At 50.8% G+C, this 57,671-nt stretch carries 54 protein-coding genes and 1 riboswitch (1 of these 55 running past the window's edge); of the genes, 14 read left to right on the forward strand and 40 right to left on the reverse strand.

All coding sequences use genetic code 11. The annotated features are described in order from the left end of the window. The first annotated feature begins 6 nt into the window (after positions 1 to 6). Positions 7 to 90: an IS3 family transposase gene (locus tag EDM21_RS12050; RefSeq protein WP_338043979.1), complete on the forward strand. Its 84-nt coding sequence runs from the start codon at positions 7 to 9 to the stop codon at positions 88 to 90. A 93-nt stretch (positions 91 to 183) separates the two neighbouring features. On the opposite strand, the gene EDM21_RS12055 is transcribed toward EDM21_RS12050, so the two are convergent. Next, positions 184 to 915, reverse strand: a complete 732-nt coding sequence (locus EDM21_RS12055) for a class I SAM-dependent methyltransferase (protein ID WP_157335779.1) — start codon at positions 913 to 915, stop codon at positions 184 to 186. A gap of 372 nt (positions 916 to 1,287) precedes the next feature. Here EDM21_RS12055 and helD point away from each other — a divergent pair, with 372 nt between their 5' ends. The 3 genes from helD to EDM21_RS24580 all read left to right on the forward strand — a co-directional run bounded on the left by helD (position 1,288) and on the right by EDM21_RS24580 (position 4,481). Further along, entirely contained in the window at positions 1,288 to 3,651 is a 2,364-nt protein-coding gene (gene helD / locus EDM21_RS12060) for an RNA polymerase recycling motor HelD (protein ID WP_157335781.1), read from the forward strand. Positions 3,652 to 3,802: 151 nt separating this feature from the next. Next, positions 3,803 to 4,093 carry a DUF3817 domain-containing protein gene (locus tag EDM21_RS12065; RefSeq protein WP_157335783.1) on the forward strand — a complete coding sequence of 97 codons (291 nt, stop codon included), beginning with the start codon at positions 3,803 to 3,805 and terminating at the stop codon, positions 4,091 to 4,093. A gap of 250 nt (positions 4,094 to 4,343) precedes the next feature. Further along, positions 4,344 to 4,481 carry a hypothetical protein gene (locus EDM21_RS24580; RefSeq protein ID WP_166541972.1) on the forward strand — a complete coding sequence of 46 codons (138 nt, stop codon included), beginning with the start codon at positions 4,344 to 4,346 and terminating at the stop codon, positions 4,479 to 4,481. Between the two features lie 120 nt (positions 4,482 to 4,601). Here EDM21_RS24580 and modB read toward each other — a convergent pair whose 3' ends face one another. The 7 genes from modB to EDM21_RS12095 all read right to left on the reverse strand — a co-directional run bounded on the left by modB (position 4,602) and on the right by EDM21_RS12095 (position 12,577). Then, positions 4,602 to 5,267 carry a molybdate ABC transporter permease subunit gene (modB, locus tag EDM21_RS12070; RefSeq protein WP_157335785.1) on the reverse strand — a complete coding sequence of 222 codons (666 nt, stop codon included), beginning with the start codon at positions 5,265 to 5,267 and terminating at the stop codon, positions 4,602 to 4,604. Positions 5,268 to 5,274: 7 nt separating this feature from the next. Beyond that, positions 5,275 to 6,105, reverse strand: a complete 831-nt coding sequence (gene modA, locus EDM21_RS12075) for a molybdate ABC transporter substrate-binding protein (protein ID WP_157335787.1) — start codon at positions 6,103 to 6,105, stop codon at positions 5,275 to 5,277. A gap of 104 nt (positions 6,106 to 6,209) precedes the next feature. Continuing rightward, positions 6,210 to 6,665, reverse strand: a complete 456-nt coding sequence (locus EDM21_RS12080) for a GNAT family N-acetyltransferase (RefSeq protein ID WP_157335789.1) — start codon at positions 6,663 to 6,665, stop codon at positions 6,210 to 6,212. A 33-nt stretch (positions 6,666 to 6,698) separates the two neighbouring features. Further along, entirely contained in the window at positions 6,699 to 9,308 is a 2,610-nt protein-coding gene (hrpB, locus tag EDM21_RS12085) for an ATP-dependent helicase HrpB (RefSeq protein ID WP_166541973.1), read from the reverse strand. Between the two features lie 573 nt (positions 9,309 to 9,881). Continuing rightward, the gene (locus tag EDM21_RS12090) at positions 9,882 to 11,111 is read right to left on the reverse strand and encodes an Ig-like domain-containing protein (protein WP_157335791.1); all 1,230 of its coding nucleotides are present in this window, start codon (positions 11,109 to 11,111) and stop codon (positions 9,882 to 9,884) included. Positions 11,112 to 11,291: 180 nt separating this feature from the next. Beyond that, positions 11,292 to 11,672, reverse strand: a complete 381-nt coding sequence (locus EDM21_RS24985) for an MFS transporter (protein WP_338043975.1) — start codon at positions 11,670 to 11,672, stop codon at positions 11,292 to 11,294. After that, positions 11,651 to 12,577 carry an MFS transporter gene (locus tag EDM21_RS12095; protein ID WP_235918166.1) on the reverse strand — a complete coding sequence of 309 codons (927 nt, stop codon included), beginning with the start codon at positions 12,575 to 12,577 and terminating at the stop codon, positions 11,651 to 11,653. Before EDM21_RS12095 ends, EDM21_RS24985 begins: the two co-directional genes overlap by 22 nt. A gap of 217 nt (positions 12,578 to 12,794) precedes the next feature. Here EDM21_RS12095 and EDM21_RS12100 point away from each other — a divergent pair, with 217 nt between their 5' ends. Both EDM21_RS12100 and EDM21_RS12105 read left to right on the forward strand, forming a co-directional pair. Continuing rightward, entirely contained in the window at positions 12,795 to 13,655 is an 861-nt protein-coding gene (locus EDM21_RS12100) for an EcsC family protein (RefSeq protein WP_157335793.1), read from the forward strand. Between the two features lie 292 nt (positions 13,656 to 13,947). Continuing rightward, complete coding sequence (locus EDM21_RS12105; RefSeq protein WP_157335796.1) at positions 13,948 to 15,267, forward strand: MFS transporter; 1,320 nt, start codon at positions 13,948 to 13,950, stop codon at positions 15,265 to 15,267. A gap of 37 nt (positions 15,268 to 15,304) precedes the next feature. Here EDM21_RS12105 and EDM21_RS12110 read toward each other — a convergent pair whose 3' ends face one another. Continuing rightward, positions 15,305 to 15,979, reverse strand: a complete 675-nt coding sequence (locus EDM21_RS12110) for an SOS response-associated peptidase family protein (RefSeq protein ID WP_166541974.1) — start codon at positions 15,977 to 15,979, stop codon at positions 15,305 to 15,307. A 359-nt stretch (positions 15,980 to 16,338) separates the two neighbouring features. Between EDM21_RS12110 and EDM21_RS12115 the strand changes: the two genes are divergently transcribed. Further along, positions 16,339 to 18,219, forward strand: a complete 1,881-nt coding sequence (locus EDM21_RS12115; protein ID WP_157335798.1) for an LTA synthase family protein — start codon at positions 16,339 to 16,341, stop codon at positions 18,217 to 18,219. 128 nt (positions 18,220 to 18,347) lie between these two features. On the opposite strand, the gene pdxK is transcribed toward EDM21_RS12115, so the two are convergent. From pdxK to EDM21_RS12150, 7 genes are all read right to left on the reverse strand, one after another. After that, positions 18,348 to 19,163, reverse strand: coding sequence for a pyridoxine/pyridoxal/pyridoxamine kinase (gene pdxK, locus EDM21_RS12120; RefSeq protein WP_157335800.1), 816 nt, complete (start codon positions 19,161 to 19,163; stop codon positions 18,348 to 18,350). A gap of 243 nt (positions 19,164 to 19,406) precedes the next feature. Then, on the reverse strand, positions 19,407 to 19,934 hold the full coding sequence (locus tag EDM21_RS12125; protein ID WP_157336168.1) for an ADP-heptose synthase: 528 nt from the start codon (positions 19,932 to 19,934) through the stop codon (positions 19,407 to 19,409). Between the two features lie 166 nt (positions 19,935 to 20,100). Further along, a complete protein-coding gene (locus EDM21_RS12130) occupies positions 20,101 to 21,432 on the reverse strand; it encodes a globin-coupled sensor protein (protein ID WP_157335802.1) in 1,332 nt (443 codons plus the stop codon). A gap of 211 nt (positions 21,433 to 21,643) precedes the next feature. Beyond that, entirely contained in the window at positions 21,644 to 22,639 is a 996-nt protein-coding gene (mgrA, locus tag EDM21_RS12135; protein ID WP_157335804.1) for an L-glyceraldehyde 3-phosphate reductase, read from the reverse strand. A gap of 62 nt (positions 22,640 to 22,701) precedes the next feature. Continuing rightward, positions 22,702 to 23,364, reverse strand: a complete 663-nt coding sequence (locus tag EDM21_RS12140; RefSeq protein WP_157335806.1) for an SGNH/GDSL hydrolase family protein — start codon at positions 23,362 to 23,364, stop codon at positions 22,702 to 22,704. 107 nt (positions 23,365 to 23,471) lie between these two features. Beyond that, positions 23,472 to 24,134, reverse strand: a complete 663-nt coding sequence (locus tag EDM21_RS12145) for a YjgB family protein (RefSeq protein ID WP_157335808.1) — start codon at positions 24,132 to 24,134, stop codon at positions 23,472 to 23,474. Between the two features lie 126 nt (positions 24,135 to 24,260). After that, positions 24,261 to 25,490 carry a WD40/YVTN/BNR-like repeat-containing protein gene (locus tag EDM21_RS12150; protein WP_157335810.1) on the reverse strand — a complete coding sequence of 410 codons (1,230 nt, stop codon included), beginning with the start codon at positions 25,488 to 25,490 and terminating at the stop codon, positions 24,261 to 24,263. A 304-nt stretch (positions 25,491 to 25,794) separates the two neighbouring features. Here EDM21_RS12150 and EDM21_RS12155 point away from each other — a divergent pair, with 304 nt between their 5' ends. Beyond that, positions 25,795 to 26,664, forward strand: a complete 870-nt coding sequence (locus tag EDM21_RS12155; protein ID WP_157335813.1) for a cation diffusion facilitator family transporter — start codon at positions 25,795 to 25,797, stop codon at positions 26,662 to 26,664. A 101-nt stretch (positions 26,665 to 26,765) separates the two neighbouring features. Here the strand turns inward: EDM21_RS12155 and EDM21_RS12160 are convergent, their stop codons facing one another. From EDM21_RS12160 to EDM21_RS12190, 7 genes are all read right to left on the reverse strand, one after another. Further along, positions 26,766 to 27,257: a cysteine dioxygenase gene (locus EDM21_RS12160; protein ID WP_157335815.1), complete on the reverse strand. Its 492-nt coding sequence runs from the start codon at positions 27,255 to 27,257 to the stop codon at positions 26,766 to 26,768. Positions 27,258 to 27,599: 342 nt separating this feature from the next. Beyond that, positions 27,600 to 28,421, reverse strand: coding sequence for a Cof-type HAD-IIB family hydrolase (locus tag EDM21_RS12165; protein ID WP_157335817.1), 822 nt, complete (start codon positions 28,419 to 28,421; stop codon positions 27,600 to 27,602). After that, positions 28,414 to 29,190 carry a DeoR/GlpR family DNA-binding transcription regulator gene (locus tag EDM21_RS12170; protein WP_157335819.1) on the reverse strand — a complete coding sequence of 259 codons (777 nt, stop codon included), beginning with the start codon at positions 29,188 to 29,190 and terminating at the stop codon, positions 28,414 to 28,416. The genes EDM21_RS12165 and EDM21_RS12170 overlap by 8 nt, the downstream gene beginning before the upstream one ends. Positions 29,191 to 29,390: 200 nt before the next feature. Then, positions 29,391 to 30,344 carry an L-lactate dehydrogenase gene (locus EDM21_RS12175; RefSeq protein ID WP_166541975.1) on the reverse strand — a complete coding sequence of 318 codons (954 nt, stop codon included), beginning with the start codon at positions 30,342 to 30,344 and terminating at the stop codon, positions 29,391 to 29,393. 94 nt (positions 30,345 to 30,438) lie between these two features. Then, a complete protein-coding gene (locus tag EDM21_RS12180) occupies positions 30,439 to 30,894 on the reverse strand; it encodes a hypothetical protein (protein WP_157335823.1) in 456 nt (151 codons plus the stop codon). 178 nt (positions 30,895 to 31,072) lie between these two features. After that, positions 31,073 to 31,205, reverse strand: a riboswitch (cyclic di-AMP (ydaO/yuaA leader). 247 nt (positions 31,206 to 31,452) lie between these two features. Then, positions 31,453 to 31,992: a DoxX family membrane protein gene (locus EDM21_RS12185; RefSeq protein ID WP_157335825.1), complete on the reverse strand. Its 540-nt coding sequence runs from the start codon at positions 31,990 to 31,992 to the stop codon at positions 31,453 to 31,455. Positions 31,993 to 32,084: 92 nt separating this feature from the next. Continuing rightward, positions 32,085 to 32,285, reverse strand: coding sequence for a hypothetical protein (locus EDM21_RS12190; RefSeq protein WP_157335827.1), 201 nt, complete (start codon positions 32,283 to 32,285; stop codon positions 32,085 to 32,087). 665 nt (positions 32,286 to 32,950) lie between these two features. Between EDM21_RS12190 and EDM21_RS12195 the strand changes: the two genes are divergently transcribed. Next, positions 32,951 to 34,021: an acyltransferase family protein gene (locus EDM21_RS12195; protein WP_157335829.1), complete on the forward strand. Its 1,071-nt coding sequence runs from the start codon at positions 32,951 to 32,953 to the stop codon at positions 34,019 to 34,021. A gap of 163 nt (positions 34,022 to 34,184) precedes the next feature. Here EDM21_RS12195 and EDM21_RS12200 read toward each other — a convergent pair whose 3' ends face one another. Next, the gene (locus EDM21_RS12200; RefSeq protein ID WP_157335831.1) at positions 34,185 to 36,554 is read right to left on the reverse strand and encodes a YcdB/YcdC domain-containing protein; all 2,370 of its coding nucleotides are present in this window, start codon (positions 36,552 to 36,554) and stop codon (positions 34,185 to 34,187) included. Between the two features lie 79 nt (positions 36,555 to 36,633). Then, positions 36,634 to 37,353 carry a potassium transporter TrkA gene (locus tag EDM21_RS12205; protein ID WP_157335833.1) on the reverse strand — a complete coding sequence of 240 codons (720 nt, stop codon included), beginning with the start codon at positions 37,351 to 37,353 and terminating at the stop codon, positions 36,634 to 36,636. Positions 37,354 to 37,555: 202 nt separating this feature from the next. Between EDM21_RS12205 and EDM21_RS12210 the strand changes: the two genes are divergently transcribed. Continuing rightward, entirely contained in the window at positions 37,556 to 38,605 is a 1,050-nt protein-coding gene (locus EDM21_RS12210; protein ID WP_166541976.1) for an aromatic acid exporter family protein, read from the forward strand. Positions 38,606 to 38,756: 151 nt separating this feature from the next. On the opposite strand, the gene EDM21_RS12215 is transcribed toward EDM21_RS12210, so the two are convergent. The 5 genes from EDM21_RS12215 to EDM21_RS12235 all read right to left on the reverse strand — a co-directional run bounded on the left by EDM21_RS12215 (position 38,757) and on the right by EDM21_RS12235 (position 42,137). After that, a complete protein-coding gene (locus tag EDM21_RS12215; protein WP_157335835.1) occupies positions 38,757 to 39,146 on the reverse strand; it encodes a hypothetical protein in 390 nt (129 codons plus the stop codon). Between the two features lie 97 nt (positions 39,147 to 39,243). Then, the gene (locus tag EDM21_RS12220; protein ID WP_068775665.1) at positions 39,244 to 39,489 is read right to left on the reverse strand and encodes a hypothetical protein; all 246 of its coding nucleotides are present in this window, start codon (positions 39,487 to 39,489) and stop codon (positions 39,244 to 39,246) included. A gap of 508 nt (positions 39,490 to 39,997) precedes the next feature. Continuing rightward, complete coding sequence (locus EDM21_RS12225; protein ID WP_166541977.1) at positions 39,998 to 40,276, reverse strand: DUF1294 domain-containing protein; 279 nt, start codon at positions 40,274 to 40,276, stop codon at positions 39,998 to 40,000. Positions 40,277 to 40,613: 337 nt separating this feature from the next. Beyond that, positions 40,614 to 41,018 (reverse strand): hypothetical protein, encoded by a 405-nt coding sequence (locus EDM21_RS12230; RefSeq protein ID WP_157335837.1) that lies wholly within the window; start codon positions 41,016 to 41,018, stop codon positions 40,614 to 40,616. Positions 41,019 to 41,384: 366 nt separating this feature from the next. Further along, positions 41,385 to 42,137 (reverse strand): SDR family NAD(P)-dependent oxidoreductase, encoded by a 753-nt coding sequence (locus EDM21_RS12235; protein WP_157335839.1) that lies wholly within the window; start codon positions 42,135 to 42,137, stop codon positions 41,385 to 41,387. 272 nt (positions 42,138 to 42,409) lie between these two features. On the opposite strand from EDM21_RS12235, the gene EDM21_RS12240 reads away from it, so the two are divergent. Next, entirely contained in the window at positions 42,410 to 42,958 is a 549-nt protein-coding gene (locus tag EDM21_RS12240; protein ID WP_157335841.1) for a GNAT family N-acetyltransferase, read from the forward strand. A gap of 137 nt (positions 42,959 to 43,095) precedes the next feature. Continuing rightward, positions 43,096 to 44,955 (forward strand): ABC transporter substrate-binding protein, encoded by a 1,860-nt coding sequence (locus EDM21_RS12245; RefSeq protein WP_157335843.1) that lies wholly within the window; start codon positions 43,096 to 43,098, stop codon positions 44,953 to 44,955. 50 nt (positions 44,956 to 45,005) lie between these two features. On the opposite strand, the gene EDM21_RS12250 is transcribed toward EDM21_RS12245, so the two are convergent. Continuing rightward, positions 45,006 to 45,737 (reverse strand): SanA/YdcF family protein, encoded by a 732-nt coding sequence (locus tag EDM21_RS12250; protein ID WP_157335845.1) that lies wholly within the window; start codon positions 45,735 to 45,737, stop codon positions 45,006 to 45,008. Between the two features lie 188 nt (positions 45,738 to 45,925). On the opposite strand from EDM21_RS12250, the gene EDM21_RS12255 reads away from it, so the two are divergent. Next, a complete protein-coding gene (locus EDM21_RS12255; RefSeq protein ID WP_157335847.1) occupies positions 45,926 to 47,095 on the forward strand; it encodes a GNAT family N-acetyltransferase in 1,170 nt (389 codons plus the stop codon). A gap of 123 nt (positions 47,096 to 47,218) precedes the next feature. Here EDM21_RS12255 and EDM21_RS12260 read toward each other — a convergent pair whose 3' ends face one another. After that, on the reverse strand, positions 47,219 to 48,628 hold the full coding sequence (locus EDM21_RS12260) for a class II fumarate hydratase (protein ID WP_157335849.1): 1,410 nt from the start codon (positions 48,626 to 48,628) through the stop codon (positions 47,219 to 47,221). Positions 48,629 to 49,054: 426 nt separating this feature from the next. Here EDM21_RS12260 and EDM21_RS12265 point away from each other — a divergent pair, with 426 nt between their 5' ends. Further along, positions 49,055 to 50,539 (forward strand): NAD-dependent succinate-semialdehyde dehydrogenase, encoded by a 1,485-nt coding sequence (locus EDM21_RS12265; protein WP_157336174.1) that lies wholly within the window; start codon positions 49,055 to 49,057, stop codon positions 50,537 to 50,539. 116 nt (positions 50,540 to 50,655) lie between these two features. Here EDM21_RS12265 and EDM21_RS12270 read toward each other — a convergent pair whose 3' ends face one another. The 8 genes from EDM21_RS12270 to cysT all read right to left on the reverse strand — a co-directional run. Beyond that, positions 50,656 to 51,114 (reverse strand): hypothetical protein, encoded by a 459-nt coding sequence (locus EDM21_RS12270; protein ID WP_157335851.1) that lies wholly within the window; start codon positions 51,112 to 51,114, stop codon positions 50,656 to 50,658. Positions 51,115 to 51,265: 151 nt separating this feature from the next. Continuing rightward, complete coding sequence (locus tag EDM21_RS12275) at positions 51,266 to 52,252, reverse strand: alpha/beta hydrolase (protein ID WP_157335853.1); 987 nt, start codon at positions 52,250 to 52,252, stop codon at positions 51,266 to 51,268. 71 nt (positions 52,253 to 52,323) lie between these two features. Further along, positions 52,324 to 53,631 carry an NCS2 family permease gene (locus EDM21_RS12280; protein ID WP_157335855.1) on the reverse strand — a complete coding sequence of 436 codons (1,308 nt, stop codon included), beginning with the start codon at positions 53,629 to 53,631 and terminating at the stop codon, positions 52,324 to 52,326. Positions 53,632 to 53,819: 188 nt separating this feature from the next. Further along, entirely contained in the window at positions 53,820 to 54,035 is a 216-nt protein-coding gene (locus EDM21_RS12285; RefSeq protein WP_157335857.1) for a YezD family protein, read from the reverse strand. A gap of 25 nt (positions 54,036 to 54,060) precedes the next feature. Continuing rightward, positions 54,061 to 54,894, reverse strand: a complete 834-nt coding sequence (locus EDM21_RS12290) for an alpha/beta hydrolase family protein (protein WP_157335859.1) — start codon at positions 54,892 to 54,894, stop codon at positions 54,061 to 54,063. 41 nt (positions 54,895 to 54,935) lie between these two features. Then, positions 54,936 to 55,991 (reverse strand): sulfate/molybdate ABC transporter ATP-binding protein, encoded by a 1,056-nt coding sequence (locus EDM21_RS12295; protein ID WP_157335860.1) that lies wholly within the window; start codon positions 55,989 to 55,991, stop codon positions 54,936 to 54,938. Between the two features lie 3 nt (positions 55,992 to 55,994). Further along, complete coding sequence (gene cysW / locus EDM21_RS12300) at positions 55,995 to 56,906, reverse strand: sulfate ABC transporter permease subunit CysW (RefSeq protein ID WP_157335862.1); 912 nt, start codon at positions 56,904 to 56,906, stop codon at positions 55,995 to 55,997. 22 nt (positions 56,907 to 56,928) lie between these two features. Then, positions 56,929 to 57,671: the 3' portion of a sulfate ABC transporter permease subunit CysT gene (gene cysT / locus EDM21_RS12305; protein WP_157335864.1), read on the reverse strand. The gene runs 91 nt beyond the window's last position; only the last 743 of its 834 coding nucleotides appear in the window; its start codon lies off the right edge, out of view — the gene reads right to left on this strand; its stop codon occupies positions 56,929 to 56,931.

A 57,671-nucleotide genomic window follows, 5' to 3' on the forward strand; every position in this document is an offset into this window, starting at 1 on the left:
GAATTCATTTATTTTTACAACGAAGACCGGGCACAACGTAAACTAAACAAGCTGACTCCGGTTGAGTACCGAAGCCAGCTTGTTGCCTGAGGCTTTTTCTGATGTCCACTAAAAGGGGTCTTGACCATATTCCGGAAAACGGCTCTTTCTATCTACTACTCTCTCCTCGTGCTCGCGGCTTGCCTAGGCTTGCTTCTTCTTTGCTCCCGGCTTGCGTACCGCAAAGCTCACACAGTCCGCTTTCATCATAACGGGCGCTTCTCCGCGGTTGATTTCGAATTCGATGGGTTTGTGAGATGCATGCAGCTCTTCCCAACCGTCGTAGCTGCCGCGCAGCTTCTGCAGCGCCTGTTCTTTGGTGAGCACCAGTTCGATCAAAGTCTCCCTCTTCTCACCGGTTGTAAGGTCATACTCCTCTATTCCCGTATTCATATTGATATAGTTAATCCCGCCGTCACGTGTACCTTCTCTTAACCGGACAAGCAAATGATCCAGATCGGTTTCCGAACGGACATGCTCCAGAGAGGAAGCGGCCAGAATGAAATCATACTCACCCGGTCGTACTTCATAGACACTGATATCGGCCTGCTCCGTCCGGATCACATCCTCTACCCGGTATTCGACGCTGTAATCTTTGAGCTGGTCCAGCGCTTTATCCAGCAGATCGACACAAGTGACGCGTCCGCCGTCCCCTTTTAATTCACGGGCCAGCGGAATACTGTTCCGCCCGTTGCCGCACCCCAGATCCAGCGCTTTCAGAGGACGGCCGGTCTGCAGCTTGGCGATATAGTCAAGCATCCGTTCATCCGGTTCTTCTATCCAGCTATCTTCCTCATAGAGCTCGTGCTCTTCATAGTATTGCTCGTGATATTCCTTTTCTTCTTTGCGAATATGCTGCAAACGGTTCTTCTCCATCCTGCTCACCCTCCAGTAATTCCCTTACTAACTTTGCTTACCCCAAAAAAAGCAGCTTTGAAGCGACTTGCGGCCGCAGACTGTAACCGACTGGAGAAATCGTCGCCCTGGAGGAGGATACCCGCATTGCTTTGCTTTCTTTTGCCCTTATTCCACGCAAAAAAACCGGCCTTTGAGCCGATTGTTGGTTTTCGATTGATTTTCCATATCCTAAATGCTAAAATAAAAAGACTATTGGTTCGTATATATAAACGAACAAATTACCTCAAATATAGTATACCACTTCAATCGTCGGTTGTCAACTTTCTATCTTGGCCTACTCGCATTTACATACATGCTCACTTCCCGACACTTTATAAGGAGGGTTACACCTTGTCTATCTCCCCTGAAGAATGGAAACAGGAACAAGCCCGCGTAGATCTGATCCGGGACAAACTCACCCGCCAGCTCCTTCAACTGGAGCCTAACGTGGGTCAACTGAAAGACCAAGTCGTCGATATCCGCAAGCACTTCTGGGACGAAGTAACGGTCAATCTTGCGAATGACGATGATGTGCTCGAAACTTTCCTCAGCATGAAGCAGCAAGCCGAAATTCTGTCCGAGCGTGAACGCTCCCACCGGCATTTGAAGAAGCTTGCGGACCGCATGAACAGGCTTCTCCCCACCCCCTACTTCGGGCGCATCGATTTCAAAGAAGACGGCTCCGGCGGCTCAGAACGTGTCTATGTCGGCGTATCCTCCTTCCTGGATGAAGATGGCGAGACATTCCTTGTCTATGATTGGCGGACTCCGATTGCCAGCTTGTATTATGATTTCCCACCGGGACCGGGGGAGTACGATACACCGGGAGGATTGATCCGCGGTGATATTGAACTGAAAAGACAGTTTATCATCCGCAATGGACGCATCGAATTCTTGTTCGATACCGGCATGATGATCGGCGACGAGCTGCTCCAGGAGGTACTCAGTAAAGGCGCCGGTTCTCAGATGAAAACTATTGTAGCCACGATTCAAAAGGAACAGAACCGGATCATCCGCAACGACCGTACCCGCATGCTGATCGTACAGGGCGCCGCAGGAAGCGGCAAGACTTCGGCAGCCCTGCAGCGGGTCGCCTATCTTCTCTATAAACACCGGACAACATTAAAAGCCGATCAGATGGTGTTGTTCTCGCCTAATCCCCTGTTCAACAGCTATGTATCCACCGTCCTTCCCGAGCTTGGTGAAGAGAACATGCAGCAGACTACATTCCAGGATTACTTGCATCACCGTCTCGGAAGAAAATTCGACATCGAAGATCCGTTCGAGCAGATCGAGTATGTGCTCCAGGATGAAGCGAACAAGCCGGACTATCCGGCTCGTATAGATGGCATCCGGTACAAGGCTTCTGCCGATTTCCTGCGTCTCATTCAGCGCTACAGAGATCATTTGGGGCAGGAAGACATGATATTCCGCGACTACCGCTTCAGAGGCCGCGTCCTGATTTCACACGAGCAGATGCTTGCCCAGTTTTATTCTTATGATCCCTCCATCCGCCTCCCGAATAAGGTCGTTCTTCTCAAAGAATGGCTCCTTCGGGAACTGAAAGTTCTTGAACAAGAAGAACGGAAGGCAGATTGGGTCCGTGAAGAGCTGAACTATCTGGACAACGAACAATACCATCAAGCCTATTCCAGGCTTCGCAACCGCCAGCAGGATGACGAAGCGGGGTTTGACGATGCAGACCAGGAAGAAGAACTCCTGAAAGCCATGATCGTCAAAGAAAAGTTCAAACCGCTGCGTTCAAGAACGAGAAACTTGCGTTTCGTGGATGTTCCGGCCTTGTACCGCAAGTTATTCGAAGATCGGGGGCTTGCGCAGCGGCTGGCAGACCCTGAGCCGCTGCCCCGGATGTGGGAAGAGATATGCGCTTACACGCTTGGGCGGCTCAGCCGCAGCGAGCTTCCTTATGAGGACGCTACGCCTTACTTGTATCTGCAGGAGACCATCGAGGGCTTCCGGACGAATACGATCGTCCGGCATGTACTTGTCGATGAAGCGCAGGACTACTCTCCTTTTCAGTTTGAATTTCTGAAAAGACTCTTCCCGCGCGCACGCATGACCGTCCTTGGCGATTTCAACCAGGCTATCTTCGCCCACTCCACGACTCTCCAGGGCCAGACACCCGTGGCAGATCTGTACGGCGAAGAAGAGACGGAGAGAATCGTGCTTCACCGCAGCTACCGCTCTACCAAAGAAATCGTAGAGTTCACGCGCGGCATGCTTCAGGACGGCATGGATATCGAGCCGTTTCAGCGTGAAGGCGGTAAGCCGCAGGTGACTACGGCACCTATGCCGGCTGACCTGGTCCGGAGAATGGCCGGCGATATTGCGGCCTTGCACGCAGAGGGCCATCTCTCCATCGGAATCATTTGCAAGACAGCCGCTGAAAGCGAGCTGGCATATAATGAGCTTCTGGGCACCGCCGACCTGAGGCTGATCCGTAAGGATACGCCCTCTTTTGAGAAAGGCGTACTCGTGATACCGGCATATTTGGCCAAAGGAGTCGAGTTTGACGCGGTGCTGTTATACGATGCATCAGCGGCCAATTACAGCCGCGAAACCCAGAGGAAGCTGTTTTATACCGCTTGTACGAGAGCGATGCACCGGCTCTATCTTTACTCAGCTGGTCCGCTGAGCCCTTTTGTGACTGCTCTTGACCCGTCTACTTACGAGCTTCATTCCATCCATACCTGACTCACTTCTTTATGTGCGCCGCATTTGATTGACTTTAAGAAGATTTCTTTACAATTGCTCCTCAGAATAGTGAACCCGCAATCCACTTATGGTACGATAGACCGGGAATGATTCTTCCTAATTTCTCGTATATAGGTGGTGCTTCATACACATGCTCAAGACACCCATCGGGCGTCTTCGCGTAGTCGGTTTTATAGAAGGGATTTCATATCTCCTCCTTCTGTTTATCGCTATGCCGCTCAAATATTTTGCTGACATGCCCGCTCCGGTTACGATTGTAGGCGGAATGCATGGCTTCCTGTTTGTTCTCTTTCTTGCCGCGGTGGCGCATGTAACGTTCGTACACCGCTGGTCGATTATGAAGGTACTCTGGGCGGTTATCGCTTCATTCTTGCCGTTCGGTACATTCATTCTGGATTCGCAGTTAAAGAAAGAGAGCTAGGCCACTCCCTCAGGAGACCGTTCTATCCGATTTACCTGCCCGCCTGTGAGCATCCCTTTTCTTCAAAATAAAAACCTCCCAGCCAACTGAATGGCCCGGGAGGTGATGGGATCAGGTCAAGAAGGCAGCTGTCAGCCCTTCTAACGCGGAGCAGCCGGTCCAATTCCAAGGAGCACAGCTTCTCCATCGCATAAACCGTCAGAATTTGGTATGCTAGGGTTAAGAAACCTTTATTTGAGGGGTGCGAGATATGACGGAGCTGATCAAAGGAATTATCCCCGTTATCAGCAATCTATTGCTGGCGCTGGGCAACTTTATTCTCCACCGCAAACTCGATAGAAAAGAGTGGGGAGTGCCTCAGCGCAAAGATCCTGCCGATGAGACGTAAACGTTAACTATCCGACTTATGATGTTCAGAGTCCTGGCCAGAGGCAGGACTTTTTTTGTTCATTCACCATGGCCCGGTTAGCTCTGCGAGCTTTTCAAACCATTCAAAGTCAGCTCCATTCTAATCAACACGCCCTTGACGATTCGCGATCCACAGCAGCGCAAATGAGAACAGCAAGACCGCAGCCGTCCATGACCAGGCGTATCCATACTCTCCCGCATCGACCGCGCTATAAATTGCCGTGGGTACCGTCTGCGTATGGCGGGGAATATTGCCCGCAATCATAATCGTGGCTCCAAACTCCCCCAAAGCCCGGGCAAACCCAAGGATATAGCCCGTCATCAGAAAACGGGAAGAAAGCGGCAGGGTAACCCACCTGAGAACTTGCGATTCGCTGGCTCCCATAGACCGTGCCGCTTCTTCGAGACTAGGATCGACGGAAGCAAAGCCCGTTTTGGCGGTTTGATAGACGAGGGGGAACGCGACTACGACAGCTGCCAGTACACCGGCGCCCCAAGTAAATACAATCGGCTGCTGCCATAACCACTCTGTGACCCGGCCGATGGCGCTTTTTCTTCCGAATACGACCAGCAGCACAAAACCGATTACCGTCGGAGGCAGCACAAGCGGCAGCATGAACAGCGTCTCCACGACCGTTTTACCGGTAAAACGAAGCTGCCTCATCCAACAGGCAGCCCCGGTCCCCAGAATGAAAACAAACAAACTGGCCGTACCCGCGATTTTTGCCGAAAGCCACAACGGTGCCAGAAAATCTCCCCAAGACATCGTTATATTACTCATCCGGCAGTGTGAAGCCATTCTTCACATAGACAGCTTCCGCCTCTTTACCCAGCAGGAATGAATAGAATGTTGCCGCTTCCTCGCGGTGGCTCGAATTTGCGACGATTCCGGCCGGATATTCAATCTTGATATCCTTGGCTGCCGGGCCTTTCAGCTCGATCAGACGTACCTTATCTGAGTAAAGAGCGTCGGTCTTATACACGAAGCCGGCATCCGCATTGCCTGTCTCCACATAGGCAAGCACCTGCCTCACGTCCTTAGCCAGGACCAGCTTGTCCTGAACAGACTCCCACAAGCCCGCTCCGCTCATCACCCGCTGTGCGTAACTTCCAGCCGGGACGGTTTTCGGATCACCGATGGCGATTCGGGTTACCGCCGGATTCGTTAAATCTTCCGGAAGATTCAGCTCAGCCGCCCCTGTCCGGGAAGTGATGAGAACCAGTTCATTAGTCAGCAGGACCTTCGAATGAGACGGATCTATGTATTTCTTATCGATCAGTGCCTCCATTTGTGACGTTCCCGCTGCCAGGAATATGTCCGCTGGCGCACCCTGTTCGATTTGTTTTTGCAGCGAACCGGTTGAAGCAAAATTGAAAAAAATGTTGATATGGCTATGCTGGTTCATATATATGGCGCCAATTTCCTCCATGCTTTCCCGCAGGCTCGCAGCAGCGGATACGATCAATTCGACCTTCGCGGCTGGAGACTGTCCTCCGGAACCCGAAGCACTCTGATCCTCCGCTGCCGAATTCGCGTTAGAGCAGGCTCCCAGAATCAATAGCAGTACCCAGACCAGGCTCCGCATGGCACGTAAAACAGTCATACATCTTACCCCTTTGCACATTTCCTTACGGGCGGTCCGGTATTCGTTCCCCTTTGTATCCAACCGAACCTGGTATCTCTAAGTGCTTATTTTTTCTCAGCCTTCTACCACATGTAAGCAATAAAAGCAGTTTTAGTCCCTTTCTCAAAGCCGTTCTGCTCATAGAAACGCAAGGTAGCCTCTTCCTTGGAACTTGTCATCAGCATGACTTTATAACAATTAGCCTCTCTCGCCAGTTCAAGCGCTTTCTGCAAGACGAGTCCTCCATAGCCCTTCCTGCGGTGATCTTCGTGCGTCACCACATTCTCAATGACTCCGTAAGGGCGTCCGCCCCTTGTCAAATTATTGACCTTCACCAGAACACATACGGCCGCAAGCCTGCCGCCGTCTTCTACAACGACAAAATCCATTTTGGGATCTTGGATCATGTCATCCCACAGCTTCGTGAGCTCATCGCTCGCAGGAATAACCGGATCATCCGGATTTAACTGCTGGTAGAGCTCAAGCAGCTGGTCCAGTTCGCTGGGCTCAATTAATCGAACAATCGCATTTGTACTCATCGATACACCTCGCTATTTTATTAGGAAGCCCGGCTAAAGGCTCGGTTTTCGGGGTTTGACCCGGTTTGTGGGGACCGCTTCAAGCGGATTATCCGGCCAGTAATGCTTCGGATAACGGCCTTTGAGATCTTTTTTTACTTCAAAGTAAGTATTCTGCCAGAAGCTTTCCAAATCCCGTGTAATCTGGACGGGTCTTTGCGCCGGCGAGAGCAGGTGAAGCGTAAGCGGAACTCTACCGCCGCATAGACTCGGCGTCTTGCTTAGGCCGAATAATTCCTGAAGACGCACGGATGCGAATGGCGCTTGGGCATTGGAATAGTCGATTGGAATGCGTGAACCGCTCGGGACCGTGTAATGCGTCGGCGCTTCTTCATCAAGTCTTCTGCGCTTCTCCCAAGGTAGCATGGAGCCCAGAATGTCGGTCAGATTTAACCGCTGAAGGTCATTCTTGCTCTTCATCCCGTAAAGATGCGGAGCCAGCCAGTCCTGCAGGGTGCGGAGCAGCCCGTCATCCGTAACGTCCGGCCACTCATTATCTGCCGAAGCCATAAAGTGAAGCCGCTGCTGAAGCTGGCGGGATGTACGGCTCCAAGGAAGAATTCCCAGCCCCTCCAGCCGGATGCCTTGCAGAAGCGCGGCCAGAACCTGGTCAGGTTCCTGGCGGGTTAGCAGCCCTTCGCGCAGCGTTACCGCCCCCAGCATGACCTTCCTTCTGGTGCGGACAGCTTGTGCCTCCCGGTCCCAGACGGTGCGGATCTCGGTCTCTATCGCCTCTGCCAAATGATTTTCCAGCTCTTCCAGCTCTACGGGAGCCGCCAGATAAATCCGGCTTTCCGCACCTTGATCGTCGAGCTCTGCGCAGACAAGCCAAGGTGCAGCCGATAGCCGCTGCATCTCGGGGAACTCTGCCCCCCTGCCGCTGCTCAGCAGAAAACGGCCCGTCGAGCGCTGCCGTGCTACCCGGTCCGGGAAGGCAAAAGCGAGCAGCAGGCCGGTGAGCCCCGCATCCGCCGCCTCGCTGCGGGGTACACCGAGCTCCCGCTTCCAGCGCGCCGCTTCGGCGTGAAGGCGGGGTAGGGACGCGGCGTCGGCTCTGCTTGTGCCCGCTATCCGCATTTCAGCGGCTTCATCCTGCCCGCCCCCGCCGTTAGCGGTCCAACCCGGCAGACGGACCCTGCCCGGCTGATCGCCGCTCTCAACCGGGAGGATCTCCCGCTCCGCCCCGCCCGTGCTGCTGCGGAGCGCTTCGATGCGCAGCCGCAGATCCGCGTCACGTCCTTCGGGCGTGGAGCGGAGAATATCGCGCTCGCCGAGAAGCACCGCTATCTCGCAGGCCAGCCCGCCTGCGCCCAGCTCCAGCGCCCGCAGCGCCATATGCGCAAGCCGCGGGTGCAGCCCGAGCTCGGCCATACGCCGGCCGTGCGGCGTGATCGCGCCGCACGCATCCAGCGCGCCGAGCTGCCTCAGCAGGCTGCAGGCCTGCCGGTACGCCGCCTCCGGCGGAAGGTCCAGCCAGCGCAGCTCCTCCGGCTGCGCGCCCCAGGCCGCCAGCTCCAGCGCCAGCGGCGCAAGGTCGGCCTCGGCAATCTCCGGGCTGGAAGACGGCGCCAGACGGCTGTCTTCCAGCTCCGTCCACAGCCGGTAACAGACACCCGGCTGCAGGCGTCCGGCCCGCCCCCGCCGCTGGTCGGCGGACGCACGGGACACCGGCACAGTCTCCAGTCTGCTCATCCCTGTGCGCGGCGAGAACTTCGACACACGGGTCAGCCCACAGTCAATAACGATGCGGATTCCCCCGACCGTCAGGCTGGTCTCCGCAATCGTGGTCGCAAGCACAATCTTGCGTCTTCCTGCGCGGTCAGGCTCGATAGCTTTATCCTGAGCCTCCTGGGGGAGACTGCCATAGAGCGGCAGGACAGCTGCATCCGCCTCGCTGAGATTAGCTTGAAGTTCTCTAGCTGCTCTGCGGATTTCCGGGGCTCCCGGAAGGAAGACGAGCATATCCCCTTCTTCGTCCGTCCATGCGGATAAAATAGACTTAACCGCTTCAACCTCAATGCGACCTTTGGCCGGCTGTTTCAAATAACGAGTTTCAACCGGATAGCTGCGTCCTGTGCTGCTTAGAACAGGAGCATCTTCCAGCAGTACGGATGCCGCATCCGCATCCAGCGTTGCAGACATAACCAGAATTCTTAAATCCTCCCGGAGCAAAGACTGTGCCTGAAGACAAAGTGCCAGCCCCAGATCGGCATGCAGACTCCGCTCGTGAAATTCATCAAAGATAACGATTCCGACCTGTTCAAGCCCAGGATCATGCTGCAGCATTCTCGTCAGAATTCCTTCCGTGATGACTTCAATACGCGTATCCGGGCTGACTCGGGTATCTAAGCGCATCCGGTACCCGACAATCCCGCCAACCTTGTCACCCAGAGAGGCCGACATGTATCCGGCAGCAGATCGAGCAGCGAGTCTTCTGGGCTCCAGCATCAGGATTCGCTTGTTCATAAGCCAAGGCTCGTCCAATAAGGCTAACGGTACACGCGTAGTTTTGCCTGCTCCAGGCTCTGCTGTCAGAACCGCACATGTTCGTTCCTGAAGCGTTTTTTTCAACTCCGGAAGTATAGTTTCAATAGGTAATGGCACAAGTGATACCTCCGACTATCTTTATCAAAATGTCCTTGATTTTTCTCTTGAGCGAAATTACTGCCTTCAATAGACAACAATGCATTTGGGTCTGGTTTGTTTGAAGGGCTTCTGGTCAAAAGTTTGTCGGTTAAGCAAATGAAAGTCTTGTCCCCAAGCTTAACTGCGCTCTTAACAGCATAAACCAAGGCACTGCTTTTCGTCTATCCGCGCAGCAGGACCGTCTGAGTGCTTACTCCCTGCTTCTTTCTCTCTAGACCGCAGGGGATGAACATCAGCAATCAACAGGAAGAATACGTAAATCGGTCTTTCTTCCAACTCTTGTTACGGAGGGCCGACATTTTGCTAAACAAAATCGTTCTTTAGTTTATGATTTCTATATAGTCATGCTGCCGGGATCAGTTCCATTGTCGCAACCGAAGTTCATAGAGGAAGAGTTGTACCCGAAAGAATGGTTACCGATACCATCCCGGCAGATGATTCATGTTATTTTTAGATGGGATGCGTTACCTTAAAAGCGGCATAGCGTCACTGCTTGAAGACAAAATCAAGATCAAGGCGGAACTTCTGAGCCTATTCATCGGAAGATCTTTCCTCTGCCTCTTCGGTAGTCCATGGCTCAACCGGATCGGCACGATCTGCTTCCGCTGACACATGAACGATGACGGTAGCCGCTTGCGTCCCTTTATCCGGATCACGGATGTTAACCGTAAAGCTGTCTGTCCCTTTAAAATCCGGATTCGGCGTATACGTATAGGACCCGTCGGGAGCTACAACTGCGGTTCCGTTGCTGGGAGGCGTTTTAAGGCTGCAAGGCCGGCTGTCCGGATCCGAATCGTCCTGGGGTGCCTGCTCGCAGACCGCCGCATTCACAGGTCTATGAATCTGTGCTGCGTTCGATGAAATATGAGCTTTAACAGGTTCAACATCTTGGAGGGCGACTGCCCGGATTGTAACAGACCCTGGATAAGACACTCCTTTATTATCTGTAACCGAATAAGTAAAGGCATCCGTTCCCGTAAAACCGGTGTATGACCTATACCTAAACTCCCCGGTAGAGCCGAAAATGACCGTTCCGCTAGAAGGTGCTTCTGTGAGGCTGTAAGTCTGGACCAGCCCTTCACTCTCTGCGCCTGCCGCTGTGAACCGGCCGCTGACTGGCAAATTCTCCCCGAAGCTAAGTGTCACGTCTGCTGCGCTCACTAACCATGCTCCCTTAAGAAGGCTGCTGGCAGGCGCACATAATCCGCTGACGGCGGTCAAGGGATTGTTCGGCGGGTGCACTTCCTCCTCATCCCACACGAGAAGCGATATCTCCCCAAACGGCCTTGTATCATTCTGATACAGCACCGCAAGCGTCCAGTCTGTCTTACCTGTCTGATCCCCTGCACGGTCACCGGTACCAGGTAATTCCCCGATCGTATAAATACCTGCACCGCAAGCCTTTATCAAAGAAGTAACCTCGGTATACAAAACGATTGACGAACGCTTGGTGCCCGCATCTGCTGCCGCTCCATTTAGCTCTCTTGCAGCTGCAACAGCCGCCGGACTTATGCTCCCTGACGCTGTTAAACGGAACGTACCCGCCTGATTCGTCAGGAATACCGGGCTGTCCACGGAGGGGATTCTTTCTTCCCGCGTGTATGAAGGATCGTATCTCCCCCAGATCAGTTCTGCATAGAGAACCGTACTGTGCTCGGGCAGCACCAGCTCGGCGGATGATGGAGCAGCATGATAATCTGTACCGCCGATGATACTAGCCGCGCCGTTAACATGTGCCGAGAACCTCTTCTTATAGGGCACTGCATTCCCTCCTCTCTTCATTATTGAAAGTCTATGCAGCCGCCCGGGCCGTATTGCCCGGCATAACTTGGCCTTCTTCTAACAGCTTAATCCTTTTTTTTGTAATCAAAAAATAGAACAGCATCCCCGACCCTGGTCGAAAGACGCTGAATGGATAATCATCTGGATGTTAGGCGGCTGCTAGATTGTCGACACCCTCTTGCCTGCTGGTGCCTGCACAGAACTTTGCGACAACTGCGGAAGAATCGTCGCGAGCAGCATCATCCCGGTACAGCCGGTGAAGAAAATAAGGATCCCCATTCCCCAGGCGGGAAGAAAACCACCGATAATGACATTGATCGCACATACAAAATGCGCCCCGCTGTAAAGCATACCATTAATGGCCATATATGAACTGCGGGCATGGTCGGGTACAATGTTCACGAGAAATGCCTGCTTGATGGGAACATAGATTAATTCTCCGATTGTGGCCACTAGCATCAGGAGGATCAATGCCCAGGGAGAGCTGCCGACAACGAGATAGCTGTAGCCAGCAATATTCAGAAACAAGCCGATAAACATCGCTTTGGTATCGGCCCGTTTCTTGAGCAGGTAGCCGGTAAAAAGGGAAGCACGACAATCGCTATCGTATTCTCTGTCCGGATAATACCGAGCAGCTCCAGGCCGTTGATGTCCTGCCACAAGCCGGGAAGCAGCGATACGGAATCTATCTCTTTCTCCATCCGGATTGCAATGTATTCCGTCAAATTGAATTCGACCGAAACCAGCAGCATGCTGGCCGACACATAAATCATAAACGTGCGGTCACGGAATACGCTGCGGTAACTTCTCAACACAGCAAACGGACTCCCGATGGCAGATGAGCCTTGAGCTGCGTTTGGTTGCTGTTGGGGCTGGAGCGTCTCGGATAAGTACAGCCACGTGATCAGGAAAGAAATGACCGTGATGACCGCCACTGCTATCAGCAGCTCGAATAAATAAGAACGGAATAAAAATGCCCCTGCCAGGCTGGCGATCGAAATCGATAAGTTATTCAGCCAGTATGTAATCCTGTACATGAACTTCCGCGAGTCCGGTTCCGTTACATCAATAAGCATGGCGTCCGAAGCGGGCCTGCTCAATCCCCAGCCTGCCCCGACAACTACACTCATGATGAGTGTCAGATAGGGAGACTGCAGCCAGGGGGAGTTCGCAAGCGCCATCGTGCTATAGGCAGCGGCGCAGATCAGTTCGGCTGTCAGCATCAGCTTCTTGCGTCCGATCCGGTCGGCGTAATATCCCCCCAGGAAGGTGGCAACGACACCTGCGCTAATGCTCGCCATAACGGCAAGACCCGCGGCCGTCGTACCAAGCGTTTTGGCAAAATAAACGGCCATGAACGGCAGCACCATGTTGCTAAGCATTCCCGTCAGGAAATGCATCCCGATTCTAATTTGTACGTTTGGGTGAAAATCTGTAAACTTCATGGGACATTCCTCTTTTTCTAGCTGCAGCTGTTGGTTTAAGTTTCTACAGTTTACCAGACAGCTTTGCCCTGAAATAGGGAAAAAATCGTTTTAATTCTTCCCCTTTTTCAAAAAAAGAGTCTGTACCGGAGTTAAATTGCTGCGCAATGAATCTAAAAGCGGACGCTCTGCGTAGTAAAAAGAATGGATCAGTGAACATACAGGAGGCAGACAATATATGAATGAACAAGAATCTAGGGAACAGCTCCTTCACGAATTAAAAATGATTGAGAAATGGGAAGACGATCAGAAAGGCTTATTTTTCTGGGAAAAGCTCGGGCGGCTTCCGTTTGTGCTGCTGGACAAATTAACACCTAAATTTTTGCAGGACCGGATTGGACAACTGATTGATGAAATGGGAAGCTATCTTCAAACAGGCGGCCGCTATCTGGTTTCTCAGCGGGCAAGTCTGGAACACCTCAGCAAGCATACACGGATTAAAGGGGACGGGGACAAATCTGCGGTTGCGTCTATCGAGGAAGCGTCCCGGCTCCCTCTTGCCGCAATGGACCGCGCAGCGGACGCTTTATCGGATTCCCGCTCCGCGATGGCAACCGTCCAAGGGGCTACTACCGGTTTCGGGGGTATTTTCACACTGGCAATCGATATCCCGTCCCTGCTGGGTCTCTCTCTTAAAGTGCTTCAGGAAATAGCCGTCTGCTACGGATATGATCCCAATGACAAGAAGGAACGGATTTTTATCATTAATTGCCTGCAGTTCTCATCGTCCGACATTGTCGGTAAAAAAGCCATCCTGGAGAAGCTTGCCTTGTATGATGCACCGGAGCGCCAGAATCAGGCCGCGGCTCAAATCCAAGGCTGGCGGGAAGTGATCGCCACATACCGGGATAACTTCGGATGGAAGAAGCTGTTTCAGATGATTCCCATTGCCGGGATGCTGTTCGGGGCATACTTCAACCGCGGCACCATTAAAGACGTAGCGGAAGCGGGCAAAATGCTGTACCGCAAGCGCAGAATTCTGGAGCGCTTGAGTACACAGGCGCCCGAGCAGAGGGCAATTCCGGAACAACCAGAGTAAGCATCCGGACAGGGCAAATACAGCGGAGCGGCAAACACTAGGCATACGTGCTAACCATTGTTTCCTGCCGCGTATACATGAACGTTCCTCTACTGCTTTCTTTAAGCAGCGGGGAACGTTTTTCAGTTTCATAAGAATAAGAAGCAGCAGTCAAGTTCGCATAATTCCGACCGGATTAATCAATTTTACAAAAGCATAAAACTCCTCTCCTTTGAGCAAAGTAGTTCTAGCTCGCGGCTACCGGATAACCGGAGTTCCAAAGCAAGTCAACTCGAGGAGCGTGGATCGCCGTATGGAGGCGAAGAAAAAATGGGACCTTATTTCCGTGGCATCGATTCCTCTAATCATGACGCTTGGAAATTCAATGCTCATCCCCATCCTGCCATTAATTCGCGAAAAACTGGCCGTAACTTCATTTCAGGTCAGTTTACTTATAACGGCTTATTCGCTTGCAGCCATTCTGCTGATTCCCGTTGCCGGTTTCCTCTCCGACCGGTACGGCCGCAAAATCGTCATCATTCCCAGCCTGATAATTGCCGGTATCGGCGGAGCTGTCTGCGGACTCGCGGCTTGGTTCATGCCCCATCCCTATGCGATTATTTTGGCGGGCAGGCTGCTTCAAGGAATAGGAGCAGCTGGAGCCGCTCCGGTGGCCATGCCGCTGGTGGGCGACATGTTCACAAGAGAGAGCGATGTCAGCAGCGGGCTTGGACTTGTCGAAACCGCCAATACGGGCGGAAAAGTACTCAGTCCGATTCTGGGCTCCGCACTTGCGTCCATTATCTGGTTTCTGCCCTTTCTGGCGATTCCGGTCTTTTGCCTGATCTCGATTCTGATGGTTGCCTTCCTGGTCAAAAACCCGGCCAAAGCCAAAAAATCCAAGCAGGAAGCCTCCGCAAATCCGCCTGATAAAGAGCAGGAAAAACAACCATCCGCACCTGAAACCCGGCAAAAGTCCCAAGAACAAGAAAAACCCCCGGTATCATTGCCTGTGTTTATCAAAGAATTAAAGTGGATCTTCTCTAAAAACGGCCGCTGGCTTTACGCCATCTTCGCAATCGGCGGCATTGCAATGTTCCTTTTATTTGGCTCGCTCTTTTATTTATCGGAGCTGCTTGAAGACAAATACAAGCTAAGCGGGATACTAAAAGGCTGTGTACTTGCCATACCGCTATCTCTTCTTTGTATCACCTCGTTTATCACCGGCAAGATCATCGGCCAGCATAAAAAGCGGATGAAATGGTTAACATTCGCAGGTTGTGTGCTGTCTTTGGGCGCGACTCTCGGCAGTAATTTCATGACTTCATCTCTGCCTATGCTGATTTCCATGCTGTCTTTACTCGGAATCGGCATCGGACTCGCACTACCGTGCCTGGATGCTTTTATTACGGCGGGAATCGACAAATCTCAGCGCGGCACGATTTCCTCGTTCTACAGCAGCATGCGGTTTATCGGTGTTGCAGCGGGGCCTCCTGTTGTATCCCTGCTGCTAACCCGGGTGCCCGGCTGGATATTCTACGTAATGGCTGCAGCTTGTCTGATTGCGGCTGCTCTCGCCCTGTTTGCCATTCACCCCCAAACAGATGTGGAGCAGCCCGCTGCCGGCTCTTAAACCAAACAAGCCCGTCCGGGAAAGGACGGGCTTGTTCTTATTCTTTTATCCAAGCAAGCTTCACGTTCATTTCTTCAATGCAGCCCGAATGGTCCATTTGGAGATTGGAAATCAGCGGTGTAACGGGGTAAGCCTCCATCTGGGATGCATCAAGCGGCTTCAAGAGAGGAATGAGCTCGTCGGTCCCGATTTCCTTGTTAAGCAGCCAGTCCTCAAAAGAATCCTGATTCAAGATAACCGGCATCTGGTTATGGAAAGAAGTAATCAAACGATTGGATTCCGTCATCAGAAAAGTGCAAGTCCGCAGTTCATTCCCACGCGGATCGGTCCAAATATCATATAAACCCGCGACGGCAAAAACTTTGCGGCTTCGCAGCACTACTCTCATTGGTAATTTCTTCTTGCCTTCGCTTTTCCAATAATACAATCCCGAGCATGGAATGACGCACCGCTGCCTTCTGAAAATTTTGCGGTAAGCCGGATTAAGATGTGCGGACATCCCGTCGGCGTTCACCGCATCCTTCGCCCAAAAAGGAACTAATCCCCAGCGGTATTCGTCCAGAATACGCCGTCCGTTGGCATGCAGCACAACGGGTACATGCTGTCTTGGCGAGATATTGTAACGGGCTTTGTACATACTGGGTACATGATCAATCCCGAAATAAGTTTGAATTTCCTGTAAATCTGCCGTTAAGGAATATTGTCTGCACACGTTTCAAAACACCCCTTTCCTATGGGGGTTATTGTTCGCACAAAAAGGAATAATATACAAAAATTCCGAGTGCCTCAAATTTTTATCGACAAAAATCGACACGCATTATTTGGATCACCCCCTCTTTTCGGGTACAATAGGCAGAGGAGTTTAATGGACGAGCTGATGTACGAAGGTCGAATGGGATTGCTTTTACAAAAAATTAGCATCTGGCTTTTTTGATAAGAACAAAAGCACGTCTCACGTGCCTTTGAAGAACTATTCCACTTTTTGGTCCCGCATAAGTCTCCCCGCGTTCATAATTCCTTAATATTTTTTTAGTATAACGGTATAGATCGATTAGGAGAGGAGCCCATTGCATGAGCAATCGATGGAAAGATTGGTACAAAAGTCTGTTTCTATGGACAATCGTGATGCTGATTGCCAAAATGGCACTGTTCCGGATCTTGGTCTATGACAAACTGACCCTTGATAAAATTTTTGTAGACGCCTTTGATGTTATTATTGTCGCTAGCTTAATCGAGCTGTTCAAGCCCGGGCGCCTTAAAACAACGTTGTTCTGGACTTATAACGGTTTAGTCAGTTTGGCATTGCTTGCATCCACCATTTATTTTCAAAACTTTGGAACAGTACCTATATACACAACGCTAATGCAGCTAAATCAAGTCGGACAAGTATCTTCATCCGTCCGTTCTATTCTGAAGCCGATCGACTTGCTGTTCATCGCGGATATTGTGGTTATTCTAGCCCTTTCCCTCTTGATGAGAAGAAAAGCACGGTTCTCAGAGCCGAAATTCAAACTGCCGTCCCCCATCGCCTATGCGCTGATCTTCGTCAGCGTACTGCTGACTTCAAGTTCGATTGCTGCCGCATCGAGCACCAAGAACGAACTGAAGAAAGGCGAAGAACTCGGATTTTTCGCGTATCAGGCTATCTCTTTGTGGGACGGGCTCAAGGATAAGAATTCACGTACCTACGCCAACACGTCGGAAGTCGCGCAGAAACTGAAAGAGATCGAAGCTACTTATCCGTACGGCTCCGCAGCCGGTTCAGGCGCAGCGCCTGCTTACTTCGGATCGGAGCAGGGCAAGAATGTTATCGTCGTCCAGATGGAAGCGATGCAGAACTTCCCGATCAACCTGGAAGTGAATGATCAAATGGTCACACCTGTTCTTAATGAGCTCACTTCTTCAAGTTTCTACTTCCCGAATGTGTTTCAGCAGGTTGGACAAGGGAATACGTCGGATGCTGAATTTATCTCCAACACTTCGATTTATCCGACGGGCACGGTTGCCATGTCCGCCGGATTCAGCGACCGTGAGCTGCCGAGTCTGCCTCGTCTTCTTCATTCGCTGAAATATGAATCGAATACATTTCATGTCAACGACGTGAAGTTCTGGGACCGTAACAAAATGTATCCGGCATTAGGCTTTGACCGATATTTCGACAAGCCATTCTTTAATAACGACCAGTTTAACGCCTTCGGTGCCTCGGACGAAGAAATGTACCGGGCAGGTATGGAGCAGCTGGTTGAGCTGAATAAACAGCAGAAACCGTTTTATGCGCAGTTCGTTGCCACTTCCGGCCATCATCCTTTTAAAGTTCCGGCGGATAAGAACACGTTTAAGCTGCCTGATTCGCTCAAAGGCAAGCAGCTCGGCGATTATATTGAAACTGTGCATTACGCGGATTACGCACTCGGCACGCTGATTGATAATCTGAAAGCAAACGGCATGTGGGAGAACACCGTGCTTGTCATATACGGGGATCACTTCGGCCTGCAGCCTCAAGATAACAGCCCGGAAGAAGTTAATCGTCTGCTAGGAATCAAATATGACCCGCAGATTTCACGGTTTAATATTCCACTGATTATTCATTCGCCTTCTCTGCCGGAAGGCAAGACAGTCGAAACAACCGGCGGCCAGGTAGATATTGTGCCAACTGTCGCTAACCTGCTTGGGATTAGACTCGACAATAATGCTTTTGTCCCGTTTGGACATGATCTGTTGAATGTAACGAATAACATTATCGGTATGCGTTACTACTTGCCGACCGGCTCTTTCTTCAATAACGAGATTATGTTCGTACCGGGAGAAGGTTTTGAGGACGGCCGTGCCGTCGATCTCAAGACACTGGAACCAGTCGCCGATTTCAGCAAATATAAGAAAGACTACGACTACATCATGGACTTTATGGAGTTAAATGATGAGTATGTCAAACTATTGCCAAAGCGCAAGTAATCCTATGAAAATAAGCAAAAATGCCTTGATCCTATAAGATCAAGGCATTTTTGCTTATTCATCTCTTCGTCTGCACTTCGGGCAAATCCAGCAACCCCCGCGGCACAGGATGTACAGCCCTCGCCGGCTTATTCTTGATCCAGAACATACTCGCGATAGGCGGAATGACGCGTAGGGCCTACGTACTGGTTCAGAGGGAAGGAATACCGGATAGCCTCGGTAATAAATGCCTTGGCTGTAAGTACCGCTTCACGGACCGATTTGCCTTTGGCAAGTTCAGCCGTTATCGCCGCTGAATATGTGCAGCCGGCTCCATGAGTATTCGTAGTCTCGATCCGGTCGGATTCCAGCAGTTCGAACGTCTCTCCGTCGTAGAGCACATCTACGGCTTTCTCATGCTGCAGCTTGCCTCCGCCCTTAATCAAGACGTACTGCGCGCCGAGCTTCTTGATAACGGCAGCCGCTTCTTTCATATCATCGACTGTGCGCAGCGGCGCATGGCCGCTAAGCTGTGCCGCCTCGAACAGGTTCGGCGTAACAATTGTCGCCCGCGGCACGAGAACATCGCGCAGACTGACAGCCGTCTCCGGGTGCAGGACCTCGTCATTGCCCTTGCAGACCATAACGGGATCAATGACCACATTGCCGACCTTCTCACGGTCGATGGTCTGAGCAACGAGCTCAATGATTTCCACCGAACCGAGCATTCCTGTCTTCATGGCATCAACACCCACACCGTGCAGCACCGTATCAAGCTGCGGAGCCAGCACATCCGTGGAGATCGGGAATACCAGATGCGCCCATCCGTTATAAGGATCCATCGTTACGATGGTGGTTAATGCGGTCATTCCGTACACGCCGCGTTCCTGGAATGTTTTGAGATCGGCCTGGATACCCGCTCCTCCGCTGGTATCAGATCCGGCAATCGTTAATGCTTTGTACATAGCTGCGTCCTCCTTGCTATAGAACCCCAAGTTGATTGTCGTCCGGCCTTATCATTAAGGCTCGTCCGACAGATATTCATCTTTCTATCCTACGCGAGACTCTGCAATTTCGCAATATCCAACTATTCATTAAACCTATATTTCCGATCGGATATTCTTTATTTCAGGTCCCTATCAAAAAAGCTCCTGCAGGCCGGTTATGCCGGGCTGCAGGAGCTGTTTCGGATTCAGGAAGACCCTGTTCTAGAGCAGCGTCTTAAAATCATCGGATGAACGCTCATCCTCCAGAGCAAATTCAAAATCTTCTACATCGAACACCTGGACGGGAACTTCCCCCTGGATCATTTTGTCCACCAGTTCAATCTGATCCGTAAGCATCGGCACCTTCTCGTGAATGGCCGTAAGAATCAATTCTGTTTCAATCGGATCGAATGTTTCACCGTAATGAGCGTTATCTACGGAATTAATAATCGTAAACGATACCATCTCGTTGACAAGAATCGGCGGACTTTTACGCCAAGGAACGGCAAGTGCCCGCTCGATTTTCTTCTTATTGAGTGAATCCTCGAAAAATTGAATGAGTTCCCCGATCATGCTCTTGACGTGCGCATCTTCCTGCTCATCCGGCATTACGGGCTCCGGGCTATCCTTCAATTCGTACAACTCCGCTAGTGTTGAGTACGGCAGAATATATTCTACCGGACGGCTCGGCACCATCAGTTGTCCGTATATGGCAACCAGGACGGACTCGATGACAAAGCGTCGGCCCATCATTTCTCCCCCTCCTGTAAATCGGCACAGCCTAAAATAGTCAAATACCATCATAACACTTAGGAGCGGGTCCTTCCACCACTCGTGTGCACTTTTTACAGGAAGAAATGAGAGTTTTCAAATCAGCTAAGCCGTAAACCTGAACGATTTAGCGGGATTCTCTGATTTATAAATGGTTCGCCGCCTTGTTCAAGGCATCCGCAGACTCCGTCACTTTGACGGTAGATGAGCCTATGAGATCAATGATCTCCCCAAGAGAACCCATTTCGGATTTCACACGCTCAGTCTCATTGAGACTGCTACGCATAGATTCTGTGATGCCATCGAACACGTGCCTGGCTTCAGAAGCCTCCTTCTGCCCGTTCTCCACAAGCGCCCTTACCTCATGGATCGCGCCGGCGACAGTTCCCGTAATCCGGTTCGAATGCGCGATAAGATCGGAAATACGGCTGACGGTATGCTTCGTATCATCCGAGAGCTTCTGCACTTCCCCTGCCACGACGGCGAATCCTCTTCCCTGCTCGCCGGTCCGCGCGGCTTCAATAGAAGCGTTCAGAGACAACAGCTTCGTCTGATTGGCTATTTCCTGCACACTAACGGCAATGGTCTGAATTTGTCTGGCCGATTCACTCAGCTGCCCGACGGAGTTCTCCATCATCTGGGCGCTTGCCGTAATGGTCTCCATACGCTGCTCTAAATCTTGTATTTTGGCATGACCCCTAAGCGCCATTTCCTGGGTTTCTCTTGATTTATCAAAACTGTGACGAAATGAATGCTGCACCTCGCTGCTGTTTAACATCAGTTCACGAACGGAGGTACTGGTCTGCTGCGTCAGGGCCGATAATTCCTCGCTTACGTCCGAAATTTTGCTTATAACCTCCATTTTAACCCTTTGATATTGCATTTGCTTCTGGCGTTCATTTTCCTGCTCATAAGCCTCCAGCACAAGCTGCTGCTCGAAATTCAGAAGTTTGGACACGACGGTGATGAGCTGCAGACTATTCTGGCCAAGCGGGAAATTAGTATGTATGAGTTGAAGAAAAGCATTCTGCAGATTCTGAAAAGCGCCCATATACCACTTCGGAGCAAGCCCGATCCGCTGATGAACCTCTGCAATCCGAAGTCTTTTGGCAATAAAATCGGCATCCACCTGCCCGGAGAACATTTCGATCAAATGCTCTCTCAGTGTTTGCCTGAGCCGCTCTACCGTACTTTGGTCTTCAATAATTTTCTTGAGACTCTGCACGTCAAGCACCGATTGATAGAACGTTTCCACGATTTCATCAATGTGTTCCGTTATGAGCGGCTGCACGGCATGAAGGACCCACATGTCTTCTTGCGTTAGCCCGATCATCCGTACCTGCTGATCCATCTCCAGGTCCGCACCGACATCCAGAATACCGGTCCCTTTCAGCTTTGCCTGACTTAACAAATCACTGCTGCCAGTGGCAGTCCCGCCTGATTTTTTTGAGAAAAAATGAAAAGGACAACGGCTCATCTGCTATCACTCCAACCCTATATGTAGTTTCAACTAGTTCTTTGGATCTAGTTTAGCATACTTTGTTTAATGTTTGTACAATGTTTAATCTAAAATGTGCTGTTTGCTTGTTTTTCTGCGGTATACAAACAAGTACGGTGCGTTTGCCGTTTTCTTATGTTGGAACAACAAAAAAACCGGCTTTCCCTGTCAGGAATAACCGGTTTATTCATTAGGATTTCTTAAGAATGGATTCGATAGCTTCCAGTTCATCCGAACTAAATGCCAGATTACGGACAGCGGCCGCATTCTCCACAATTTGTGACGGCCTGCTCGCTCCTATCAGAGCGGATGTCACACGCCCTTCTCGAAGCACCCAGGCCAGGGCCATTTGCGCAAGAGATTGCTCACGCTGCGCCGCGATCTCGCCAAGCTGCCGGATCTGCCGGAGTTTCTCTTCCGTGACGTCTTGTTCGTTCAAGAAGATAGAGGGCTTGGCCGCGCGGGAATCCGCCGGAATACCGTCCAGGTATTTGTTCGTCAGCAATCCCTGAGCCAGCGGAACATAAGCGATACTTCCAACACCTTCTTCACTCAGCACATCCTGCAGCCCGTTCTCGATCCAGCGGTTAAACATGGAATAAGCGGGCTGGTTAATGAGCAAAGGTGTGCCGAGCTCTTTGAGAATGCGCACCGCTTCTGCGGTTTGCTGTGCATCATAATTCGAGACGCCCACATACAGAGCTTTACCTTGACGCACGAACGAATCCAGCGCCATCATCGTTTCTTCCAGCGGCGTTTCCGGGTCGAAGCGGTGTGAATAAAAAATATCCACATAATCTAGTCCCATCCGCTTCAGGCTCTGATCCAGACTGGCAGTCAGGTTCTTGCGGGAACCCCATTCACCATAAGGCCCGTCCCACATCAGATAGCCCGCCTTTGAAGAAATAATCAGTTCATCACGGTAAGAGGCCAGATCGCTTTTCAGAATGCGCCCAAAATTCTCTTCCGCTGATCCTGGCGGCGGTCCATAGTTGTTCGCAAGATCAAAATGAGTGATGCCCAGATCAAAGGCGGTACGAATCATAGCCCGGCTGTTCTCAAAAGCATCCGCACCTCCGAAATTATGCCACAGGCCTAGCGAAATAGCAGGCAGCTTTAAGCCTGAGCGGCCTGCGCGGTTATAAGGCATCGTGCTGTAACGTTCTGAATGGGCCAAATAAGACATGTGTTACACCTCCGGTATGTAGTTTGTGTCAAAATCTTGATCCGTTTGCTTCAAACGCAGCGTCAAGCTTCTTCTCCCCGCCAGTCAAATCCGACTGCGTTAAGAAAAGCGCGGGCAATCGCCATGTGCCCGGACTGGTTAGGATGAACGCGGTCCCAGGCGAGGGCTGCCGCATAATTGTGCTTCAGCAGCTGATCCATAGCCGCTTGAGTATCTACAAATACCGCATCATACTTCTCTGCGATGCGCCGGACAACTGCCCCGTATGCATCCATCGTAGCTCTCATCGGGTCCTGCTCATTGGACTCCAAGTAAAAAGGAGTCATCAATACGAGACCTTTCAGCTGTGATCGGGTCTCGAATACAAGCTTCTCCAGTACCACTGCGTACTCTTCCAAGTATACATGTTTTTCCGTCATTAGAGGGGCGTCGTACTGCCTCCAGACATCATTTATGCCAATCAGGATCGACAGCCAATCCGGCTTAAGATCCAGAACATCGCTTTTCCAGCGTTCTTGAAGATCACGGACCGTATTGCCGCTTATCCCCATGTTGATGACGCGGATTCCAAGCGAAGGATACGCGGCTTGAAGCAGCGAATCCGTCTGCATCACATAACCGCTTCCGCGCGCTTCTACTCTTCCTTCTCCATACGGCCGCGCACGTCCGCAATCTGTAATCGAATCACCAATCATAACCAATTTGTCGCGTTTCTCGAATCTCATGTGTTAGACGCCTCCTTATGACCTGCCTCTAGCTACTTCGCCTTCGAGAGACAAATCCCCTGCCGAGTGCCAATAAAAAACAGCTCCCTGTGGAAGCTGTTCGATCTTTATCCGGCCATATTATTCTTGGCATCTTGCGGACTGTAGACGGAAATATGATCAACGAGACCGGTGGACTCAGGAATGACAACCTTCAGCTGGAAGTCACCGGCCGGATACGTATAGATCGTATCTTCACCGTTAACTGTCGTATCCGCCGGTTCGCCGAGAGCCTGCTTGACTGTTGTTGCATTATATTGATTCAACGATGCGGCATAAGAACGCACATCAAAAATCTTCATGCCTTTATTAAAGCCGAAAGTAATTTTCTGTTTAGAATAGGTGGCATACATGCCTTTGCCCGCGCTTTCCTGCTTGTCGGGTTTGCCCCATTTCTGCTCAACTTCATCGAATAAGTCGGTGCTTGCTGCAAATTCCGAGCCCTTAACCTCGCCCTTGCGGGCCAGAGCCAGGATGCTTTTCAATTCAGCCGAAGCCTTGCTGTCCGTATTTCCTGTTCCTCCCGGCGCTGTGGATGGAGCTGGCGCTGTCTCTGAAGGAGAAGGAGTCGGTGCCGCTGTCGGAGCTGTTGTCGCGCTTGCCGCAGGTGTAGGGCTTGCCTCAGGCTGCGGGCTGGCATTCGAACTGCAGGCAGACAGGGATAAAGGAATTAGTAAAGCCGCAGTCAGGGGAATGCTGTAGAATCCTCTCTTTTGCTGGTTATGTTTCATGCTGATTCACTCCCTTTTCTACTGGTTCTTTACCCTTGATCGCCATGGAGTCAAACAAAACAACCGGAAGAAATGGCAGGCACGGACTCTTTGTTGGGGGACAACGTTAAGCTGCATGTATATCTATCAGAGAACCGACCATGATTTGCCGCCATCTTTGGTCTGGACGAGAACCGAGCGCTTCTGATCTTTGGTTTCCAGCAAGATCCAGCCCACATTCTCCGAAATAAACTGCATTTGGGTCAGCTGCGGATATTTACTCCACGTCTTCGATAAAATTTTATCCTCGTTCAGAGGCGTCCATGTCGAACCTTTGTCAGAAGAATGGTAGACCAGGTTCTTGTTCAAATACCAGCCGTTCGTTTCATTAAGAAAAAAAGGAAGAGTAAACGCATTGGAAGCTTTCTCAGTACGGATATTAAAAGGGGTATACGCCCAGCTCGCCCCTCCATCCTCCGTAAACAAGCCGTGGAATTGATCGGTATCACTTTTCGGGCAAGTCAGCGGAATCCAGCCCTTGGAACGATCCGATCCGAAGAACACCGGCTGCAGAACGTCTGCGACTTCACAAGCCTGCATTTGTTTATTCTCATCCAAGACTTGAGCGGCATTCCAGCTCATTCCGCCGTCATCCGTCCGGTAGAGCTTCGGCTGTCCCTTAACTTCCATGGATAACCAGCCGTTCTTATCATTCTGGAACGTCATTCCTGTGACCGTCCCCCCCTGTGGAAGCGATGAGTCCGCTATACGCCGCCAGGTGGTGCCTCCATTGGAAGTAGCATAGAGGATATGACCCGAACCGGTTTGCTGCGGGTCCGCTATACTGAGCAGCCAGCCGTTTTGCGGTGTCTGGAAATCAAGCACGACCGGGTTCATCCCTTCCCCCAGCTCCGCAACTTTCCAATTGACACCGCCATCCTCCGTATGAAAGATTGTCGCGTGTTTACTATCAAAGTCACTGCGTACTACCCAGCCCTGCTGCTTGTCCAGAAAAGTGACGGACTGGCCGTATCCGGGGGCGAACTTGAATTCATTCGCTGTAGGCGGCGATACATTCTGCCAGCTCTGGCCGCCGTCCCCTGTCCGGTACATGCGCAGCGATTCCTTGGTCACCCCCCAAGCGTAGCCGTTTCTTTCGTCAATCAGATGAAAATCCAGCAATCGAGTCTGGATCTGGAATTCCGAAGGCGTCTCTTTCTTCGTTTCCACGCCGGGTGAAGTACTCGGCTGCGGGGTTGGTGCCAGTCTCGGCTGCGGGGTCTGGGTGGGAACCGCCTGCCGGTCTGTATCCGTGCAACCAATCAACATGCCTGCCAGTATGAAGCTGGTTAAGATTAGAGTGGTTCTGTGTCTCATGTCTGTACCCTCCTGCCGTGCCTTCAACTGACTGCTAACCGGCATTTCTACATGTTCTATTCAAGAACATCCGTGCTTCTTTCTTTCTTATTGTAATGAATTTTACCGGCAGCTTCCACCTTGGCCGCCTTCAAGCGGCTATAAACGGACAAAATGCCCCATACTAAGAAAGTTGTCTCTCCCCAACTTCTTATACCTTCTCCATGTTTTCGGGAAAAGGTCAACACTGTTTCTCTAGACCCACACGGGTTCTGTCCGTTACGATAGAATTCACCGAAAACTGCTGCACTTGGAGGAAGACGGATTGGAAGCTTATAACGAACTTAAAGAAGGCGAGCGAGGCGCCTGGACGTCGATTATCGCTTATATCGCGCTGTCCGCGCTCAAATTATGGATCGGCTACACCGCCGGCTCAAGTGCGCTGACAGCGGACGGATTAAACAATACAACGGATCTTGTCGCATCTATAGCCGTATTAATCGGTTTACGCATATCCAGAAGGCCCCCCGACAAGGATCATCCCTATGGTCATTTCCGTGCAGAAACCGTTGCCGCACTCGTCGCCTCCTTCATTATGTTTGCCGTCGGCATACAAGTGTTTGCTCAAGCGATCGGATCCTTCGGCGCACCGGTGATTGAGACGCCGGACATGATCGCCGCATGGACAGCCCTTGCTTGTGCAGCCGTTATGTATGGCGTCTACCTTTACAATATCCGTCTGGCACGAAAAATCAACAACAAAGCGTTAACAGCCGCCGCCTATGACAATCGTTCCGATGCTTATGTGAGTCTGGCCGCGTTCGCTGGAATACTCGGGGCGCAAATGGGCCTTCCGTGGCTGGATCCATGTACCGCTCTGCTTGTCGCTATCCTGATCTGCAAGACGGCCTGGGGTATTTTTATTGATGCCGCACATGCGCTTACGGACGGGTTTGACGATACCAAACTGGAATCGTTCAAGAACACGGTAGCCGAGACTCCCGGTGTCGAATCCATCGAAGACCTCAGAGCACGTGTTCATGGCAACCAGGTGCTTGTGGATGTCGTCATCGTGGTGGACCACCGCTTGAATGTTGCACAAAGCCACGATATTGCGGAGCATGTGGAGAAACGGATGTTTAACAAGCACAAGGTCGGGCATGTCCACGTTCATATCGAGCCTTCGAGTTCCTAAATTAGACTCAGGGCGGATACGGATCTGCGCAGAAAAAAACCATCCCGGATTTGCCGCGGGACGGTTTTTTTTAGACGGCAGCGTAAGCACAGCCCCGGCAATCAGATAACGAAATCCAGCACTTCCAGATAGGGCCGATAGCTTGTGGTGCCGGACAGGGGAGGGGAATACACATGCAGACTAACCACACGGCCTTCTCCTTCATTGCGCATCTGATGGATTTGGCCTTTCGGCGCATACATATATTCTCCCTCAGTCAGAGCTGCCGCCATAAACGGTTCGGGATAACCGGCCCGGTCTAATTCGTACCATACATTCAGCAGCCTTCCCTCTATAATTCTGGCGCACCCTGCCGATTGTCCATGGTCGTGGATAGCGGTCTGGCTTCCGGCAGGAATATGGATCGCGATAACCTCCACCTCATCCGTCCGGCAAAGGACTCTCCTCCCGTAAGGCAGGAGTCCGGGTACGGCACCACATAGGGCGGACAAATCTTTCTCCAGCGGTAAAGATTCCAATGCGGTTCTCAGTTCATTTAAGGTAGGTCGTTTGATAGCGCCGAATGTTTCACGGATACAGTCTGTGATTTCCATCCCATGTATGCCTCCTGTTTATCAGCCGTTCTTATTCACTCGATAAAGGGAATTGATACAGAGTATGGGCCCTATGCCTGTCTGGTGATGTTTAAAACCTGTTTTTCGAAAAGAAACCTAAATCAAAGACCCGGAATCTATTCATTCCGGGTCTTTGTCTGCCTTTCATAGGGGATAACGCTCCGCCGCCGGCCTTACAGCACTCCAGGCGGCAGATGACGCTCCCCGATCGGCCCGGCTTACGAACGTCAGACACACCAGCTCATCGGTGCGCCTGAACGCTTCGCAAGCCAGGCACTCAGGCTGCCGTCATACATGCGGACACGGGGATTACGCCCTTCATCAGGCGCCGTGAATCTCCTGCTTCTCTTGGCGACTGAGCCGAAGCACATGATCCACCGCCTCCGCCACAGATGCCGCCGCGCGACTAGCGCCCGCTTTGACGTCGTCATGACTGTGCTGCATAACATAACTATGCGGAGTAACAGCGAACATCGGCAAATCGTTGAAAGAATCGCCGATGCACACGGCTTCTTCCGGTCGTAAACCCAAGTGCTTGAGCAGCAGAGTAAGGCCGGTACCTTTGGAAACACCTGCGGGCATCAGATCCAGACAGTCACGGTCAGAGACTACGGCCTCTACATGCCCTTCGAACTTCGAATGCAGTTCCCCCTGCAAGGCTTCAAGCTCACCGATCGGCCCGAAAAGCGAGAACTTGCATACCCCAAGAGTTCCCGCAGCGATCTGCCGGGCAACATCCGCGTTAATGAGAACGGGACTCATTTGCCGGTTCTCGTAAGGCGCCGACTGCTTCGTGCTTGCGGGAAGCCGGATAGACTCATCCGAGCCGCATATGAAGGTCACGAATTCACGTGCGCGAACCGTATCGTAGAGAAGTTCCGCCAGCTCCGGCGAGAAGCTGGATGATGCCAACTTCTCCGATTCCAGCGTGTATACAGCCGCGCCGTTCTGAGAGATTCCATACGCCGGTAATGCAATCTCCTCCATAACTTGCTTCATATCCGGGTACATACGGCCCGATGCCATACACAGCTGAATTCCCTGACTGGCGGCTTCCCGCAATTTAGCAGCATCCGAGCCGGCAACTTGTCTATGATGATTCATTAATGTACCATCGAGGTCGGTAACGATCAGTTTAATCATGCTGTTCATCCTCTCGTACAATAATCAGCTCTACACCGTGACGCTCAAGCAGCTGGAGCATATCCTCTTCAGGTGCCCGGTCCGTGACGACAATATCGACATCGTCCAGACTGGCTACCTTGTAAAACATCCGCTTGCCGAATTTGGTATGATCCGCCAGTACAATAACGCGGTCCGCCCGGCGGATCATTTCGCGCTTGACCGCCCCGTCTTCATCGTGCGGGTAAGTCAAGCCATCGGCCGTAATGCCGCAGGCGCCCAGGAACAACGTATCCGCATAATATTCGGATAGCTGTGCCAAAGTCGCGGACCCGCACAAATAGCGGTGCTCGCGTTCGAGCTGCCCGCCAAGCAGATAAACTTGCACGCTTTCTTTATCCGTGAGCCGGTCCGCAATGTCGATAGAATTGGTGACGATCACATTGTTGCAGCCTGTCATTTGCTCGGCCAGGGTCAGCACCGTCGTTGAAGTGTCCAGGAATAAATAATGGCCGTCCCGGATTAGTCCGGCAGCCGCCTGTCCGATCATTTTCTTCTCGCTTGAGGAGGTCTGAAGCCGTGTCTTATATACGCCCACATCCTTATGAAGGGTGGGTAGTATCGCCCCTCCGCGGGTTCTGACCAGCCAGCCGAGTTCCTCCATCCGGACCAGATCCCGCCTCGCCGTGTCTCTCGATACCTGATACAACTCGCATATTTCACGAACCTCCACACGGCGGTGTTCACGCAAGTAGTCCAGAATGGCTTCCATACGTTCTTCCTGATACATCTTCTCCGCCCCTCTCCTTACAGATACACCAAGCCCAACAACTTACTCATTTATAAGTAATTATAAGCTTTTGTAAGCCAATGAGTCAATTAATACGTAAAAAAGAGAACTTCAGCCACGGCTGGTTCTCTTTATACGGTCCTTATAAGGCAAGTAAGTACTCTTGATAAGTCATTCAAGCTATAATTAGACGAGCTGATTTATAATCGTTCAGAAATTGATTCAATCATTTCACGGATCTTGTTCCCCGATTTCTGCAGCTGCTTCTCTTCTTCTTCCGTCAAAGGAAGTGTAATAATTTCACGCACGCCCGTACGGTCTACAATACACGGTACGCCCAGATAAATATCCGACATGTTATGATAGCTCGAAATAAGTGTCGAAACGTTAAGGACTGCGCCTTCGTCACGAAGGATTGCCGTACAGATCCGGTCAAGCGCTAAAGCAATCGCATAATAGGTAGAGCCTTTAGCTTCAATAATCTGATAAGCTGCATCGCGCGTATTCTCGAAAATCTCCTTCTTATCGTCTTCGTTCAGTTCCAGCGGCAGTCCTGCAAAATTCGCCAGGCTCCACAGCGGCACCTCTGAATCACCATGCTCGCCGATAATCGAAGCATGGATGCTGCGGGGATCTACGTCCAGCTTCTCGCCGATAAGATAGCGGAAACGGGCACTATCCAGCAAGGTGCCTGACCCGATAATGCGGTTAGACGGCCAACCGGATTTTTTCCAAGTGAAATAGGACATAATGTCTACCGGATTCGTTGCCACCAGCAGAATGCCCGTATCGTTATACTTCATAACTTCTTCAACAATATGATTGAAAATATCCACGTTACGCTTAAGCAAGTCCAGACGCGTCTCGCCCTGCTTCTGGGCGACTCCGGCGCTTATGATGATAATATCGGCCCCTGCACAATCCGAATAATCCCCTGCCCACACATCCACTTTTCCTGTAAAAGGCAGCCCGTGGTTCATATCAAGGGCGTCACCCTTGGCCTTGGCCTGGTTATAATCGATCAGGACAAGCTCAGACATCCGCTCGCGCAGCAGCAATGTATAAGCTGTCGTAGAACCTACTGCTCCTGTACCGATTACTACGATGCGCGTTTTTTTGCCGCTTTCGTTGCTGACTTTTTCGCTAATAGACACTATGCTCATCTCCTTTTAGAGAATTTGGGAATTATTATAAATAAATCTGGTATTAATTGTAGGCCATGGCCGCTTCAAAAGCAATTCGCCCCTTCTATAAGACGACAAAATATGCGCTGCACGCCTCCATTAATGTCGGGATATCCGGCTGGAATATCGCACCGGCAAACTCCCCGGAAACGGCCGTTTCACGATTAGCCTTAAGAAGAGGATCCGTAAGCGGCATGCGCTGTGAATTTACGATGATGTCCAGCACAGCCATTTCGACCAGTTCCGCTTTGACCGTCCCCCACACTCCCCTGTTCAGCTTAACGGTATTCAGCGCTTCAAGGAGTGTCAGATTTTTGAGCCGGTACAGGAATTTCGACCATTTGAGAATATCAAAATGGGTGTCATCCATGGCCATGATACATTCTCCCCAGCCGCTTACTCCGTTTGCAGTCAGTTTAAGCAGTCCGTATCTGCAGTTCTCCATGACTTCTTTTCTATAGTGAAAAGAGCAGGACGCATGAACCTCAAATAGTTGTATACCCGTAATTCGTTCCTCCATAACTGTACGTTCACTCCTTGCAGGTTGTTTAGTAGGCGGGACCCGTAACCACAACCGGAGCCATCAAAAAAGCTCCACCTGGCGCGTCAAGACGCACTATGGGGAGCTTCGGTCCACACGTACCCGCTAATAGGCCCGCACCTGAATCAAGATGCATGGCAAACAAGCCGGACGAGGATCGTTCTCCCAATAACGCTGACGAGGTTAGCTGACGGATTCGGGTCTGAGAGTCCCCTACGGAAGCCTTGCTTCCGATTCACCCCACGAATGGTTCCCCCGCTTCTCTAACGAGAATTAAGCGTGAATCTATGAAGAAGTTGAACGAATAAGTTGGTTCTGACGGTCTTGTGTGTATATTAACTCTGCCGCCAAAACCTGTAAATAACAGACTGGGTTTACAAGAGTCTGTTTTCTGTCATGAAAACCTGAACATAAGGGTCATGCCTCTGATTATCTCTAAAATCCTCTCCTTTTCTTAATTTTACGCGGAATCTTAAGACTACAACCAAAAAACCCCGGTTTCCCGGGGTCTTCGTTACCTTCTTTGTGAAGGAATGTTTAGAAGTGTGCGTGTGTCTTGCCTCCGCCTATCGTAGGTGCGTCCTTGTCGTGATTGCGGAAGTGAAGCATTTTGCGAAGGTATGGAAGGATGTAATAGTCAGCTCCGAATTTACCGGCATTGGCGCCTGCTGCCAGAACCACCACACCCAGGAGAATCATCCAAGGATTCGTGCTAACCGTTCCGGCAAACATGAACATGAAGTTCATCATTAATCCGAAGAAGACAGCCGTCGTAGTCAATGCCCCGAGAAGAAGTCCCAGACCTACCAGAAATTCACCGAATGGAATCGCAAAGTTGATGATTTTAGCATTCGGTAGGGCAAAGTTCTCGATAAAAGCGGTGAAGGTCGGGTAAACCAGCTCATTAGTCGCTTTATCCATAACCGGCTTAGCCGTTGCATTCTTAAGGAATCCTGTAGCATCAAATCCGCCTGTAATCTTGCCCCATCCCCCTGTCAGCCAAGCATATCCAAGATATAAACGAAGGATTAATGCAAGACCTGCGGCATAAACGTTTGTTCTTAACCAGTTTAACATGTGAATGTTCCCCTTTCGATGTCGAGAGCTCATTATATTGGTTTAAAGATTGGGTTAGCCGTTGTCATTACTATGAAAAGCAGTTCGTGCAATTAAAGCCAGTAAACTTCAGTCAATCCGCATTCCGCCATTCCCAGTAAATGATCGTTCACAGCGGGAATCTCCGGACCGGCTATAGCTTCCTGTACACAATCAAAGCAGAGGTCCCTGTAGCCTTCGGGGTGCTGATGAATTTCGCGAGTGCATGTCCGGCATAGCGTCGGGGCTGTATTGTGAAGCTTGAGGAGCATCATGATCATCTCTTCCTCTCGTATATTCATATTGTGAATATTTTCACATAATTGGCTGTAAAAAAGGAACTTTAGCGGAATCCGCCAGGACGGCTGTCAAGATCGGCTGTCGGAGCCGTCCGTCCCGGAGAAATAAGGTTTCAACCTGCAATCCTCACAAATCCAATGGATCTCGGCTTTCTCTTTCACTTCTGATCCGGACCCGCATTCTGGACATCTTCTTGGTTCTCCTTGCGGTTGAGTTGTCTCATTCATGGCTCCTTCACCTTCTTTCTTTGTGTGCTGTCTCTTTCTGATTTCAGTATACGATGGGGGTAATAATATGTATGTGATATTTATCACACTTACAAAAAAAGCCTGTGACCCCCCTCATAGGTGTGACGCCGGTCATACATGTGATCTGCGTCATGTTCAAGATATGGCCATATTGAAATCCCTTTCAGGATCTTTATATGTGAAATATGTCACAAGGTTGAATTTATCAGAGGTCTATACTTTATCTTGTAAGAAATCATTATTTCTTTTAATTATTGAAATGAACCGGTTCGTTAGACGCAGATATAACGCAATGAAAGATACCTATCCGCTTAGAAAGACCGCCTTTTGCAAGAGATACAAGCTGCTTTGCAAGCTGCTCTTCTACTATAAGTAAAGCGAGATGAACAACCATGAGAAACCCGCACGCCGTCTATTTCACGAATGTCCGCTTTTTCCTGATTCTGCTGGTAGTCCTGGTTAACCTGCTTACCGCCCTCCCAGGACTGCCGGATGCAGCACAAGCACTCGTTGCGGGAATCTTTACGTTCCATCTTCCTGTATTCGTACTCGTTACCGGCTTCTTCACCAAAAAATTCTGGGAAACCCCGGACGCGGCAGCCGGACTGCTGCGCATCGGTCTTCAATATCTCTTCTTCCAGACCGTATACTCGCTCATAGACCTGTTCTGGCTGAAAACACCCGGTATGGAGCATTCGTTCTGGCTGCCCTACTGGATGCTGTGGTTCCTGACGGCGCATTTGGGATGGAAGCTGCTGCTCGTCCCGTTCCGCAAGCTGAAGCACCCGATTGCGGCCGCTGTCCTGCTCGGCGCAGCCGCCGGCTGCTTGCCGGCCGATGCCGGAGCATGGATGGGTATCACCCGAATGCTCGTGTTCTTCCCTTTCTTCCTCGCCGGCTATTACTGGCGGGAAGGAAGCAAGGCCCCGCAGCCGCCAGCTGTCCGGCGCCTGCTGAAAGCCGGGGCCGCGCTGCTGCTGCTTGCGCTGCCGGCGCTCTGGCAGGCGGCCGGCGCTGAAGCCGCCGCAGAGTGGCTCGCAGGCGGCACTGCCTACGCCGATCTGGGCGTGCCTGCGCTTGCGGGAGCCGCTATGCGGCTCGCCTGCTACGCCGCCCAGGCCGCCGCTTCGGCCGCCTTCCTACAGCTGCTGCCGCGTGCAGAAAGCCGTGTGACCGTCCTGGGCGGACGGACGGTCTACGTCTTTCTGCTCCATGGCGCGGTGATTAAGCTGCTGGCGGCAGCGGGGCTTTTGGGGCTGCTGACCGAGCGGCTGCACGCGGGCGGAGCCGTTACGGCGGCGGCCATCTTCGCAGCCGCTCTTGCGGCAGCCGGCATCGTTGCCGTCCTCTCGAGCGGCAAGCTTGCGGCCGCCATGCGGCCGGTCATCGAACCGGACGCGGGCCGGCTGCTCCGCTGGATGCACTTGCAGCCGCGTGAGCGCCGTGCGCGCGGCACGTATTAACCCGGCAGCCCCGGACTCCGGACTGCCGCTGATCGTCACCCGTGTGCTGTGCCGATCCTGTAAGGCGCCCGCTCTGCCCAAACGTAAAGCCCGGATCATCAGGCTCTTCCTGATGATCCGGGCTTTACGCGTTTCTCGCAAGCGAGACTTCCCGCTCTGTCACTTAATAGCCGACCGGCTGATCTAATTTTCCTTGTATAGATACGAGGCGCATAAAGACTACGGCCGCTTCCGCTTTGCTCACCCGGTCTCTCGGACGGAATTTCCCGTCTGTCTTCTCCATCAGACCAAGCTCCATTGCCAGGTAAGCTTCGCTTTTATGAGTCACCCAGGCTGCATCGTCAGAGGCCAATTGGGCAGCAGAGCTGTCCAGCAGTCCCGCCAGTTTATCATAGCGGAGCTGCTGGATGAGAATCTTGGCCAGATACTCGCGCAGAAGAGGGGTATCCACTCCGAGAAGCGCCTGGTCGTCCGCTTTCAGTCTTTTCATATCGATAAGGGTGTTTACGGCATAGTAGTAAGGACTGTCTTTCTTAACATCGGCAAAAAGAACATCTTCACCGGTGTTCTCCTTGTAATATTCCCGGGTAGGATTGACCCCTCGCACAAACATGTTCAGCCAGTCCCCGTACGTGATATCGGCATCCGGGCTGAGTTTGCCGTTCTCATCGGGAATAAGAACCCCGTGTTTCACAAGCGTGCTTAGTTCTTTCTCCGCCCAATGACCCGTTAGATCTACCGCTTCAGATGGTTGGGGCGGCAATTTCTCGAAGAAGGCATGGGCGCGCAACTTGCCTGTGGAAGCATCCACAACATGATCACGGTCCCCGTTCTTGGCATACGTCTGCCGGTAAACCAGTTTGGCTTCTTTGGGAACATAATAGCTATTCGTATAATACCCGCCTATGACCGAATAGCCCAGCTCAACTCCTGTTGCCTGGTCCAATTTGCGTACGGCTTCTTCTCTGCTGACGGAAGCGGGTTTAAGCTTGTTCAGCACCTCGTCGTCAACCCATTCGTATGAAGATTCCATGCTGTAGAAACTTCCGTCACCGGCCAGCGTAACGGTTTTCGTCTGATTGCCGACGGGAATATTGCGGTAGAATTTTTGGAAAGTAAACGTAAACGGTTTATTCTTATCGGTGTTTTCCGTATCCGGCGAAATGCTCTTCCCGTCGATCAGCTTCCATTCCTGTGCCTGGGGCACTGTGGCGCCGAATAGTTTCAGAGCTTTGTCCCGGGCGCTGTCCACGGTGATCGTGCGCGGCAATGTATAAGTGGAATCAAAAGGAAACCGGCCGCTTCTTACTTCAAGAATTTGACCGGTCTTAGCATCCACAACGGCCGTTATCAAATTCATTCCACCGGATTGTTCATTTCCCCAGCCCAGATTCCAGACCTCACGCTTTTGGCCCTGCCATTGATCCGTCTCCGCTTTCTGCATCAGCTTCTTGTCTTCCTTGATCGCGCCAAGCGTCTCCACCAGAGCCGCTGCTTCCAAAGCGCTCAGCTTGCCCCCTGCAAGCGGCTTGAAAGTATGGAAGGCTTCGGGTATAGCCGTGTAATTCATTTGCCCGGCCCCGTTGGAAGGCTCTTGCTGTATGTACTGACCGGTTTGAGCATCCAGAACTTTGTATGCCCCTATCGGCGAATAGGCGAGAATCCATTCTTCTTTGCCTCCGGTTTTCCGAAGCAGTGTGTATCTCAGATCGACATCCGCATCTTCTTTGTATTTGCCCGCTGCTTGTTCTTTGGTAATGGCAGGCTTAGCAGAGGGATAAAAACTGCTCGACGTGAAATTATTATGAAGTGAAATGATTGCACCGTTTCCGTCTACTTGAACCGTTAAACTTTCATTATCGGTTTGAATCCCGTTCACTTTTTTGTAATAGGTAAACGAATAAAGCACCGGTCCGAATAAAGGCTGCTGATACCTGTAGAGCTCCTCATCGGCAGGCACAAGTTCAGATGCTTGTACGGAAGGCACGGCTTTTTTAATAAAAGCAGCCGCTTTTTCCGCCGCCTCTTGCCTGGTGATTGTGCCCGGATAATAAGGTTCTTCCGTCTCCGAGTAACGGCCGCCCGGAATACTGGCTGACAAGATATCTCCACTGCCTGCATCCACCCGGCTGGAGAAACCTGATGTAGAATTTCCGTCTTTCACTTCCCACTTAACGGACCAGATCGGCCCCGGTTCGGGAGGGAAGCTGTCTGAAGCCGTTCCCAGTTCCGCTCTGACGACCTCCGCCTTGTTCAAAGCCGGGAACAGTTCCCTTAGTCTGGCGATCACCTCATCTTTGGTTATCTTCACTTGTGTCTGAAGCTCCTGATTGAGCCCGTTCTTCCCGGCCTGACTGGCGCTCCCTTCGCTTCCAGCCGCCGCCTGCAGTTTCCCTTGCTCATATACGGCGGCAGGCACGGAGTCTGATTGCGCCAGAATTGTCTCCGCAGGCAGCAAAAGACCGACCCCTAACGAGCCGGTCACGGTTAACAATCCCGCTTTGCGAAAGCTTAATTGAAGCATCTTCTTCATAGGTGATTCCTCTCTTCATCCAAATGTTAGATTTACCCATATTTATTAACGCTTGGATGATGAAAAGGTTGCGATACCGTTACAAGAGAGACAGCGTTTTGCTTTCATCGGACCTGTTTTGATGCCTATACTCAAGTTCATCCTTAAATTTCTCTGAGATTTGCTTCTTGTCCCCATATACATACAAGACATCGCCTGCTTCAATATGGGTATCCGCATCTTTATCCTTGTAGCGGATTCTAAGTGTTCCCCGCTGTACGAATAGCAGATTGATATCTTCTTCCCATGTACTTATCTTATGAATAGGACAATGTGCATATTCGGATTCTTCATAGACAGGAATGTCAATAATCCAATCGTCTTCGTCGTTATAAAGCAGTTCATTCACCGGCAATTCTTCTACCCCGTCTTCTTCATCCAGCGGGGCGTGAAAACGGTCATGCAGCTTTTTATGGACAGGCTTTAGCCGGATAACAGCCAGAAGAACCCCGAGAATGGTCGTAATAATAAGGAGTTCCGGCAAACGGAATCTCTTTTCCAGCAGATTAGACATCAGCGTAATGATAACGGCCAGTGAAAATACACCGAACAGAATAAGAAAAATACCGATTCTGCGCCGGACCGGGTGCCGGAGTATAAGCTCGGATTCCTGGGTGGTAAAACCTGTGCCGGTAAGCATAGAGGTTACCTGAAATCTCGATATGGCATGATCTAAACCGGTCAGCATCATAAGAACGGCCGAAATTTCAATAACAAGCAAGACGATGACCAAATAAACAAGAATAAGTAACAGTTCCATAATACGCCTCCCAGCTTATGCGTACATCCTTTTCAATAACCGATCTATGGGGTATGTGAAACTAACCTGTTTTTTCCTGAGTCCTACTTTATCCGGCCTTATATATATGGAATCAGCGGTTCGCTTGACAATTGACTAGGCGCAGGCCGCAATGCGATAATGAGTTCGTCATCTTGAACCACTCAGAAGGGAGCTTTGTTTTGTGACGTTCGGAGCCAGAATGTTAAAAACGGGTATGGCCGTCACGTTAGCCTTGTACCTCAGTACACTGCTTCATACGACAGCCCCCGTTATAGCTGCGGTCGCCGCTATTTTTGCCCTGCAGCCCTCCATTTACCGGTCATGGAGGTATTTTCTCGACCAGCTTCAGACCAACACACTCGGCGCGGCTCTGGCGCTTGTTGCGGGTACTTTCTTCTCCAAGCACCCGATCGCTATCGGAATCGTGTGTATCCTTGCCATTATGATTTGCCTCAAGATGAAAATGGAAGCGAATATAGGTTTAACCCTCGTCACCGTAATCGCCGTCATGGATGCTTCCGGGGGCCATTGGTGGTTCGCTGTAAACCGGTTTCTGCTGACCTCGCTCGGAGTCGGTTCGGCCTTTATCATTAATATTGTCTTTTTCCCGCCTAACTGGCAGAAAAAATTCATGGAGGAAGTTCACGGGGTGTTCAACAAAATATCCCCTCTGCAGCGAACGGTCATCTCCAATGAAATGAAGGAAACCGTCTTTCAAGAAACGAAAGATGAACTGATCGGTTCTTTGTTCCGGCTTGAGGAGAAATACAAGCTGTTCGAAGAGGAACAGAAGAAGCTCAAGCGCCTCAAATACCGGGCCTCCCGCCGTCTGGTGGTGTACAAGCAAATGCTGCATACCCTCCGCAAGGGGCTCGATATTCTACAGCTCGTTGAAGAACATTATTTCCAGGCAACGAGTAAAGCAAACATGAATGCATTCGTAGACGAGCATTTAGAGGCGCTTACGCAGTATCACGAATATGTGCTGATGAAATTCGAGAAGAAGTTTAAAAATGAATCGTACGAAAGACTTGAAGCGATGGACCTGAAAAACGACAAGTTTCTTCTGACCATTACGGACGCTTCGAGTTCTACCCGCGATCTTCACCGGCTGCTCGTCGTTGCCTCCGGCATTTATGATTACGGTCACCAGATTGTCCGGCTGGATAAGCTCGTGGAGCAATATTATAAGGGCCTTGACGAGAAGGATAAGGAGAAGGACAAGAGTTGACCGGTTCCCGTATGACTATCAACATAGAGGGCAGGAGCCGCCTGTACTCTCTTGTTACATACTCCAGCAACAAGAAAGCCCCGCCCCAATGCTGTCTTAACGGCATCGGGCGGGGTTCTCTTCAGTTCTGCTCGTATTTAACTATAGTCGGCTAATTTACCGCATGTAATCCGCTGTACTTGGAGATCATCAGCAGCATTTCGTTCATAAGCGGCATAATGAATTCAGAGCCGGCCATATGGAAAATCCCGCTCCGGTTGTGCACAGTCGTTTCACGAACGACAATACGGTAATGCTGAACGCCCGGAGACATAACCGCCACTTCACTGGCGGCTCCCTTGGTCGTCGCCATTCTTACGGTACGCCCCTGCGCTTCATAAGGGACCATCGATTGAATCGCATCCAGAGAAATGTAATAGTTGATATAAGGCTTCTGTATAATAAATTCCTTCGTGGTCACCGTCAGACCAAGGTCGCTCTTCTTGTGGGAATATTTCAACTCGCCATCCGTAAGCTTAATTGCGATAAAATCAGGATTCATAACCGTGTCCTCCCGGTCTATAGGATGTATGTCCACATTAGCACAGCATACAGAACCGGGCAACCCGAGAAAAGGTCAATCTCTTTACGCCTAACGTTCAGGAGGCTACCTTCAGAAGCTGAAAATTCATCTCAATGCTTTTGGCAAACATCAAATTACCCAGCAAAAGTTTGACTTCCGTTAAATAGGCCAGGTCCCCCCGCAGAATAAGATGGGACCGGTTCCTTTTTTCATCTGATTTCCAAGTGACAAGAGGAGGACGCGATAGTTCTTTAAGGGCTCGGATTACCGTATGTAATTGCTCCTGTCCCGCCACTTTGACGATCAGAAAGGTATGGTTCATTACGATCTCCTCCGGTCATTAAAAAAAATTGCAAATTCAGCCATTAGGTTGAAACGTCTTCGGCAGCAGCGCGCGCTTGCATCTGGTTCCATCCACAACAGATAGCCATCCGTGCAGGAATCGGATAGCGATCTTTCCATCCTAAGATGGTGCGGCCCGTAAGTCAAGGACATAGACCTCACCGCCTTCTGAGATGATAACGGCTGGTGTACAGAAATTGTGCCTGTCTGCGGGTTTGTATGGACGGATGACTGTTTCGCCCAATTATCCTGAGCATGCTCGTGAACAATGATTGAAAAGCTTGCTTCCCCCCCATTCATCCCTGATTCCGAATGACCCTTCTAACGGCCATTTTAGTACGAGGCTATTTTTGATGAATCTGGCTTGTATGTGCCAGGGTGCTGGCTCGTTGTAACGCTTATGTATTTTCTAATTTTAACATACCAATTGGATATTTTCTTCAAACATCCGTAATTATTTAACCTATTTGCCACCAATATGAATCACATCAACGCACATAAATGATAAATTTTGCAAATAAAACAATATTTACAAGCAAAAGAAATGGAATTCCGATTCGAAAACTAAGGTGCTGTGTCTTGTGCCGGTAAATATACATCCCCGTCCAAACACCTGCTGATCCACCGATCAGAGCAAGCAGGAACAACCTTTTCTCCGGGATCCGCCAGCCTCCCCTTTTGGATTTGCGTTTGTCAGAGCCCATCAGCATGCAGGCAATAACATTCACGACCACCAGGTAAAGAATTATGATGCGAATGACCAACACCTCTTTGATTCAAAGAATAAATAAAGCATTCTCTTTTATTTTACATGGGTTCCTGCCAAAAAGCGAAGACCGAACAACGGACTCTAAGTCTTTTCTAAATATCGATTCATTTCATAAGGTTTGGCTTGGCCGCTAAACGGATCCCCTCTCCGGGTATTCTTTAAGTCTTAGCCTGCTGCTGCATCATGTTCTTTGTATCCATACATCTCACGTGTACTTAACTTCCATTATACAACAAACCCAGTACCGGCAAGGGACTGGGTTTGTTGTATTTCCTGTATTCAATTTGCAGGGCTCTCTACATAGGTTTTGCTACATTCAAAGCCCTTCTGCGGGTCTAGCTCAAATAAATCGTCCAGAGATTATGGTAAATCGCTTTAAACTGTTGCGTGTGGCCGCTTGCAATTTTATTGAAATTGGAATCGAGTGCATTTACTACAATGATATAATCATGACCGGAAGTTAAATAGCCAGACTCAAAAATAAGAGATGACTGTCTGCTATACTGGTATAACTGATTAGTCGTTAAATTATTCACATACACATCGTAGTAGGCTGCACCAGGAACGCTATTCCAAGAAACCTTGGCCCTTGGATTGATAACTTGACTGGGAGCGCTGGTTGGGAGCTTAGAGTCATTAACCGTGGCAGCAGTGGGAGCAAGATTAATTTCTTGTGCATGCGCAGGAATTGCGGACGCCAGAAGAGCAAATGCAGCAAGGCTGGTAATGGTTTTTTTCATAAAATTATCACTCCTTATCATTTGTTTAAAAATAAACGGAAGTCGATAAAATTTTCCTCCAAACTCCTTTCTATAAGAATGGTGCCTTTTCTTTTATGTAGTGTCTATATCAACTATATCATATCCAACCATTAAAATCCATATTTTATGTAAAGAATACATATATTGTAAAAACGTTTTCATAGTGAATAGAGAAATAACCCGCAGGTTTAATGCCGCAAAGGCGGCATCTTCAGGTATACTGTCATATCCATACCTGTGCAGCACGCTGATCAATCGAAAACAGTGTACCTGTGCCGCTCTCTTTGACTAGTTCGCGATTACAAATCATCGCCTGCACAAGAAACAAGCCTATCACGAGAAGGTTTATTCCTCGTAAATCATCTTGCGGGTCATCCCGCCATCGATGACCAGATCCGTCCCGGTCACAAAATCATTGGCCGGGTCCGTCAGGTAGAAGCATGCCCGGACGATATCATCGGGCGTACCGACTCTTCCGGCAGGATGCTGGTCGTGATCAGCCTGCCGGAGCGCTTCATACTCCCCCGTCTCAATCCATCCGGGGGAGATGCAGTTCACGCGGATGCGGTCCCGGCCGAAGGAAACGGCCAGCGCATGCGTCAGCGCGGCAATGCCGCCTTTGGAAGCGGCATACGCTTCCGAAGACGGCTCGGACATCATCGACCGCGTAGACGCGATGTTGACGATGCTGCCGCCCCCGCTGACCCGCATCCGCTTCGCCGCTTCGCGCGCGCACAAGAAGGTGCCGCGCAGGTTCGTGTGCAGGACGTGGTCCCACTCCTCCACGGACAGTTCATACGGCGTCTTCCATACGGAGACGCCGGCGTTGTTGATCAGGCTGCCGATCGGACCGTAGGCCTCCGCAGCCTGATCGATGAGCCGGACGATCTCCTCCGGCCGGCTCATGTCCGTCCGGACGAAGAGCGCTTCGCCACCGGCTTCGCGGATCGTCCGGACGTTGTCTTCTCCCCGCGGCCCGTCTGTGTCCGCGAGAATAACCTTGGCGCCGCTCTCCGCGTAGCGGCGGGCCAGTATGCGGCCGATGCCGTTAGCGGCCCCCGTAATTATAACGGATTTGCCGAATCTGGATTCGTTCATCTGTGCAAACCTCCAATATTTCACAATTAAGAAAAGGGCTCGGTTAGGATTTACTCACGAAGTATTTTATAGTTATACCTCAGACTTGAACAACAGCAATTTCTCTTCTGTATCCTCAATTAAATTAAAAGAATAGACTGAGAGAATAACCATCCGCACGAATCTAACAGGCAGGTTAAGTTTAGTTTTAAACGGTTCTTTCCCTAAAACCCTTGTAAGGAGATGTGCTAGTCTTTTTTAAAGGTAGATAAACTGTAAATGGGGGGCGCAAATTGAACATCGAATTTAGAACAATTACACAGTCAGATTCGATTATATTAAATAATTTGTTTCATTTTTATCTATACGAGCTGTCAGCATACTCTATGGAAGATGTGTCTAATGAAGGTAAATATGAGGCAGAAGACATATCACCCTACTATCGAGATGACAGACTGTTTCCTTACCTGATTATGGTCGATAATAAGATTGCTGGTTTCATCCTGGTAACTTCTCCTCCTTATGTTACTGACGGAATTGATTATTCCGTGCAGGAGTTGTTTCTGTTACCTAAATATAGAGGAAAGGGGCTTGGACGGGCAGCTGCGCTTCATATATTTAAACATCATCATGGACACTATGAAATATCGATGTTTCGAAATAACCCAAAAGCTGTGAAATTCTGGTCCGCCTTACTTTCTTCCTTGCACATAGATGCCGCCAGTGACATAGGAATCATACAAATTTCCGAGCACAAATTGCCAACGCAGACTCTACGGTTTGTCATATCTAATGAATCCTTACGTTTACCGACTCGAATTGATTGTACCCTTCCTTTGTAGTAGATCACTTCTGCTTATTCTCTTCATTCCTTATCTCGTCTATCTTAAAAATTCTCGGGCGTTCTCTTTTACTCCCGCTGTTATTCTTGTATAATCAGGAAAAAATTATCCAGCCGATCGCTAAAGGGAGTGTGGATATGCAAGCTACACATCATTATCTGGAGCTGCGCAAGTCATACGCTTCCGTACCTCAAGGCCAGCCTGTCCGGATCTCCCTGGAACAAATGGCGGAGCATCTCCACTGCACCGTGCGCAATGTCAAGCTCATTATTCGTAAAATGCAGGAAGCCGAGTGGATTGACTGGCAGCCGGGACGGGGACGCGGCAATAAATCACAGCTTATTTTTCACTTTACCCTGGAAGAAATGCTCATGAAGCAAGTGACTGACTTGGCCGAAAAAGAACAGTTCCAGCAGGCAGTTCAGTGGATTGATTCTTATACGGATTCCCCTGTTCTCAAGGAAAACCTCCTGAATCTGGTTTCCCGTTATTTCGGTTACCAGCCCAATAGGGATGGGGACGAGGATATTCTCCGCCTGCCGATTCAAAAAATATACAGCACGTTCGATCCTGCCGCACTTTTGTATGCGCATGATGTACATGCTAGCCGTCAGATATTCGATACGCTCGTTCGTTATGACCGGACAAAACATGAGTTTACCCCGAGTCTTGCCCATTACTGGGAGACGGACGAAAGTTCTACCCTTTGGACCTTTTATCTGCGTAAAGGCATTTTTTTTCATCATGGAAGGGAACTTGAGGCCGCAGACGTCCGCTTTTCTCTGGAGAGGCTTGGCGACCCGTCCGTTTTCTCTCCGCAGCGGTGGATTCTGGACAGTATAGAAGAGATTCGTGTCCTGCACCGCCGTTCTTTTCAAATCCGGCTTAACCAGCTCAATGTACTGCTGCTTCATTGTCTAAGCTCGCCTGTGGCCGCTGTTCTCCCCCGCGAATTGTGCGAAGCTGACGAGACAGCCTTCTTCGATGCGCCGGTCGGAACGGGCCCTTTCCGGATTGAAATCAAACAAGGTCAAGGGTATGCGCTTCGTGCGAATGAACGGTATTTTATGGGGCGTCCTTTTCTGGATAAGGTCGAGCTTATTTTCTTGCAAGAAGCGACCGAATTTCTCATCCTGTCGGATGCTTGTAACATGGCCCATCGCTTCGCATACCGGAGCAGGTTCCAGCCGCTTCCTAACTGGAATGCCGTCGAATCGTTATCGTCCGGATGTACGCTGGTTGCCTTTAATCACCGTAAAAGCGGCCCGTTACAAAATGTGTCGGTACGGAAATTCCTCCGGAGTATTCTGGATGGCGAGTCGATCGTACATGAGCTCGGTGAAAGCCGCGCGGCACCTGCGAGCAGATTTCTGCCTGACAAAAGTATAGCCCGGAGCCGGATATCAGACGCACAAGGCCTGCTGCAAAATACAGATGTATTTGCCGATACCGGCATGTTGCCGCCTGAGGGCCCCGCCCTATCCTTCTCGGTCCACTGCAAAGACTCCAAGAAGTATACAGAAGACACCGAATGGATGGTAGAGCGCTGCGCCAGAAACGGCATTCATCTTGACGTCATCCTGCACGACCGGGAACTGTTTTTAACAACCCCTGCTTTGGAGCATGCGGACTTGATGTTATTTGAATTTGTATTGGATGAAAGCGAAACGCTTTCTCTTCTTGAGATTTTTCTTCAGGAGGAGGGTTCCATCCGCAAATTATTTTCCGATAGCCAGCGGAAACAAATCGATGAAAGGGTTGCCTGGCTTATGGCCGAGCCCGATGCGTCCAAACGACATGCCCTATTCGATGATCTCGAAGCACTGCTGAAAGAAGAATGCATGATTATTTTCCTTTATCACCGTAAAATGCAGACGATGTTTCACCCTAGTGTACGGGGATTGACCCTGAATACTCTGGGAAATATAGATTACCGGAACATTTGGTTTGAACCCGAAGACATTCTTAATGACCCTAAATGCGGCTGCGAGAATTAAATAAGCCTTACATTATCAAAAAGCCAAGGAGAACGCTCCCTGGCTTTTCATTATGGGGTATGAGAAAATGCGCTGATTCGGCCCGTCTCATGCTCTTGCAGCCATTCATCATCCGTCAAGCGGCCGTCTCCGGAGATCGGGATGATCTCGCCCAGATAGGCCGGCTCAGGCTTAAACAGCTCTACGAGTGCGTAATCTTTATTTCTGGCTGCAATTTCACGCAGTTTAAATTTCGGCATTCCGGCGTATTCCTGCCGGTCGGATGCAACTCCATAAGCTTCAATTCCAAGTCCCCGGGCATTATATACGGCCCGCATCAGGTGATACTCCTGCGTTACGACAATGGCTTTGTTTACTTGAAAAATCGCCTTAGCCCGGTACATGCTGTCATAAGTATTAAAGCCCGCATGGTCCATGAAGATCCGTTCTCCGGGAATTCCGCGTTCTTCCAAGAAGTTCTTCATGGCTCTTACCTCATTATAGCCAACGGTTCCGTGATCTCCGGAAACCAGGATTTTAGGAGCCTTTCCCCGCTCGTACAGCTCTGCCGCTGTTATCATCCGGTCCAGCAGCATTCCCGATAGTCTGCCGTCCGGATGAACCCGGGCACCCAGCACTATAATCGCCTCTGCCTCTGGAGCCTGCTGCCCCTGCATGATATAACGAGAACCCACCTGTTGTACTGAATAATTGATAATCATAACGGAAATAAACAACACGACTGTTATTAGAGTTAGGTAATAGGATATTTTTCTCCAGCGTATTCTGCGAATGTAGAGCATGTCAGACAACTCCTCCCTTGAAAATTATACCCAATTCCCCCTGATGAACCAATCGAATATTAGATTCAATTCATATTTGTAATAACGGATTTCTTCACCTTTTGATAAAAAAACCTGCCTTTTCTCCAAAGCTTCTCTTATAATAAAGAGGTCCGTTACTTAATTTATGAAGGGACCGATCAACTACGATGGAGATACGTCTTGTCCGGCAAGAAGAAATGCAGGAAGCAGCTGAGCTTGCTGATTCTATTTTTCGAGATAGTGAACAAATATCTATGGCCCAAGGGTTTCCGAATCTGTTCTCCTCTGTTTATTCCGAATCTTTAGGCGCCTTTGATAAGGGCCGCCTGGTTTCGTTCATGGGACTGCTCCCCGGAGCAGTCCGTATCGGCAGCGCACAATTGTACACCTATTCGCTAGGTTCCGTATGCACGCATACGGATAGCCGGGGCAAAGGAGTCGCCGGCGATTTATTCGCCGCTGTACGTGAACGCGTAAAGAAAGCCGGCGCTTCCCTGCTGCTTGTGTCCGGTACTCGCTCCCTCTATACAAGAGCGGGCTGCCGTCCGTTCGGTCTGATCCGGCAGTATACTCTCTCACGCGAACACGCTGCTTCTCTCAAAGAAGTATCCGGCGGGAGCTACACCGTCCGACCTTACCGCCGCGGAGACCTAACAGCGATGCACAAACTTGCCGCCGCGCGGGTCGGGGCATACGAGCAAAGCATATGGGATCTTGGTCTTCTTATTGAGGCACGCGCATACGGGAGCTGTGTCAAACTGCGTCATCAAACTTACATTGCCGAGAAAAACGGAGTACCCGCCGCATTTCTGGTTGCCGCACTCCCTGAAGAGGGACTCGGACAAGTAAGAGAGGGCATCCGGCCGCAGGGAGCCCCCATTATGATGGAATGGGCCGGAGAAGCAGGCGGACTTGCCGCCATGCTGGCCGCTGTGGTCGAAGAGAACCAGCTCAAGCAATTTTTCGTCCCAATTGCCGTCCATGAGCAGGACGTACACGATTTGCTTGGATTCCTGCCTGTCCAAGAGCAGCGTAATATGGGGACGGTTCTTATCTCAGATTCCCGTCTCCTGCTTGAACAGTTGCGCCCTTACCTGAATGAACGCAGTACAGATCACTCCCTGGGAGAGAGACTCAGCTGTGAACCTGCAGCAGAGGACGGTGTGACGCTTCAGCTGCCGGGGCTGCCCGGACTGGAGTTGACGGGCGATGAATGGACTTCCCTGGTATTTGACCGATCAGAAATGCCTCAGCATGCCTCAGACCAGTGGAGAGAAGCCCTCGGAGAGGTATTTCCTCTGCCATTCCCTCATACGGCAGGACTTAACTATATCTAATTTCCGCAAGCTGCTGCTCTGCGAGGTCATTCCTCCAGATGCAGCCGACAACATGAAAATCCCGGCTCCCATAGTCATCTATGAGGGCCGGGATTTTCATGTTAGAAGGAGCCTGCTGCGCCTTTATTCCGATAAACTCTTCTGAACAATGGTTTCCCACTCTTCTTCCGTTACTATCTTTTTCTCGACCACAAGCTGACGAAGCGGTTTACCCGTATGGAGCGATTCTTTGGCGATTTCGGCAGCTTTATCGTAACCGATAATCGGATTGAGCATCGTGACAAGAGACAGGCTTCTGTCCATCCAGAACCTGCACTGCTCTTCGTCCGCTTCGATCCCGTTCAGACAATATTCTGAGAATGTATAAATCGCATTCGTCAGGATCTCAACCGACTGTAAGACATTATGGGCAATGACCGGCATCATTACATTAATTTCAAGCTGACTCCCGATCATAGCCGTCTGAACGGCTGTATCATTGCCTACCACTTGGCAGCAGACCATATACAGCATTTCCGGTATGACCGGATTCACTTTGCCCGGCATAATGGAAGAGCCCGGTTGAACCGCTGGAAGCCGAATCTCCGCCAGGCCCGTCTGCGGACCTGAGTTAAGCAGCCGGATATCGCTTGACACTTTGATAAGATGAACGGCCAGATCTCTGAGCAGGCCGCTTACCCGCAGTGCCGCAGACGGGTTCTGCATAAAGGCGAACCGGCTTTTGGCCTGCCTGTAAGCCGTACCCGTGCGTCTGCTGATCTCCGCGACCATACGCTGCGCATACTCCGGGTGCGTATTGACGCCTGTGCCGACCGCGTTGCCGCCGATTCCAAGATCAAGCAGTCCATCGGCGGCATATTCAAGCTGCTCCCACATGCGTTCGATGGTAGCCGCATAACCTTCGAATTCCTGGCCGAGTCTTAGCGGTACGGCATCCTGGAGGTGGGTGCGTCCCGATTTGACCACGGAATGGAATTGATGGGATTTGTTCCACAATTCACCGGTCAATCGCTCCATAGCCGGAAGTAGCTTGCGCGTCAGCGACTCATGCACGGACATACAGATAGCCGTAGGAATGGTATCGTTGGTCGATTGGCCTTTGTTCACATGATCGTTCGGATGAATCTGATCTTTACGGTCCCGGCCGAATCCGAGCTTCTCAAGTGCCACATTCGCAATCACTTCATTGGCATTCATATTCTGCGATGTTCCCGCCCCTGCCTGGAACGCATCGACGACAAACTGATCGTCCCACTTGCCCTCGATCACTTCTTCAGCGGCAGCCACTATAGCATCTGCAGCCGTTTTATCCAGCTCCCCCAGCTCCCGATGCACAACTGCCGCCGAAGCTTTAATAATTCCTTGAGCTTTTATGAATTCCCGCGGAAGTCTTAACCCGCTGATCGTAAAGTTACGGACTGCCCGCTGAGTCTGGGCGCCATAATAAGCTTCCGCCGGGAGAATGACTTCCCCGAGCGAATCGCTTGTAGTCCGGGTCCTGGACCTGAACTGGTCTTCGTTTAACTCTGTCATAGAAGTACCTCCCGCAGCAATCTGATTTATTCCGGTTTTTTTATGAGATGGGGTTACAAACAAGCCTTTACCCATTCTTACCCGATTTTGATTATTCTGATAGGCAGGTCTTATCGAAGGTTATGAACGATCGTCCTCCGTACGGCTCACAGATTAGTATGACCAGCAGATGTCAAATTCTCACCGGTATCCTTGTGGTCCCAAGCAGCTAATAGATATGCGGGATTTGGAACCGATCCCTTAACGTTTACCCGCTTTAGCGATCGGGTAGAATTAATGAAGCTGCAGACCAAGAGCCAGACGCAGCTAATTTTCGTTAAGCTTACTTTTCAGCTGCCGCCGTCATGTAAGTTTTGAGCCCTATGAACTTATCTTTTATAATAAAAGACAGGCATTCTCAATTGACTCAATGAAGGAGGAAACATGATGACTACCCCCTCACTACATAGAAATGAAAAACATAGAAACGACGAGGATTGGTTTAACCTGATCAACGGCGAGTGGATACCCTCCGGAAGCGGTAAAACCAACCCCGTGCTGAATCCATCCACGCTCAAGGAAATCGCGACAGTTCCTGTATGCGGTAAAGAAGAAACACTTCAGGCGATTTCAGCCGCGCATCAAGCTTTTCAGACCTGGAGCGCAACTTCCGCTTACGAACGTTCGGCTATTCTCATGAACTGGTACAGCCTGATGATGGAGCATCAGGACGAACTGGCGAAGCTGATGACCGCCGAACAAGGCAAACCTTATGAGGAAGCCAAAGGCGAAATCGCTTATGCAGCAAGCTTCATTTCCTGGTATGCCGAAGAAGCAAAACGGTTGTATGGCGACATCATTCCGGCCTCGACTGCAAACAAACGGATGTTCGTAATCCGTCAGCCTGTCGGGGTCATAGCCGCGATCACGCCTTGGAACTTCCCCGCCGCCATGATTACCCGCAAAGTTGCGCCTGCTCTGGCCTCCGGTTGCACCTGCATTGTCAAACCTGCCGGCCAGACGCCGCTTACAGCCCTGTATATGGCCAAACTCGCGGAAGAAGCAGGCGTCCCGGCGGGTGTGCTTAACGTTATCACCGGCAAATCATCCGTCATCGGCGATACGTTGTTCGAAGACTCACGCGTCGCCAAAGTCACGTTCACCGGCTCAACCGAAGTCGGCAAACACATTATGCGGGCGTCAGCCGCTACGATGAAGAAAATTTCGTTAGAACTTGGCGGTCATGCGCCGGTTATTGTGCTTGACGATGCAGACGCGCAGCTGGCTGCCGAGCAGACTCTGTTGTCCAAATTCCGCAACGCCGGCCAGACTTGTGTCTGTGCCAATCGGATTTATGTACAGAAGGGCATCCGCCCGGAGTTTGAACGGCTCCTTGGAGAGAAAATGGCCCGCCTCCAAGTCGGAGACGGGATGAAGCCCGGCACCTCAATAGGACCCCTGATCGACGAAGACGGAATGAATAAAGTCATTCGTCAAGTCGAGAATGCGGTCAGCGGAGGAGCCAAGATTGTGACCGGGGGCAAGGCCGTTAAGATACCGGGGCATGACGGCTATTTCTATGAACCGACTCTGCTCACCGGAGTCGATGCCTCAATGGAAATTATGCAGGAGGAAACCTTCGGACCGGTAGCGCCCATTGTTGAATTCGAAGATCCTGAAGATGCGATCCGTCAAGCGAATGACTCTCCTTTCGGACTCGCATCCTATCTGTTCACTTCCAATCTTAATCAGGCGATCCGTATAGCCGAACGTCTTCAATTCGGTATTGTGGGCGTCAATGACGGTCTGCCGTCAGCGGCACAGGCTCCTTTTGGAGGAATGAAAGAAAGCGGCCTCGGACGAGAAGGCGGTAAATACGGCATCGAGGAATATGTGGAGATCAAGTACATTTCACTAGGTTTACAGAGTTAATCGCGTCACTTATCATCCTACCAGCCTAAAAAACGTCTTCCGGTATGCCAGCCTGTAACGGGCATTGCTGCAGAAGACGTTTTTTTAAATTCACGGTCATTCATGATCGATTGTTTTCACTTTGCCGGAATACACACATCCCGAAAATAATAGGAAACCTGCATCTCCAGCTCCTTCTTATGTTCCATATCCGAGAAATTTAGCGTGACAGGCTCCATGATTCCGGCTACTATAATTCTGATTTCGCCATGATCGCCTTCCGTAATTTCATAACTGATTAACTTGTCTTTTGCATAAAAATATCTGGCTATACAGAGTCCATTCTCTCCGAGATAGAAATGGTCAGAATGATTCAGGTGCAGCAAACTAACGGCACTTATTATAATTAGAAGCCATTCGTTACCCCCAAAGGTAAACAGCATTGCCAGGTAAGCCAAAGCTAACGTCCAACTCATCTTTCGCACGTTCCCTTGGGCGTATACAAAACCAACATGCTTTTTAGCCTGTACCGATTGAAATAATTTCAAGAAAATGACGGACCCTGCAATCAGACCGATTATTACGTGGATAAACAAGAATGGAAGCCCCCTTAACCGCCTTCGTTAAATCAAGCACCCTTATTTTACCATAATAAACAGACCATCTCTTCTATCATACAAAAAAAGACCGCTTCAAAAGCGGCCTGATTTGCCCGTATTCGTATGCTTCGCTGTAATCTATTCACACTTATTCTTGAAGCTGAGGCATGACTTGCTCATCTATCAGTTGGTCGTGAGGCTGCACACCCCTACGGGTCCGCTCCAGCCAAACCATAATGTCGCTTGCCACTTCATCCCGGTTCACTTCATTCAGCAGCTCATGTCTTTTATTGGCATACAGTTTGCACTCCACATGCCTCAGTCCCAGCTTGCCGTATATACTCTGAAGAGCAAGTACACCTTTGCCCTGTCCTCCGACCGGATCTTTGTCGCCTGCAATCAGATAAATCGGAAGATCCTTGGGAATGAGCTTCAGATGCTTGTTTAAATGAATTTGTCCCAGATGCGAGAAAAACTCCTTGAAAAAGTTAGTCGTGCAGACGTATCCGCAGAGCGGATCTTCAATAAACTTATCCACTTCCTTGTCATCGGAACTCAGCCAGTCAAACTCCGTACGGTTCGGGCGGAAAGGAATATTAAAGCTGCCGAGTGCCAGATGCGTTAACAGCTTGCCTCTGAACCGTTCCCCTTTACGCAGAATGATTAAATTGGCGAGCGCCGATCCCGCCTTCAAGATGCTGCCGTGCGGACCATTCGTCCCGCAGAGAATAACGCCCCGGTAGAGTTCAGGCGCCCGGTACAGAACCTTCTGCGCCAGGAAAGACCCCATGCTGTGCGCGAATAAAAAGAGCGGAAGTCCCGGGTGATTCGTACGGGCCTGCATGGCAAGCGTAATGATATCCGAGGTCATTGCGTTGAAACCATCCCGGCCCGGATAACCCAGATCATCTTCAGTCAAAGCGGTGCGGCCGTGTCCGCGGTGGTCATTGGCATACACAATATAACCTCCTGCGGTCAGCTGTTCTGCAAAACGGCTGTACCTACCTGCATGCTCCGCCATCCCATGTGCGATCTGCACGATTCCCTGAGGCAGCGTATCCGCTTCCGGTTCCCACAAATGGACGAAAACGGACGAGCCTGCACCGGTGTCTAAATGAAAGTGGGATTGCTTCATTTCTCACCCGTCCCTTTCTTAAGTAAAGTGGTTTCGCTCTTACAACCTCATCCAGGCTTACTTAATCGTATTCAGGGCTGCAGCCATCCGATCTGGATGACGAATAAAGCCGCGAATACATAAAGAACCGGATGCACTTCCCGGAAGCGTCCCCGCGCCGCCTTCAATACAATATAAAAAATGAATCCAATGCCGATGCTTGTTGAAACGCTGTACGTAAACGGCATGGACACAATAACGAGGAAGGCCGGAAAAGACTCTTCGAAATTAGTCCAGTCAATGTGCAGCAAATCTTTGATCATATAGTACCCGACGATAATTAAAGCCGGAGCAGTGATCGAAGGCAGGCTGGCCAAAGTCTCCGCTACAGGTGCCAGGAAAGCGACAGCGCCCAGCAGCAGACAGGTTACGACTGCCGTAACCCCGGTGCGGCCGCCGGCGGCGATTCCCGATCCTGATTCAATCAGTGTCGTGACCGGACTTGTACCCATCAGCCCGCCTGCTGTCACGCCGGCTGCATTCGCCATCAAAGCGCTTCGTGAGCGTGGAAATTTGCCCTCTTTCATTAACCCCGCCTGCTCCGCCAGACTTACCAGAGTGCCCGTCGTATCGAACACCGAGATCAGCAGGAACGTAAAAGTGAGCGCGAATAATCCCTGTTCGAATACGCCTCCTAGATCCAGCTGCATCCATGTCCCGCCCATGCCCCCGGGCCATGCAAACCACTGATCAGGCAGCACAAGCAGACCCATGAGCCAACCGATGAGCGAACTGATCAGCATCCCGACAAATAAGGCGCCCCGGACCCGGTATGACATTAGTACGAGAGTCACTACCAACCCGATGCAGGCAAGAAGAGTCCCGGGTTCATGAAGGCTTCCAAACATGACTAACGTATCCGGAGAAGCCACAATGAGCTTTGCATTTTGAAGCCCTACAAAACATATAAACAATCCTGTGCCTGCTGTAATCGCATATTTAAGCGATGCCGGAATGGTCTCGATCAGGAGCCTCCCGTGACGGCTTAGGGAAACCAGCATAAACAAAATACCGGCCAGAAAAACAGAGCCCAGCGCAACCTGCCACGAAACACCCGCTCCCTGCACAGCGCCGAAGGCAAAAAAAGCATTGATGCCCATTCCCGGGGCAATCACGATCGGATAATTACCGGCTAATGCTATGATCAGCGTAGACAAAATCGTCGTAAGGATCGTTGCAGCAAAAACGGCATGAAAATCCATACCGGCCTCGCTTAGAATCGCCGGATTGACAATCACCACAAAAGCCATGGTCATGAAGGTGGTAAACCCCGCCAGTACTTCCGTCGACCAAGTGGTATTTCGTTCTTTTAATTGAAACCATTCGCTTACCTTGTTCAAAAAATGTCCCATTCCTTTCCTTGCTGCTGCTAATCATGAATTGTATCACGAAATCAAGGAGAGATCATCTGCATGCCTATATTAAATAGCGTTTCCAAACCGCTGATATTCAAGCCGGAACAGCAAAGAACCCGGATTCTCTTAGAATCCGGGCCTATACTGCTCTGAATGTCACCGAGCAAGCTGAATCAACTTCTTCCATCGCTCACCTTACGCTCCACGTGGAGCTTGGTGCCGTTAGCGGCTTGCTTGGTTTCGTTATCGAAGCGTTTGCGCTCTGTCCGTTCGATTTGGGCAATTCGGCCGTCATGAATGATGATTTGAACCGTGCCATACTCTAACCCGTTAATGCTTTGAATAATACGTTCAATCCAGAGTTCATTCAGTTCAACTGGTTTGGCCATCCCCATCAACCTCTCTTTTATCGTATCAAATCATCCAATCGTACCATTCCTTCTTACGCTTCTGCAGATCCAGCAGCCAAGCGGACGTTTTCCCGATCAGTGTAAGCGTACTGTCCCGGTTCGAAAACGTATGATCCGCTTGAAAAATAAGTTCCAGATCGCACTGCCCGTCTGCCCTCAGCCAGAACATTTTTTGATAAAGAGGCGCATAATCAACCGGGATATCATCGTCTGCCGTACCATGGGCGATGAGAACATCTCCTCCGAATTTACGCAGCTGCTCGAACGGCTGATGTTTGGAGAGCGAATCGAAAAATACAGGGGTAAGCAGGTACCCTTTATGATCAATGCCCTTATCTGCTTCCAGCTGACGATAAGCGTCCTTCCCTACGATTCGAACAATATCATTGTGAGGATGAGCGACTGCCGACCACATCACGAGCGTCCGGACACGGCGGTCAGAGGCGGCTGTCAGTAAAGCGACAGCGCCGCCGAGACTGTGACCGAGCAGCACGACCTGATGGGAATCGACGCAGTCGAGGCTGAGTGCATAATCCAGTACACGACGAGTCTGGGTAATCATGGCGTCAAGTCCCTCAGCCCCGTAATCCCCGGTACTTTCGCCACAGCCGGCATAATCGAAGCGCAGGACCATGTAGCCCTGGCTGCTGAACGCCCTCGCTGTTTTGACGAACAGCCTGTCAACTCCGATCCGGTTTCCGATAAAACCGTGACAGATGATGATAACCGGCCATTTGCCGCTGCCTCCGCGGCAGTCCGCCTCTTCTTTGTCTGTTGGATAATGCAGCGTCGCTGCAAGCTCCAGCTCCCCGCATGGGATCGTGATGTGATGTTCCATAAGCCATATTCCTTTCCTGGTGCGAATTATGCAAGTTCCGGTCAGATGTGAACCGGCATGGGGTCATATTTTAGTGCATTCTCGACCGTTCTGGTCTGGGTTCCGTCAAAGACGTATAAACGATGAACCAGCACACGTACCTGATCGCCCGGTTCTAAAGGAGCCTGTTCCAGCGAACGGTACCCGATCAGCCGGTAAGGGCCGGTATCGACTTCCACCTGCCAGTTGGATCCCCGGAAATACGTGCTGCGAACCACTCCGTCGGCGGCAGCCGTCTGGCGGCTGATTTCGTGCGGGAGCCCGATTTCAACGAACTCCGGACGAACAATGGCCGCCAGTTCCCCTTCTTCCTCGAAGCCGATCAGCGAACCTGCTTCCGCAAGCGGAGAAGACTCTCCGATAAACGAAGCGACGAACGGAGTCGACGGTTCCCTGTAAATATCCAGCGGCGATCCTTTTTGTTCAATCCTGCCTTTGTTCACAATCATGATCTCGTCGGCCACTTCGACAGCTTCCTCCTGATCATGCGTTACAAAAATAGTGGTGATGCCGACTCTGCTGATCATCTCCCGGAGCCAGCTGCGCAGTTCTTTGCGAACCTTAGCGTCAATGGCTGCAAAAGGCTCATCCAGCAGCAGCAGCTGCGGCTCGGGTGCCAAGGCTCTGGCAAAAGCGACCCGCTGCCGCTGCCCGCCTGACAACTGATGAGGAAGACGCTTCTCCAGACCGTTCAGTCCGGTCAGCTGAAGCAGTTCCTCGACCCGGGAGCGGATTTCCGTCTTGCTGCGCTTCTGGACGCGGAGACCGAAAGCGATGTTCTCGAAGACGGTCATATGTTTGAAAAGCGCATAATTCTGAAAGACGAAACCGATATGTCTCTCTTGGGGCATAAGGTCGTTGACCTGTTCACCGTGGAACAGAATTCGACCGGAATCCGGCTGCTCCAGGCCAGCCAGCATACGGAGAATCGTTGTTTTACCCCCGCCGCTCGGGCCGAGCAGGCCGATTAGTTTTCCTTGCTGGATCTCGAAAGAGATGTCCTTGGCCGCCTCGTATGAGCCGAATGATTTGTTAATCCCTTGTACACGGATATGCATTGGTTAACTTCCCCCGTTCAATGAGTTTGAGCCGGTCTCGGCGTTTTGCCTGCTGGTCTGGTGAAACTTCCATTCCACAAGGCTTTTGACAATCAAGGTCAAGACGGCAAGCAGCACGAGCAGGGAAGCTACCGCAAAAGAAGCCGCGAACTGATATTCGTTATATAAGATTTCGATATGAAGCGGGACGGTATTCGTCTTGCCCCGGATATGACCCGATACAACCGATACGGCACCGAATTCTCCCATTGCTCTGGCATTACAAAGAATAATACCGTACAAGAGACCCCATTTAATGTTCGGGATCGTCACCTTCCAGAAAATCCGCCAGCCTTTGGCGCCCAGCGTTGCCGCAGCTTCTTCTTCCTGCGTCCCCTGGGACTGCATGAGTGGAATAAGTTCACGTGCAACGAACGGGAAAGTGACGAACACGGTCGCTAAGACAATACCGGGAAGAGCGAACAAGATCTTGATGTCATTCTCCGCAAGAAACGGGCCAAACCATCCCTGTGCTCCAAATAGAAGGACAAATACAAGTCCGGCAATAACCGGTGAAATAGCGAAAGGCAAGTCAATCAGGGTAATAAGGACATTCTTGCCGCGGAAACGAAACTTCGTAATCGCCCAGGCGGCGGCTATGCCGAATATAACGTTGAGCGGAACCGCAATGGCGGCGGTCGTTAAAGTAAGCTTGATAGCCGCAAGAGCTTCCTTCTGTGTCAGAGCGGCGATGTATACTTCCCAGCCTTTTCTGAAGGCTTGAATAAACACGGTCGCGAGCGGTAAAACGAGCAGCAGCGTAAGGAAGAGCAGGGCTGTGCCGATCAAAAGCCACTGTACTCCTCGCGGTTCTGAAATATGCTTGGGCGGTTCTGAGGATGCCGTCCCGAAATTAGCGGCTACTTGGCCTGCCATAAAGTATCAGCTCCTTTCGCGGTCATCCGCTTACCCGCCGGTTGGATATCATTTGCAGCGCATTCGTGACCAGCAGAAGCACGAAAGAGATGATCAGCATGACGAGCGCAATCGCGGTCGCTCCGGCATAATCGTACTGCTCCAGCTTCGTCATGATGAGCAGCGGGGTGATCTCGGTCTTCATCGGCATATTGCCGGAGATGAAGACAACCGATCCGTACTCGCCGATAGCTCTGGCGAATGCGAGCGTGAAGCCCGTCAGCAGCGCGGGCATCAGCTGCGGGAAAATAACGCGGCGGAACGTCCGCCAGCGGGAGGCTCCGAGGCTCACGGCCGCTTCTTCCGTTTCACGCTCCAGCTCTTGCAGCACAGGCTGCACGGTGCGGACGACGAAAGGAAGACCGATGAACGTGAGCGCAATCACGACGCCGAGCGGCGAGAAGGCTGTCTTGATGCCGAGCGGCGCGAGCATGCTGCCGATCAATCCGTTGTCGTCGTACAGGCTTGTCAGCGCTATGCCGGCCACGGCCGTCGGCAGCGCGAACGGCATATCGACGAGCGCGTCGACAATCTTCTTGCCCGGGAAGCGGTAACGGACCAGTACCCAGGCAACGAGCAGACCGAACACCGCATTGATCAGTGCCGCTGCCAAAGAAGCGCCGAAACTGAGCTTGTAGGAGGCGATAACCCGGTCATCCGTCACGGCGCTCCAGAACTGCTCGAACGTCAGACCTGTCGTCTTCCATACGACAGCAGATAAAGGAA

It is taken from the genome of Paenibacillus lutrae (assembly GCF_009757775.1).
GTDB lineage: Bacteria > Bacillota > Bacilli > Paenibacillales > NBRC-103111 > Paenibacillus_F > Paenibacillus_F lutrae.

What these genes read in the sequence shown, in the direction of transcription:
- EDM21_RS12265 (WP_157336174.1), top strand. Translation starts at nt 49,055, where the DNA reads ATGACTACCCCCTCACTACATAGAAATGAAAAACATAGAAACGACGAG.
- EDM21_RS12095 (WP_235918166.1), bottom strand. Translation starts at nt 12,577, where the DNA reads ATGAAGTTTACAGATTTTCACCCAAACGTACAAATTAGAATCGGGATG.
- mgrA (WP_157335804.1), bottom strand. Translation starts at nt 22,639, where the DNA reads ATGTCTTATTTGGCCCATTCAGAACGTTACAGCACGATGCCTTATAAC.
- EDM21_RS12100 (WP_157335793.1), top strand. Translation starts at nt 12,795, where the DNA reads ATGAATGAACAAGAATCTAGGGAACAGCTCCTTCACGAATTAAAAATG.
- EDM21_RS12285 (WP_157335857.1), bottom strand. Translation starts at nt 54,035, where the DNA reads ATGGCCAAACCAGTTGAACTGAATGAACTCTGGATTGAACGTATTATT.
- EDM21_RS12160 (WP_157335815.1), bottom strand. Translation starts at nt 27,257, where the DNA reads ATGGAAATCACAGACTGTATCCGTGAAACATTCGGCGCTATCAAACGA.
- EDM21_RS12185 (WP_157335825.1), bottom strand. Translation starts at nt 31,992, where the DNA reads ATGTTAAACTGGTTAAGAACAAACGTTTATGCCGCAGGTCTTGCATTA.
- EDM21_RS12150 (WP_157335810.1), bottom strand. Translation starts at nt 25,490, where the DNA reads ATGAGACACAGAACCACTCTAATCTTAACCAGCTTCATACTGGCAGGC.
- EDM21_RS12255 (WP_157335847.1), top strand. Translation starts at nt 45,926, where the DNA reads ATGGAGATACGTCTTGTCCGGCAAGAAGAAATGCAGGAAGCAGCTGAG.
- EDM21_RS12170 (WP_157335819.1), bottom strand. Translation starts at nt 29,190, where the DNA reads ATGTATCAGGAAGAACGTATGGAAGCCATTCTGGACTACTTGCGTGAA.
- EDM21_RS12195 (WP_157335829.1), top strand. Translation starts at nt 32,951, where the DNA reads ATGAGAAACCCGCACGCCGTCTATTTCACGAATGTCCGCTTTTTCCTG.
- EDM21_RS24985 (WP_338043975.1), bottom strand. Translation starts at nt 11,672, where the DNA reads ATGTTTATCGGCTTGTTTCTGAATATTGCTGGCTACAGCTATCTCGTT.
- EDM21_RS12115 (WP_157335798.1), top strand. Translation starts at nt 16,339, where the DNA reads ATGAGCAATCGATGGAAAGATTGGTACAAAAGTCTGTTTCTATGGACA.
- EDM21_RS12235 (WP_157335839.1), bottom strand. Translation starts at nt 42,137, where the DNA reads ATGAACGAATCCAGATTCGGCAAATCCGTTATAATTACGGGGGCCGCT.
- EDM21_RS12295 (WP_157335860.1), bottom strand. Translation starts at nt 55,991, where the DNA reads ATGCATATCCGTGTACAAGGGATTAACAAATCATTCGGCTCATACGAG.
- EDM21_RS24580 (WP_166541972.1), top strand. Translation starts at nt 4,344, where the DNA reads ATGACGGAGCTGATCAAAGGAATTATCCCCGTTATCAGCAATCTATTG.
- EDM21_RS12140 (WP_157335806.1), bottom strand. Translation starts at nt 23,364, where the DNA reads ATGAGATTCGAGAAACGCGACAAATTGGTTATGATTGGTGATTCGATT.
- modA (WP_157335787.1), bottom strand. Translation starts at nt 6,105, where the DNA reads ATGACTGTTTTACGTGCCATGCGGAGCCTGGTCTGGGTACTGCTATTG.
- EDM21_RS12125 (WP_157336168.1), bottom strand. Translation starts at nt 19,934, where the DNA reads ATGGGCCGACGCTTTGTCATCGAGTCCGTCCTGGTTGCCATATACGGA.
- EDM21_RS12220 (WP_068775665.1), bottom strand. Translation starts at nt 39,489, where the DNA reads ATGAACCATACCTTTCTGATCGTCAAAGTGGCGGGACAGGAGCAATTA.
- EDM21_RS12200 (WP_157335831.1), bottom strand. Translation starts at nt 36,554, where the DNA reads ATGAAGAAGATGCTTCAATTAAGCTTTCGCAAAGCGGGATTGTTAACC.
- modB (WP_157335785.1), bottom strand. Translation starts at nt 5,267, where the DNA reads ATGTCTTGGGGAGATTTTCTGGCACCGTTGTGGCTTTCGGCAAAAATC.
- EDM21_RS12105 (WP_157335796.1), top strand. Translation starts at nt 13,948, where the DNA reads ATGGAGGCGAAGAAAAAATGGGACCTTATTTCCGTGGCATCGATTCCT.
- EDM21_RS12290 (WP_157335859.1), bottom strand. Translation starts at nt 54,894, where the DNA reads ATGGAACATCACATCACGATCCCATGCGGGGAGCTGGAGCTTGCAGCG.
- EDM21_RS12065 (WP_157335783.1), top strand. Translation starts at nt 3,803, where the DNA reads ATGCTCAAGACACCCATCGGGCGTCTTCGCGTAGTCGGTTTTATAGAA.
- cysW (WP_157335862.1), bottom strand. Translation starts at nt 56,906, where the DNA reads ATGGCAGGCCAAGTAGCCGCTAATTTCGGGACGGCATCCTCAGAACCG.
- EDM21_RS12055 (WP_157335779.1), bottom strand. Translation starts at nt 915, where the DNA reads ATGGAGAAGAACCGTTTGCAGCATATTCGCAAAGAAGAAAAGGAATAT.
- EDM21_RS12205 (WP_157335833.1), bottom strand. Translation starts at nt 37,353, where the DNA reads ATGGAACTGTTACTTATTCTTGTTTATTTGGTCATCGTCTTGCTTGTT.
- EDM21_RS12245 (WP_157335843.1), top strand. Translation starts at nt 43,096, where the DNA reads ATGCAAGCTACACATCATTATCTGGAGCTGCGCAAGTCATACGCTTCC.
- EDM21_RS12215 (WP_157335835.1), bottom strand. Translation starts at nt 39,146, where the DNA reads ATGAATCCTGATTTTATCGCAATTAAGCTTACGGATGGCGAGTTGAAA.
- EDM21_RS12260 (WP_157335849.1), bottom strand. Translation starts at nt 48,628, where the DNA reads ATGACAGAGTTAAACGAAGACCAGTTCAGGTCCAGGACCCGGACTACA.
- pdxK (WP_157335800.1), bottom strand. Translation starts at nt 19,163, where the DNA reads ATGTACAAAGCATTAACGATTGCCGGATCTGATACCAGCGGAGGAGCG.
- EDM21_RS12230 (WP_157335837.1), bottom strand. Translation starts at nt 41,018, where the DNA reads ATGAAAAAAACCATTACCAGCCTTGCTGCATTTGCTCTTCTGGCGTCC.
- EDM21_RS12190 (WP_157335827.1), bottom strand. Translation starts at nt 32,285, where the DNA reads ATGATGCTCCTCAAGCTTCACAATACAGCCCCGACGCTATGCCGGACA.
- EDM21_RS12165 (WP_157335817.1), bottom strand. Translation starts at nt 28,421, where the DNA reads ATGATTAAACTGATCGTTACCGACCTCGATGGTACATTAATGAATCAT.
- EDM21_RS12180 (WP_157335823.1), bottom strand. Translation starts at nt 30,894, where the DNA reads ATGGAGGAACGAATTACGGGTATACAACTATTTGAGGTTCATGCGTCC.
- EDM21_RS12080 (WP_157335789.1), bottom strand. Translation starts at nt 6,665, where the DNA reads ATGAGTACAAATGCGATTGTTCGATTAATTGAGCCCAGCGAACTGGAC.
- EDM21_RS12250 (WP_157335845.1), bottom strand. Translation starts at nt 45,737, where the DNA reads ATGCTCTACATTCGCAGAATACGCTGGAGAAAAATATCCTATTACCTA.
- EDM21_RS12145 (WP_157335808.1), bottom strand. Translation starts at nt 24,134, where the DNA reads ATGAAACATAACCAGCAAAAGAGAGGATTCTACAGCATTCCCCTGACT.
- EDM21_RS12275 (WP_157335853.1), bottom strand. Translation starts at nt 52,252, where the DNA reads ATGAAGCAATCCCACTTTCATTTAGACACCGGTGCAGGCTCGTCCGTT.
- EDM21_RS12130 (WP_157335802.1), bottom strand. Translation starts at nt 21,432, where the DNA reads ATGAGCCGTTGTCCTTTTCATTTTTTCTCAAAAAAATCAGGCGGGACT.